Here is a 56,959-nt window from a genome sequence, read left to right on the forward strand (position 1 = left end):
CCATGTCGGCCTTGAGCAGGTTGACCCGCAACGTGACCGGCGCGCGGTCGCGCAGTGCCCCCGCCACCGCCCCGGCCCGCGCGCCGAAGGCGTCGCGGAACCGCGCGCAGAGCCAGTCGGGCAGGTCCATGGCCTCGTCCGCGCCGGGCGCGCGTCCCGCCGCCGCCTCGTCCGCGCTGAGCGGCGCGGGCGCGTGCGGGGCGCCGGTGAAGCTTTCGGCCGGGTCGAGGCCCGCCTCGCGCAGGAGGCCCAGCATGCGGCCGCGGCCGGTCTCGGCCCCGCCCAGCGCGGCAGAGGACCGCCAGCGGCGGAGCGCGTCGAAGACGTGGTCGCGGATCGCCGCGCGGTCGCCCGAGCCGGCGAAGCGCGCGCCGCGCGCCCACGTGGTCAGCGCGCGCTCGGCCGGCTCGCCCAGCGCGATGCGGTCGAGAATCTCGGCCGCGGTGCGGATGCGGGCGGCGGGCGTCACGGCGTGGCCCTCGCTGGGGCGGCCTTGATCTGCCGCAAGGCGGTGGCGCGCGCGGCGTGCCAGCCTCGGGCGGTCACCGCGACGGAAGGAAGGAGACACCCCCCATGGATGCCGCCACATTGACCGTGTTCGAGGCGCGGATGCGCGCGCGCCGCGCAGAACTGCTGGCCACGCTCGGCACGATCGAGCGCACGCTCGACGAGCCGCCGAACCCCGATGCCGAGGACCGCGCCACCGAACGCGAGGGCGACGAGGTGCTGGAGGCGCTCGCGCATGCCGACGAGGTCGAGCTGCGCGCCATCGACGCGGCGCTCGGGCGCATGGCGGACGGGCGCTACGGCATGTGCCAGTCCTGCGGCGAACCCATCGGGCGCGCGCGCCTCGAGGCGGTGCCGACCGCCGCGCTCTGCCGGGACTGCGCCTGACGCCGGGGCGCGGCCGGTCCCGCCCGCGCGGGATGGTGCTGATGTCATCCGGCCCTCCGATCGGTCGCCGCCTCCGCGCGGTCTAAGCCCCGCGCGGCGCGGATGGAAGGGCGCGCGTCGCCCCGGGGCCCGCGGACCGCCCGCCAAGAGGTGCGGGAACATGTACCGTGTCCGGCTGTTCAGGGCGTCCATTTCCACCGGCGCCGGAAGACCAGCACATGCGGACACGTGTCAGGACGAAACCCGAGGCGGCGCACGCGCTCCTGTCTCTCGCCGAACGGCGCATCGCGATCGAGGGGGTGACGCCCGAGGTCCAGGGCGGGCGCTTCGCCGCCAAGGCGGTGGCGGGTTGGCCCTTCGAGGTCGCGGCCGACATCTTTGCCGACGGGCACGAGGTGATCGGCGCGGCGGTCGTCGCGGGCAAGCGCGAGCACCGCATGACCCATCTCGGCAACGACCGCTGGCAGGCGGTCCTGCGTCTCGCGGAGCCGGGCCCCGCACGGTTCGGCATCATCGCCTGGCGCGACCTCTGGGGCACCTGGGCGCGGGACGCGCGCAAGAAGCGCGACGCCGGCCAGGACCTGCGGGTCGAGCTGGTCGAGGCGGTGCAGCTCCTGTCGCGGGCGCAGGGCGGGCGCCGCTACGACCGGGCGCTCGCGCGTCTTGCCAAGGCGGCCGAGGCCGGCGACGCGGGGCCCCTTCTGGATCCGGAGACCGACGCGCTGATGGCCGAGATCGGGCCGCGGGCGAACCTCTCCGACCTCGGGCGCGAGGTGCCGGTCTGGGTCGACCGCGAGCGGGCGGCGTTCTCGGCCTGGTACGAGCTCTTTCCGCGCTCGATGGGGCCCGGCGACCGGCACGGCACGTTCCGCGACGTGATAGGTCACCTCGACTACGTGGCCGACCTGGGCTTCGACGTCCTCTACTTCCCGCCGATCCACCCGATCGGGACGACGAACCGCAAGGGGCGCAACAATGCCCTGCGCGCCGAACCCGGCGACGTGGGGTCGCCCTATGCCATCGGCTCGCCCGAGGGCGGCATGGACGCGGTGCATCCCGACCTCGGCACGATCGAGGATTTCGACGCGCTGGTCGCCGCCGCCGCCCAGCGCGGGATCGAGGTCGCCCTCGACATCGCGCTCAACGCCTCGCCAGACCATCCGTGGATCGCGGAGCATCCCGACTGGTTCGAGCGCCGCCCCGACGGGACGATCAAGTACGCCGAGAACCCGCCGAAGAAATACGAGGACATCGTCAACTTCCGCTACTACCGCGAGGACGGCACGCCCAACGCGCCGTTCTGGGAGGCGGTGCGCGACCTCTTCCTGTTCTGGGCGGGACACGGCGTCCTGTGCTTCCGCGTCGACAACCCGCACACCAAGCCCTTTCCGTTCTGGGAATGGGTCATCGCCGAGGTGCGCGCGCAGCATCCCGGCACGATCTTCCTCTCCGAGGCGTTCACCCGGCCCAAGGTGATGAAGCGGCTCGCGAAGGTGGGCTTCAACCAGAGCTACACCTACTACACCTGGCGCAACACCAAGGACGAGCTGACCGAGTACCTGACCGAGCTCACCACCGGGGGCTGCCGCGACTTCATGCGGCCGAACTTCTTCGTCAACACGCCCGACATCAACCCGGTCTTCCTGCAATATGCGGGGCGGCCCGGCTTCCGCACGCGGCTCCTCATGGCGGCGACGCTGTCGGGCAATTACGGCATGTATTCCGGGTTCGAGCTCTGCGAGAGCGCGCCCCTGCCCGGCAGGGAGGAATACCTCGATTCCGAGAAGTACCAGCTGCGCCGGCGCGACTGGGATGCCCCGGGCCACATCAAGGACGACATCCGGCTGGTGAACCGGCTGCGGGCCGCGAACCCAGCGCTGCGCGACTTCCTAAACCTGCGCTTCTTCGAGGCGCACGACCCGCGCGTGCTCTATTACGGCCGCTTCGACGCCGAGACGCGCAACTACCTGCTGTTCCACGTGCTCCTCGACCCGTTCGAGCCGGCGGAATTCGGCTTCGAGGTCCCGCTGTGGGAATTCGACCTGCCCGATGACGGGTCGATCGAGGTCGAGGACGCGATCCACGGCAACAGGTTCACCTGGCACGGCAAGAACCACAGCCTCGGGCTCGATCCGCAGGACCGCCCCTATGCCATCTGGAAGCTGGTTCCCCCGGGAGGTGCGGCATGAGCATCGTGGAACGCCGCCTCGCCGAGGCGATGGACGACAACCCGCGGCTCGACTGGTACAAGGACGCGGTCATCTACCAGTTGCACGTCAAGGCCTTCCAGGATTCGAACGGCGACGGCGTCGGCGACTTCGCGGGCCTGATGCAGCGGCTCGACCACGTGCAGGAGCTGGGCGCGACCGCTATCTGGCTGCTGCCGTTCTACCCCTCGCCGCTGCGCGACGACGGCTACGACATCGCCGAGTACAAGGCGATCAACCCGTCCTACGGCAGCATGGAGGATTTCGAGGCGCTGGTGACCGAGGCGCACCGCCGCGGCCTCCGCGTGATCACCGAGCTCGTCATCAACCACACGAGCGACCAGCACGCCTGGTTCCAGCGCGCGCGCCACGCGCCGAAAGGCAGCCCGGAGCGGGATTTCTACGTCTGGTCCGACGACGACCAGAAGTGGATGGACCGCACGCGCATCATCTTCAACGACACCGAGACGTCGAACTGGACGTGGGATCCGGTGGCCGAGCAGTTCTACTGGCACCGCTTCTTCGGACACCAGCCGGACCTGAACTTCGACAACCCCGCCGTGCTCGACGCGGTGCTCGACGTCATGCATTTCTGGCTGGACAAGGGCGTGGACGGGCTCCGGCTCGACGCGATCCCCTATCTCGTGGAGCGGGACGGCACCAGCAACGAGAACCTGCCCGAGACCCACGACGTCCTGAAGGCGATCCGCGCCGATCTCGACCGGCACTACGACGACCGGATGCTGCTCGCCGAGGCGAACCAGTGGCCCGAGGACACCCGCCCCTATTTCGGCGAGGGCGACGAGTGCCACATGGGTTTCCATTTCCCGCTCATGCCGCGGATGTACATGAGCGTGGCGCAGGAGGACCGCTACCCGATCACCGACATCATCCGGCAGACGCCCGAGATTCCGCCGGACTGCCAGTGGGCGATCTTCCTGCGCAACCACGACGAGCTGACGCTCGAGATGGTGACGGACCGCGAGCGGGACTACCTGTGGGACGTCTACGCCTCGGACCGGCGGGCGCGGATCAACATGGGGATCCGTCGCCGGCTCGCGCCGCTGCTGCAGAACGACCGCCGCAAGATCGAGCTGCTGAACTCGCTTCTGCTGTCCATGCCGGGCACGCCCATCGTCTATTACGGCGACGAGATCGGCATGGGCGACAACTACTACCTCGGCGACCGCGACGGGGTCCGCACGCCGATGCAGTGGACCGCCGACCGCAATGCGGGGTTCAGCCGCGCGAACCCGCAGGCGCTCTACCTGCCGACGATCCAGGACCCGATCCACGGTTTTCAGGCGGTGAACGTCGAGGCGCAGTCGGCCTCGCCCACCTCGCTGCTGAACTGGATGCGGCGGATGATCGGCGTGCGCCGCCGGCACGACGTGTTCGGCCGCGGCGCGATCGAGCTGCTCTACCCGCGGAACCGCAAGGTGCTGGCCTATCTCCGGCGCACCGGCACCGAGACGGTGCTCTGCGTCGCGAATCTGTCGCGGCAGGCGCAGGCGGCCGAGATCGACCTGTCGCCCTTCGAGGGCTGCGTGCCGGTCGAGCTGACCGGGCAGTCGCCGTTCCCGCCGATCGGCCGGCTTCCGTACCTGCTGACCATGCCGGCCTACGGCTTCTACTGGTTCGTGCTGGCCGATGCTGGCGAGGCGCCGTCCTGGCACGCGCCGATGGCGCAGACGCTTCCGGACTTCATCACGCTGACCTCGCGTGACGGCACGCTGTCCTCGGCGCTGTCGGACCGTGCCGCGCCGGCCTTCGCCCGAGAGACGCTCGCGGACTACCTGCCGCTCCAGCGCTGGTTCGGGGCCAAGGGATCGCGGATCGAGTCCGTGAAGCTGACGCGGCTGGCCGAGATGGGCGACGGGCGGCACCTTCTGTCGGTGGCCGACGTCGCCCTGCCCGGCGGCGTGACGCACCGCTACTTCCTGCCGCTTTCGGCGATCTGGGGCGAGGATGCGCTGACCATCGGTCCGCGACTGCCCGCGACCCTCGCCAAGCTGCGCCGCGCGAGCCGCGTGGGCGCCGTGGTCGACGGCGTCGTGGACGAGGAGATGGCGCATGCGCTCCTCGACGCGCTGATGGCCGGAGAGGAGCTGCCGGCGGGTGACGGCGTCGTGCGCTTCTCGCGGTCCGCGCAGCTTGCCGACCTGGCCGCAGGCGTTGGCGAGGCGCGGCTTCTGTCCACCGAGCAGTCGAACGCGTCCATCGCCTTCGGCGCGGACCTGATCCTCAAGCTCTACCGCCGCCTGCGGCCGGGGGTTCAGCCCGACATCGAGGTCGCGCGCTTCCTGACCGAGGAGACGGCGTTCACGGCGAGCCCCGCGCTTCTCGGCACGATCGACTGGATCGGCGCGGACGGCACGGTGGCGACGCTCGGGGCCGCGTCGGCCTTCGTGCGCAACCAGGGCGATGCGTGGACGCACCTGACGGGCGGGCTCGAGCGCGAGTTCGAACTGCGCGACATCGGCGAGGGAGAGGACGACGCGCCTGCCGTGCTGGGCAACGGCGTGCTGCGGCTCGGCGACGTGCTGGGCCGCAGGACGGCCGAGATGCACCGCGCGCTGGCAAGCGGCCCCGAGGGCGGCGCGTTCGGCACCGAACCGCTCGGGCCCGACGACGTGGCGACGATCGTCGCGGACGCGCGGCGCGAGGTCGCCGCGGCGCTCGACCGGCTCGGGGCGGAGCGCGCGCATCTGGACGAGGACGTCGCCGCGCTGGCCGACGAGGTGCTGGGCGCGCGCGACGTGCTCGATTCGCGGCTCGGGGCCGTCTGTCACGCGCGCCCCTCGGGCCGGCGCTGCCGCATCCACGGCGACTACCACCTGGGCCAGGTGCTGGTGGTCGAGGCGGACGTCAACATCATCGACTTCGAGGGCGAACCGACCCGAACGCTCGAGGAGCGCCAGCAGAAGGCCTCGCCTCTGCGCGACGTGGCGGGCATGCTGCGCAGCTTCGACTACGCGCTCTGGTCCACGGTGCGCCGGCGCCTCGAGATGGGCGCCGATGCCGACCGGGCGCTCGCGGGCGTTCCCGAATGGCGCGGCCAGATGCAATCGGCGTTCCTCGACAGCTACCGCGCCGGCATGGACGGCGCGGCCCTGCATCCCGACGACCCGGCATTCGAACGGGCGCTGCTCGACACCTTCCTCGTGCAGAAGGCCGCCTACGAGATCGGCTACGAGATGGCGCTGCGCCCGTCCTGGACCGACATTCCGCTGCGCGGCCTTCTCGCGCTCATCGACGGCTGGAGAGAAACGTGACCGAAACGATCCCAGACGACACCCTGCCCGCGACCGCGCCGTCCGCGCAGGACATCCAGGCGATCCTGCGCGGCCAGCACGGCGATCCGTTCCGCGTGCTCGGGATGCACGAGGCCGAGGGTGGCGGCGCGACGGTCAACGTCTTCGCGCCGGGTGCGGCGACGGTCGCGGTGCTGGACGTCCGCGGCCGCGAGGCGACCGCCCTCGCGCCCCTCGGCAACGAGGGGTTCTTTCACGGGACGCTGCCGCGCACCCTGCCGACACCGCTGCGCCTGCGGCTGACCGATGCCTCGGGCGGGCGGCAGGAGGTGCACGACCCCTATTCCTTCCGGCCCGTTCTGGGCGATCTCGACGAGCACCTCATCGGCGAGGGCCGGCACGAGGAGCTCTACGAGCGACTCGGCGCGCACCCGACGACGCACGAGGGGGTCGAGGGCACGTCCTTCGCGGTCTGGGCGCCGAACGCGCGGCGCGTGTCGGTCGTGGGCCCGTTCAACGCCTGGGATGGGCGCCGGCATGCCATGCGCCGCCGCGGCGCAGGGGGCGTGTGGGAGATCTTCCTGCCGGGCCTCGGGCGGGGCGCGCTCTACAAGTACGAGATCGTCGGCGCGCATGGCCAACTCCTGCCGCTCAAGGCCGACCCCATGGGCGCCCGCGCCGAGGTGCCGCCGGGCACCGCTTCGGTGGTGCACGGGCGGGTTTGGCACGAATGGCGCGACGACGGCTGGATCGCGGCCCGCGCGGACGACCGGCCCGCGGAGCGCCCGGTGTCGATCTACGAAGTCCATGCCGGCAGCTGGCGGCGCGGCGACGGCGACACCCTTTTGTCCTACGACGAGATGGCCGAGGCGCTCGTGGCCTATGCCACCGAGATGAACTTCACCCACGTGCAGTTCCTGCCCCTGTCCGAGCACCCCTTCACCGGATCGTGGGGCTACCAGCCCATCGGGCTCTTCGCGCCGACCGCGCGTTTCGGCGACCCCGAGGGCTTCGCGCGGCTCGTCGACCGCCTGCACGGCGCGGGCATCGGCGTGATCGTCGACTGGGTTCCGGCGCATTTTCCCTCGGACGCGCACGGGCTCGCCCGGTTCGACGGCACGGCGCTCTACGAGCACGAGGATCCGCGACAGGGCTTCCACCGCGACTGGAACACGCTCATCTACAATTTCGGCCGACGCGAGGTCGCGAACGTGCTGCGCGCCTCGGCCACCTGCTGGCTGAAGGAATTCCACGTGGACGCGCTGCGCGTCGATGCCGTGGCCTCGATGCTCTACCTCGACTATTCGCGCGACGAGGGCGACTGGGTCCCGAACCGCTACGGCGGGCGCGAGAACCTCGATGCCATCGACTTCCTTACCATGACGAACGAGACGGTGCACCGCTACGTGCCGGGCAGCCTGACCATCGCCGAGGAGAGCACTGCCTGGCCGGGCGTCAGCCGCCCCGTCGCCGAGGGCGGGCTCGGCTTCGACTTCAAGTGGAACATGGGCTGGATGCACGACACGCTGTCCTACATGGCGCGCGACCCGATCCACCGCGGCCACCACCACGGCGAGATGACGTTCGGGCTGGTCTACGCCTTCTCGGAGAACTTCGTCCTGCCGCTCAGCCACGACGAGGTGGTGCACGGCAAGGGGTCGCTTCTCGGCAAGATGCCGGGCGACCGCTGGCAGAAATTCGCGAACCTGCGCGCCTATTACGGCTTCATGTGGGGGCATCCCGGCAAGAAGCTCCTGTTCATGGGCGGCGAGTTCGCGCAGGACCGCGAATGGAACCACGACCGCTCGCTCGACTGGCACCTGCTCGACGATCCCGCGCACCGCGGCATGCAGCGGCTGGTGCGGGATCTGAACGCGCTCTACCGCGACGTGCCGGCGCTGCACCAGCGGGACTGCGACCCCGAGGGGTTCCGCTGGATCGAGGGCGGCGACGCCCGCAACAACGTCTTCTCCTTCGTGCGGACAGGCCGGCACGGCACCCCGCCGATCGTGGTCGTCTGCAACATGGCGCCGGTCGTGCGCGAGGGATTCCGCCTAGGAATGCCGCATTCGGGACTTTGGCGCGACGTCCTGAACACCGACAGGGAACTCTATGGCGGCTCGGGCGTCGGGAGTGGGGACGTTTCCGCGCACGAGGACGAGATGCACGGGCTCCCCGCATCGGCGGCACTGACGCTGCCGCCGCTCGCAACGCTGTTCCTCTTGCCGGAGTAAGCCAAAAATGATCGCAGCGCCCGCCGTGCCGAAACGGCGCATCCTGACCGGATCCGACGTGCCTCTCGGGGCGACGTGGGACGGGTCGGGCACGAACTTCGCGCTGTTCTCGGCGCACGCGGAAAAGGTCGAGCTGTGCCTTTTCGACGACCGCGGCCGCCGCGAGGTCGAGCGCGTCACCCTGCCCGAGTTCACTCACCAGGTCTGGCACGGCTATCTGCCCGACGTGCGGCCCGGCCAGCTCTACGGCTACCGCGTGCACGGGCCCTATGCGCCCGAGGCCGGCCACCGCTTCAATCCCAACAAGCTGCTGCTCGACCCTTACGCGCTGCAGCACCATGGCAGCCTGCGCTGGCACGACGCGATCTTCGGCTACCGGATCGGGCACCAGAACGGCGACCTGTCGTTCAGCCGGCGCGACAGCGCGTTCGTGATGCCGAAATGCGTGGTGGTGGACCCCGCCCACACCTGGGGCGCCTATGTGCGCCCGCAGGTCCCGTGGGAACGCACGCTGGTCTACGAGGCGCATGTGGGCGGCATGACGATGGGCCACGAGGGCATCGACCCGCGCCTGCGCGGCACCTTCGAGGCGCTGGCCGACCCGCGGGTGATCGAGCACCTGGTCGACCTGGGCGTGACCTCGGTCGAACTGCTGCCGGTGCAGGCCTTCTACGACGAGGGCCACCTGACCGACCGCGGGCTGGTGAACTGGTGGGGCTACTCGACGCTCGGCTTCTTCGCGCCGGCGCCGCGCTACCTGACGCAGTCGGGCGGCATCCAGGAGTTCAAGCTGATGGTCCGCCGGCTGCACGAGGCCGGGCTCGAGGTCATCATGGACGTGGTCTACAACCACACCGCCGAAGGGTCGGAACTGGGCCCCACCCTGTCCTTCCGCGGCATCGACAACGCGAGCTACTACACGCTCGCCGATGATCCGCGCTACTACTTCGACACCACCGGGTGCGGCAACTCGCTGAACCTGCGGCAGAGCCGGGTGCTGCAGCTCGTGATGGATTCGCTGCGCTACTGGGTCGAGGAATGCCACGTGGACGGGTTCCGCTTCGACCTCGCCAGCACGCTCGGCCGCGACCGCGACCATTATTCCGAGCACGCGATCTTCCTAGAGGCAGTGCGGCAGGACCCGGTCCTGAACGGCGTGAAGCTGATCGCGGAACCCTGGGACACCGGGCCGAACGGCTACCAGCTGGGCAACTTCCCGCCCGCCTGGGCCGAGTGGAACGATCGGTACCGCGACAGCGCGCGCGCCTACTGGAAGGGCGACGCGGGCACCATGCGGACGCTGTCGGGAGGGCTGCTCGGGTCGGCCGACACCTTTGCCCATGACGGGCGCAGGCCCTGGGCGAGCGTGAACTTCATCACCGCGCATGACGGCTTCACGCTCATGGACCTCGTGTCCTACAACGACAAGCACAACGAGGAGAACGGCGAGGACAACCGCGACGGCCACAGCCACAACCTGAGCTGGAACTGCGGCGCGGAAGGTCCGACCGACGATCCCCAGGTGCTGGCGCTGCGCGACCGCCAGCGGCGCAACCTGATGGCGACGCTGCTGCTGAGCCAGGGCACGCCGATGATCCTGATGGGCGACGAGCGCGGGCGCACGCAGAACGGCAACAACAACACCTACTGCCAGCCCGGCGAGATCAACTGGATGGACTGGGTGCCCGGGGACCGCGACCTGGAGTTCGAGGCCTTCGTGAAGGGTCTGATCGCGCTCCGCGCGTCCGAATCCCTGTTCCTCGCCGGCCGGTTCCTGCATGCGGGACCCGATGCGCGGGCGGGCCGCTATGCCCGCTGGCTGAGGCCCGAAGGCGACGAGATGTCGCCCGAGCACTGGGAGAACGGCGAGAACCGCGCGACGGGTCTCCTGCTGCACGAGACCGGCACGCATCTCCTGATCGCGATGAACGCGAGCGACACGGACCTGATATTCCGCCTGCCCGAGGTCGACACTCCCGGCTGGCAGCTGCTGCTCGACACCGCAGAGGGGTACGTCGACGCAGAGGGCGGGCGGGTCTACGAGGGTGCCGAGGTGCCGCTGCCCGGTCGCGCGCTCCTGCTGCTGAAGGCGCCGCCCCATGGCTGAGGGCACCTATACCTGGGGCGCCGTGCCGGTCGCGGACGGCGAATGGGCGTTCCGCCTCTGGGCGCCGTCCTGCGACCGCGTGACCCTGCGCCTCGAGGACCGCGACATCGGGATGCTGCGCGACGCGCGCGGCTGGCACGTGGCGCGGCAGGCGGCTACGGAGGGCATGACCTACGGCTTCGTCCTGCCCGACGGGCTGGTGGTGCCCGACCCCGCGAGCCGCAGGCAGTCGGGCGACGTGCACGCGCCCTCGGTCCTGACGGCGCCGCGCGCGGCGCCGTTCTGGCGCGGCCGGCCCTGGGAAGAGGCGGTGATCTACGAGCTGCACGTGGGCACGTTCACCGAGGACGGCACGTTCCGGGCCGCCATGGAGGACCTGCCGCGGCTCGCGGGGCTCGGCATCACGGCGGTCGAGATCATGCCCGTCGCACAGTTCGGCGGCGACCGTGGCTGGGGCTATGACGGGGTCCTGCCCTACGCGCCCCACCCGGCCTACGGCACCCCGCAGGACCTGGCCGACTTCGTGGCGGCCGCCCATGCGGCGGGCATGATGGTGCTGCTCGACGTGGTCTACAATCATTTCGGGCCGGACGGGAACTACATCGGCGCCTATGCCGCCGACTTCTTCGACCCAAACCGGCACACACCCTGGGGCGCGGGCATCGACTACGCGCGGCCAGAGGTGCGGCGCTTCTTCATCGAGAACGCCTATTACTGGCTGGCGGAGTTCGGCTTCGACGGGCTCCGGCTCGACGCGGTGGACCAGATCGTCGATCCGACCGAGCCCGAACTGCTGGTAGAGCTGGCGCAGGAACTTCGCACGCGCCTGCCCGACCGGCCGGTGCACCTGACGACCGAGGACAACCGAAACGTCACCCACCTTCACGAGCGCGGCGCGCACGGCGAGGTCCTGCGCCACACCGCCGAGTGGAACGACGACTTCCACAATGCCGCGCACGTTCTGCTGACCGGCGAGACCGAGGGCTACTACGCCGATTTCGCCGACGAACCGACACGGCACCTGGCCCGCGCGCTGGCCGAGGGGTTCGCGTTCCAGGGCGAATCCGGCCGCGGCGCGCCGTCGGGCCACCTGCCGCCGGCCGCCTTCGTGGATTTCCTGCAGAACCACGACCAGACCGGCAACCGCGCCCTTGGCGAACGGCTGGCGGCGCTGGCCGATCCCGCGGCGGTCGACGCGATGACGGCGGTGCACCTGCTGTCGCCGCACATCCCGCTGATCTTCATGGGCGAGGAATACGGCGAGACGCGGCCGTTCCTGTTCTTCGCGGGGTTCGGCGGCGCGCTCGGCGACGCGGTGCGCGAGGGACGCCGGTCCGAGTTCGCGGACTTCGCGGGCTTTTCCGGCGGGCCCGGGGACGTGCCCGACCCGGTCGATCCCGCGACGCGCGACCGCTCGCGGCTCGACCGGGCGCTGATGGCGTCCGAGGCGGGCCGCGCGCACATGGACCGGGTCCGCGGGCTTCTTGCGCTGCGCGGGCGCCACGTGACGCCGAGGCTCGAACGCGCGGGCGCGCGGTCCGGCCGCGTCCTGCTGGCCGAACGCGGCGCGCTCGCCATCGACTGGCGCCTCGACGGCGCGACGCTGCGGCTGCGCGCGCGCTTCGGCCCCGACGCCCCGCCCCTGCCCGAGGCCGCGGGCGCCGAGATCCACCGCAGCGGCCCGGACGACGCGCCCTGCCTCGCCATCCATCACATCGAGATGCACGCATGACGCTTCCCTCCGCCTGTTACCGGCTGCAATTCCGCGGCGGCATGGACCTCGACCGCGCGGCCGGGCTCGCGCCCTATCTCAGGGAATTGGGGGTCAGTCATCTCTACGCCTCGCCGCTCTTCACGGCGCAGGAGGGATCGACCCACGGCTACGACGTGACCGACCCGACCGAGATCGACCCCGCGCTCGGCGGGCGGGCGGCGCTCGAGCGGCTGTCCGAGGCGCTCAAGTCCGAGGGTCTGGGGCTGATCCTCGACATCGTGCCGAACCATCTCGCCTTCTCGGTCGAGACGCCGTGGCTGCGCGACGTGCTGCGCCACGGGCGGGACAGCCGTTTCGCGCGCCATTTCGACATCGACCCGGGCGCGGAGCGCATCCGCCTGCCATGGCTCGGCGCGCCGTTCGAGACGCTGCTCGCGGAGGGCACGTTCCGCGTGGACGACGACCCCGACGGGCCGGTCCTCGACACCGGGGGCCTGCGCGTGCCGCTCGGCGCCTGCGACGCGCTCGACCGCGCGCGGGGCGGCGACGCGGCGGCGATACGCGCACTGCACGCCGCGCAGCCGTGGCGGCTCGTGCACTGGCGCACGGAATCCGACCGGATCAGCCACCGTCGGTTCTTCAGCATCACCGGGCTGATCGGCGTGCGGGTCGAGGACCCGGACGTGTTCGAGGACACGCACCGGCTGATCTTCGACCTCGTCGACACCGGGATCGTCGACGGCATCCGCATCGACCACATCGACGGGCTGCTCGACCCGGCCGGATACCTCGCGCGGCTGCGCGCCCGGGTCGGCGACACGCCCATCTGGGTCGAGAAGATCCTCGCCGGGCGCGAGATGCCGCCCGAGGACTGGCCCATCCAAGGCACCACGGGCTACGTCGCCGCGCGCGCCTTCGGTCGGCTCCTGACGCGGGGCGCGGGGCTCGAGCGGATCGAGGCGCGCTACCGCGCGGCCACCGGGCGGACGGACGCCTTCCACGACGTGATGGGCCGGCTGCGGCGCCTCGTGATGACGGGCGAGCTCGCGGCCGAACTCTGGACGCTGCACGCCCAGCTCTCGGAGATCGCCGCGCGCGATCCCGCGGGCGCGGAGCTTGGCCCCGAATCGCTGCGCGAGGCGCTTCTCGCCTTCATCGGCGCCTTCCCGCGCTACCGCACCTACATGACCGCGGAGGCCGTGTCCGAGACCGACGCGGCGATCGTGCGCCTGACCGCGGCCCGGGCGGCCGAGACGCTCGACGATCCGGGCGCGCTGGAATTCCTCGAGGGCGTGCTGCTGCGGCAGGACGCGGCAAGCGCGCCGTTCCGCCTGCGGCTGCAGCAGGTGACCGGCGCCGCCGTCGCGAAAAGCCAGGAGGACACCGCGTTCTTCCGCGAGGTGCGGCTCCTGTCCATCAACGAGGTGGGCGGCGAGCCCGACGACGATCCCTCGGGCATCGAGGGGTTCCACCGGGCGATGGCGCGACGGGTCGAGCACATGCCGCACGGGCTGACGCTGACCTCGTCCCACGACACCAAGCGCAGCGAGGACGCGCGCATGCGCATCGCCGCGATCACCCATGCGCCCGAAGCCTTCGAGGCGTGGCACCGCATCTGCGCGGGTTTTGCGCCCGAGGGGCTCGACCCGAACGTGGTGTGGTACGTGGCGCAGACCTTCCTCGCGCTCGACGAACGCGACGGCGACCTCGCCGAGCGGCTGTCGGCGCACGTGGTGAAGGCCCTGCGCGAGGCAAAGAGCGAGACGTCTTGGACCGCGCCCGACCTCGACATCGAGGAGCGCGCGCAGGACTACGTCCGGCGCCTCGCGCGGCATTTCCCGCGCCACGCGCCCGAGGTCGACCGCATCGTCGGCATCGCCGACCGGATGTCGCTGGTGCAGGCGACGCTCAAGCTGACCGCGCCCGGCATTCCGGACATCTACCAGGGCACCGAGTTCGCGTTCCGCGCGCTGACCGATCCCGACAACCGCAAGCCGGTCGATTTCGACGCGCGCCAGGCGGCGCTCGGGGGCCGCATGGACGGGCTGGCAGAGCTCGACCGGCAGAAGTTCGACCTGACGCAGCGGCTGCTCTACGCCCGCCGGCGCCACGCCGCGCTGTTCCACGCCGGCACCTACGAGCCGCTGCCGGCACCGGAGGACACCTGCGCGTTCCGGCGCAGCCATGGCGACGCGACGCTCGGGGTGGCGGTGCGGGTCGATTTCTCGGGCGAGGCTGCCGCCCTGCCCGACCTCGCCGGCGCCGAGGTTACACGCGCGACGCTCGACGGCGAGGTGGTGGCGCGGGTGACGCTCGCGGGCTGACGTTCAGACCGGCGTCGGCAGGGCGAGGCCGGCGAGGAAGGCCGCGACGTTCTCGCGCTGCAGCGCCGCCATGGCCGCGCGCGTCTCGGCCGAACCCGACCCCTGGTGCGGCTGGATCACCACCGAGGGGATCGCGAAGAAGCGCGGGTCGATGTCGGGCTCGTTCAGGAACACGTCGAGCGCGGCGCCCCCGAGCCTGCCCGTCTCGAGCGCGTCGAGCATCGCCGCCTCGTCGACGGTCGTGCCGCGCGAGATGTTGACCAGCACGCCCTCGGGGCCGAGCGCCTCGATCACTTCGCGCGAGACGTAGCCCGCGGTGGCACTGCCGCCGACCAGGGCCACGAACATCACGTCGACCGCAGCGGCAAGCGCCACCGGGTCCGCGTGATAGGTCCAGCCCGGCGTCTCCTTCTCGGAGCGCGCGTGATAGTGGATGTCCATCTTGAAGCCCTGCAGCCGCCCCGCGATCTCGCGTCCGATGCGCCCGAGCCCGAGGATGCCCGCGCGCTTGCCGCTGGCCTGCCGGTTGAGCCGGTATTCGCCCCGGGCCTTCCACTGCCCCTCGCGGACCCAGCGGCTGGCATGTTCGGTCTCGCGCACCTGCATGAGCCACATGGCGATGGCGAGGTCGGCCACGTCGTCGTTCAGCACGTCGGGGGTGTTGGTCACGGCGACCCCGCGGGCACGCGCGGCCGCCACGTCGATGGCGTCGAAGCCCACCCCGTAATTGGCGATGATCCCGAGCGCCGGCAGCAGGTCCATCTCGGCCGCGCCGAAGGGCCTGTGCCCCTTGTAGGCCACGGCGCGGACGGACTCGCGCACGTCCTGCGGCAGGTCGGCCAGCGCGCCCACATGGTCGAGGTGCAGGGGCGCGAACGCGGCATCGAGCGCCGCCCGCTCGTGATCCTTGTAGCTGCCGATGGCGACCGTCTCGGTCATCGCTCGATCTCCCGCGCTGTCGTTCGCGGCGGACCATTGCCGCCGGTTCCCCGACTGTCAACGCGCGGGCCGCCCCGACCTTCACCATTTCCAAAGGTTTGTGGGGGATCGTGCGCGCGTATCGCGGGGACGAGGATGACGCCGGAACAGCTTGAACTCGTGACCGAAAGCTTCCGGCGCACCTTTGCCGGCAAGACGCCCGTCGCGCGCGCCTTCTACGACCGCCTGTTCGCGGAGCATCCCGAGCTGCGGCCGCTCTTTCCGCAAAAGATGGCCGCCCAGTACGAGAAGTTCACCGACACGCTGGTCTTCGTCGTGCGCCACCTCGCCCGCCGCGCCACCGTGCTCGTCTCGGCGGAGGAGCTGGGCCAGCGGCACCGCGCCTACGGCGTGCGGCCCGAACATTACGCGATCGTCGGCCAGGCACTGCTGGCCGCCATGGCGGAGGTCACGCCGGGCGGGCTGTCGCCTGCAGAGCGGGCGGCGTGGGACGCCGCCTATGCGCTGGTGTCGGACCGCATGCGCGCGATGACGGATGCGACCGGGGGCTGAGATCCGTTCCTGCCGGGCGTCAGAAGAGGCCGGCCTCCTTCGCGATCATTGCCGCCTGGGTGCGGTTCGCCGCCCCGATCTTGCGGTAGAGCGTTTTGACGTGCAGCTTGACCGTCGGTTCGCGGATGTCGAGATCGCGGGCGATCTCCTTGTTCGACTTGCCCTCGGTCAGTCCCTTCAGGACCTCGAACTCGCGGGTCGACAGCTGCTCGGCGAGGGGATGCTGCGGTGCGGCCTCGGCCGCACGCATGAAGTCGAGCGGCGCGTACTGCTCGCCCATGGCCATGAAGCGCACGGCGTTCACCAGCGACTTGGCCGACAGCGTCTTGGGCAGGAAGCCGGCCGCGCCGCTCTCGAGCGCGGCCTCGGCCACCTCGCGCGTGGCGCTGCCCGAGATGATGGCGACGCGGTGCCCGCCGGGCATCCGCAGCATGCGCTCGAGCCCGTTCAGCCCGTCCATGCCCGGCATCCCGTAATCGAGGAGCACGAGGTCGAAATCGGGCCCCTCGGCCACGAGCTGCGCGGCGTCGTTGAAGTTCGCGGCGCAGACCGTCTCGATTCCCGCCTCGCTGGTCAGGAACAGGTCCAGCGTGTCGCGCAGGAGGTCGTGGTCATCGGCGATGAGCACCCGCATGGCGCCTCCGGTGGATTGTCTCGTCGCCTGCACCGGCTGAGCTGTCGACATTGGATCCCCCCTGCATCGTGGTGCGCGTCGCACGAGGCGCGTCGATCCGGGATTCTACCAGAGCGCGAGTCAGGCGCCGCGACCTTTAATCTATAAGTCAGATATATTTTGCCGGGAATAGGGCAAAAGCCGGGACATACCGATTTCTGGTGACGGTTGGCTCTGCACCTGTGGCGCGACAGCATCGGACGCCCGGCAATGGCCTATCCGTTCGGATAGGTGACCTGCTCCGATGCCCGGCTGGCCTGCCGGGCGACCTGGCGCGATGATGGATCCGATCGAGTGGGAGCCTTGCGTGATGCACAACTGGGTTGCTGCGGCCGTTGCCGTGGCGTTCACGGTGTCGGCGGTTGCGGCCGAGGGGCTTTCCGAGCCTTCGGGCGACGTCTTGCTGACCATCCGCGGCGACATCGCGGAGACGAACGGCGATGGCGTCGCCCGCTTTGACCGGCCCATGCTGGAGGCGATGCCGAGCATCACCTTCAGCACGTCGACGATCTGGACGGAGGGAACCCAGGAATTCACCGGGGTGCCCCTGTCGGCGATTCTCGACAGCGTGGGCGCCGCCGGCGACACGGCGCTGGCCACGGCGATCAACGACTACGCCGTGCAGATCCCCCGCGACGACTGGGGCGACGCGGCGCCGATCGTGGCCTACGAGATGAACGGCGCTCCGATGTCGGTGCGCGACAAGGGGCCGCTCTGGATCGTCTACCCTTACGATTCGGACGCGACCTACCGCAGCGAGGTGATCTATGCCCGGTCGATCTGGCAGCTCGACCGGATCGTGATCGACGAGTGACCCGGTGACGCCCGCGTGCGGGCCTCTTGACGAAGGAGAGCAGGCGTGAGCGGGCCTGTGGAACAACACGGAAAGCGGCGGACATGGGTCCGGACGGGGCTCGCGGCCTCGGCCGTGGTGTTCGTGCTGGGACTGGTCGCCGGGATGGCGACGCTGATCCTGCGGCACATCGACGACCTGTCGGTGGCGAGCTCGGACAACATGCAGTGGAGCCTCGCGCAGGCGGACGTGGAATTCCTGCGCTTCCGGCTGTCGCTCGCAGATGCCCGCGCCGAACCCGACGCCGCGCAGCTGTCGCAACTGCGGCAGCGGTTCGACATCTTCTACAGCCGCATGGCCACCCTCGAGGAGGCCGACACGTTCCACACGCTGCGCGAGGACGCGTCGTTCGCCGCGCCGGTCGACCGCGTGCAGGGCTTCCTGCAGGCCACGGTGCCGTTGATCGACGGCAGCGACGCCGCGCTGGCCGCCGCGCTGCCCGAGCTCGACGAACGCGCCGCCGCCGCCGGAGAGAACGTGCGCCGCTTCTCGCTGGCCGCGCTGTCGGCGCTCGCGGCGCAGACCGAGACGCGCCGCATCGAGCTCCTGACCGCCTTGGTGCTCATGGCGGCGATCCTCGCCGTGCTCTTCGCCGGGCTCCTCCTGCTCGCGGGGTCGCTGTCGCGGCTGGCGCGGCTCGCGCAGGAGCGCGCCCATGAGGTGCAGGAAGGTGCCGCGCGGCTCCAGACCGTCGCCGACACCTCGCTCGACGCGATCTTCGTGACCGATTCCGAGGGCCGCGTGCGCCAGATCAACCGCGCCGCGCAGACGACGCTCGGGCTGCGCCCCGCGGACGCGATGGGCGCGTCGATCGTCGACCTGCTGTTTCCGGAAACGCTGCGCGATCCGCTGCGCAACGGCGCGCTGCGCTTCCTCGGGACCGGCACCCGGCCGGGTCCCGAGGAGCGCCAGTTCGAAACCATGGCGCAGGACATCGCCGGCCGGGCCTTCCCGGTCGAGATCTCGTTCGACCGCGGGATCAGCGGCGGCAAGCCGGTCTTCGTCGTGTTCCTGCGCGACATCTCGCGCCGCAAGGCCGCGGAGGACGGGCTGACCGAGGCACGCGACCGCGCGCTGGCCGGCGAGCGCGCCAAGGCGGAATTCCTCGCGGTCATGAGCCACGAGATGCGCACGCCGCTGAACGGCCTTCTCGGCACCATGCAGCTCCTGCGCGACCACGCGCTGACCGAGCGGCAGTCCGAGCTGCTCGACCGCATGTCTTCGTCGGGGCGGCTGCTGCTCGGGCTCGTGAACGACGTACTCGACCTTGCCAAGTTCGAGGCCGGCAAGATGGAGGTCGAGACGCGGCCGTTCTCGCTCGCGCGGCTTCTCGACGGGGTGGTGCAGACCACCGCACCCCTCGCCGCGGCGCAGGGCAACAGCGTGGAATGGCGCTGGGTCGGACCCGAGCAGCCGGGCGCGGTGGGCGACATGCGCCGGCTGCGGCAGATGCTGCTGAACCTCGTCGGCAACTCGGTCAAGTTCACCCGCGACGGCAGCGTCGAGATCGAGGTGGAGCGCCTGCGCGGCGATGAGGATCTCGTGGAGTTCCGCGTCATCGACACCGGGATCGGCATCGCCGAGGAGGACCTCGACCGCATCTTCCAGGATTTCGTGACGCTCGACAGCTCCTACGCGCGCACCGCCGGCGGCACCGGCCTCGGGCTCGGCATCGCGCGGCGGCTCGCGGCGCTCATGGACGGCGAGATGGGCGCCGAGAGCACGCCCGGCGAAGGCAGCCTCTTCTGGCTGCGCGTCCCGCTGGCCCCCCTGCGCGAGGCGCCCGAGCCGCAGACGGCCCGCACCGCGTCCTTCGGCGACGAGGCGTACCACGACGCCGCGGTCCGCACCGCGTCGCGCCGCCGGCCGCTGCGGCTGCTTCTCGTGGAGGACAACGAGATCAACCGCTTCGTCGCACGCGAGATGCTCGAGGCCGAGGGCCACACGGTGGTCGAGGCCGCGAATGGCCGCGCCGGCGTCGAGCGCGCCGAGGCCGAGGCCTTCGACGCGATCCTCATGGACATCTCGATGCCGGTCATGGACGGGCCCGAAGCCGCACGGCGGATCCGCGCGGGCCAGGGCGCCTCCGCCGACGCGCCGATCATCGCGGTCACGGCGCACGCCCTGCCCGAGGAGATCGAGAGCTTCCGTGCCGCGGGCATGGAACGCGCGATCAGCAAGCCCGTGGACCGCGCCGACCTGATCGGCGCACTCGATTCGGTGACCGGCGGGGCGGACGAGGCGGAGGCGGGCTATGCGGGCTTCGAGGCCGCGCCGCAGCGCGCCCCGCTCGTCGACGAACGCCAGCTGCAGAGCCTCGCCGAGAGCCTCGCGCCCGAGACGCGCGCGCGGCTCATGGACCGCTTCCTGACCGAAACCGAGGGCACCGTGGCGGCGCTGGCCGCGCGCGCACCCGGCGCACCCGAGATCGCGCCCATCGCCCACAAGATCGCCGGCAGCTGCGGCACGTTCGGCATGGTGGCGCTGGCGGACGCGCTGCGCCGCATCGAGACGCGGGTGAAGCGCGGCGAGCGGCTCGACGCCGACGAGCTGCGCGCGCTGCCCGATCTCTGGGCCGAAAGCCGTGCGGCGCTCCTCGCCTGGCACGCGGCCGCCTGAGGGCGGCGCTCAGCCGCGGCCGATATAGGGCATGTGCGAGGCCATCACCGTCATGAACTGCACGTTCGCCTCGAGCGGCAGCGACGCCATGTGCAGGACCGAGGACGCCACGTGCGCGGCGTCCATCACCGGTTCGGGACGGATCGAGCCGTCCGCCTGCGGCACGCCCGCCGCCATGGGCGCGGCCATATCGGTCATGGCGTTGCCCACGTCGATCTGGCCGCAGGCGATGCCGAAGGCGCGCCCGTCGAGGCTGAGCGCGCGCGTCAGCCCGGTCACCGCGTGTTTCGACATCGTGTAAGGCGCCGAGCCGTAGCGCGGCACGTGCGCGGCGATCGAGCCGTTGTTGATGATCCGCCCGCCCTGCGGGTCCTGCGTGCGCATCTGCGCGAAGGCTGCCCGCGCGCAGAGGAACATGCCCGACACGTTCACCTGCATGAGGGCGAGCCAGTCCTCGACCGCGATCTCGTCGATCATGCGCGCGCCGAGGATGAGGCCCGCATTGTTGAAGAGCGCGTCGAGCCGACCCCATTCCGCGATTGCGGCGGCAAAGCCGCTGTCGACGTCGTCCGGGTCCGACACGTCGAAGGGCAGGACCAAGGCCGCGCCACGGCCCTGGGCGGTCTCGACGAGCGGCGCCTCGCGCCGGCCGACGAGCGCCACGCGCCAGCCCGCGTCGAGGAAGGCGCGCGCGGTCAGCCGGCCGATGCCGCTGCCCGCGCCGGTGATCATGATCGTCCGGCTCGCATCACGGTCGTCCTGCGGTGCCATGGCCGCGCTCAGTGGTTGTCGCGCGGCAGGTCCCGCGCGATCCGCTGGTATGCGGTGGCAAGTTCGAGGCAGCCGCCCTCGCCCAGTTGGCCCACATGGGTGCGGTAGATCTCCTGCCACGGCGTCTGGTGGTGCAGCTCGGGCGGCGTCCACGCGGCGCGACGCGCCTCCCACTCCGCCTCGTCCACCAGCGCGTCGAGCCGGCTTTCGTTGAGGTCGAGCCGCACCCGGTCGCCGGTCTGCAGGAGCGCGAGGCCGCCACCCACCGCCGCCTCGGGCGAGGCGTTCAGGATCGAGGGGCTTTCCGACGTGCCCGATTGGCGCCCGTCGCCCACCGTCGGCAGGTGCGCCACGCCCGCGCGGATCAGCGCGTCGGGCGGCTGCATGTTCACCACCTCGGCCGAGCCCGGGTAGCCGACGCATCCCACGTTGCGGATGAAGAGCATCGCGGTCTCGTCGATGCCGAGATCGGGGTCGTTGATGCGGTCGTGGTAATCCTCGGGCCCCTCGAACACCACGGCGCGCGCCTCGTGCACGTCCTCCTGCCCCTCGCGCGACAGGAACCGGCGGCGGAACTCTTCCGAGATCACCGAGGTCTTCATGAGCGCCGAGGCGAAGAGGTTGCCGGTGAGGACCTTGAACCCCGCGCGGGTGCGGAGCGGCCGGTCATGGGGGCGGATCACGTCCTCGTCGCGGCTGCGCGCGTCGCCGAGCGCCTCGGCGAGCGGCCGGCCGCTCGCCGTCATGCAGCCGAGATGCAGCCGACCGGCCTGCGCGAGTTCGCCCATCACCGCGGGCACGCCCCCCGCGCGGAAGAAGCTTTCGCCCAGGTATTCGCCGGCCGGCTGCATGTTCAGCAGGAGCGGCACGTCGTAGCCCACGCGCTCCCAGTCCGTGACGTCGAGCTCGACGCCGGCATGCCGCGCGATGGCCTGCAGGTGCGGCGGCGCGTTGGTGGACCCGCCGATGGCGCCGTTGACCACGATGGCGTTCTCGAACGCCGCGCGCGTCAGGATGTCGGAGGGCTTTAGATCCTCCCACGCCATCTCGACGATGCGGCGGCCGGTCAGGTAGGCCATCTCCATCCGCTCGCGGAAGGGCGCGGGGATCGCCGCCGCGCCGGGCAGCGTCATGCCGAGCGCCTCGGCCATGGCGTTCATGGTCGAGGCCGTGCCCATGGTGTTGCAGTGCCCGAGCGAGGGCGCCGAGGCACAGACCCGGGCCATGAACTCGTCGTAGTCGATGCTGCCCTCGGCGAGCAGCCGGCGGCTTTCCCAGACGATGGTGCCGGAGCCCGCGCGCCGGCCCTTCCACCAGCCGTCGAGCATGGGTCCGCCGTTCAGCGCGATCGCCGGGATGTCGACGGTCGCGGCTCCCATCAGCATGGCGGGGGTGGTCTTGTCGCAGCCGGTGGTCAGCACCACCGCGTCGATGGGGTAGCCGTGCAGCACCTCTACGAGGCTCAGATAGGCGAGGTTGCGGTCGAGCGCGGCGGTCGGCCGCTTGCCCGTCTCCTGGATCGGGTGGACGGGGAATTCCATGGGGATCCCGCCCGCGTCGCGGATGCCCGCCTTGATCCGGTCCATCAGGAAGACGTGGATCTTGTTGCAGGGCGCGAGGTCCGAGCCGGTATTGGCGATGCCGATGACGGGCCGCTCCGATTGCAGCTCGGCGCGGGTGAATTCCTGGTTCTGGTAACGCTCGAGATAGAGCGCGGTCATTCCCGGGTTGTTGGGATTGTCGAACCATTCCTGCGAACGGAACCGCCGGTTGGCGCGGGTGTCGGCCAAGATGTCCTCCTCGGGTGATCGGGCTTGCCGACCGGAATACCACGCGGAACGGGAAATGAAACTGCCGGCTGCGCCCGCGCGGTCTCGCCGCGGTGCGGGTGCGGCGCTAGGTTCATGCGGACTTGTGCCGGGGACGCGGTCCTATAAGGGTGGCCATGCCCCGCGGGGCCAGGACGGGAGAGATGACATGAGCGGGCTTCTGGCGCTACTCGACGACGTGACGGCGATTGCCAAGGTCGCGGCCGCCTCGGTCGACGACGTGGCCGCACAGGCGGTCAAGGCGGGGTCGAAGGCCGCGGGCGCGGTTATCGACGACGCGGCAGTGACGCCGAAATACGTCACCGGATTTCCGCCCGCGCGCGAATTGCCCATCATCTGGAAGATCGCGCGGGGCTCGCTGATCAACAAGCTGGTGTTCCTGTTGCCCGCGGGCCTCCTGCTGTCGGCCTTCGCGCCCTGGGCGATCCCGCCGCTGCTGATGCTGGGCGGGGCCTATCTGTGCTTCGAGGGCGCGGAAAAGCTGCACCACGCGCTGTTCCACCAGCCCGACCCCGGCACCGAGGCGCGCAAGTCCAAGCCAGTGGACGCCCAGCACCTCGAGAAGCAGAAGGTGGCCGGCGCCATCAAGACCGACTTCATCCTGTCGGCCGAGATCATGACCATCGCGCTCGCCGCGATCCCCGAGGGCAGCTTCTGGATGGAGGCGGCGACCCTCGCGGCGGTGGCGCTGCTCATCACCGCGGCGGTCTACGGCGCGGTGGCGCTGCTGGTGAAGATGGACGATGTCGGGCTCTGGCTCGCGCAGGCCGGGCGCACCGGGATCGGTCGCGCGACGGGACGCGGGATCGTCAAGGCGATGCCGTGGGTCATGGCGACGCTGTCGGTCGTGGGCACGGCCGCGATGCTCTGGGTCGGCGGGTCGATCATCGTGCACGGGCTCGCGCAGCTCGGCTGGCACGCGCCCGAGGAGGTCATCCACGCGATCGCGGTCGCCGTCGCATCGGCGACGCCCGAAAGCCTGCACGGGGCGGTCGAATGGATCGTGACCGCGCTCTGCGACGGCATCCTCGGGGTCGCGCTCGGCTTCGCGCTGATCCCGATCGGCACGAAGGTGATCGGCCCGGCCTGGTCGTCGGTCTTCGGCGGCAAGAAGGACGAGGGCACCGCGCACTAGGCGCGGGCCTTCCCGCCCCCGGGGTACTCAGGCGACGGCGCCGCGCACCAGCGCGCCCGGCGCCGCGATCACCCGGGCCGCGAGGGCGATGCCCCCCCGCGCGGCCGCCTCGGGCGCGGCACCCGTCGCGAGACCCGTAAGAAATCCGGCGGCGAAGCTGTCGCCCGCGGCGGTCGTGTCGACCGGCGTCACGCGTTCGGGCATGAGCGTCGCGCGGCCCGTCTCCTCGGACCAGAGCGTGAGGGCCCCGGCGCCGTCCTTGACCGCGACGCAGCGCGCGCCGAGCGCGCGGTAACGGGCGATCGTGTCGTCGGGCACCGCGTCGCCGAAGAGCACGGAATCCTCGTCGAAGCTCGGCAGCACGATGTCCGCGGTCCCGGCCGCACGGGTCAGCCCGTCGCGCATCGCCTCGGAGCTCTCCCAGAGCCGCGGACGCAGGTTCGTGTCGAAAGAGACCGTCGTGCCCGCGGCCCTGGCGCGCGCCAGCGCCGCGCAGAGCGTGAGCCGCCCCTCGGGTGGCAGGATCGCCATCGTGATGCCCGAGACATGCACCATCGCCTGCCCCGCGAGCACCTCGGACAGCCAGCCCGCATCGTCGGCGAGCCGGCGCGCGGCCGACTGTCCCCGCCAGTAGGAAAAGCTGCGCTCGCCGTCCGCGACCGCGATCATGTAGAGCCCGACCGTGCGTTCGGGATCGCGGCGGAGCGTCGAGGTGTCGATGCCCTCGGCGTCCATGAAGTCCGCCATTTCCCCGGACACGCGATCGGTGCCGATCACGCTGCCGTAGGACACCGTCCAGTCGTCGGGCAGGAGCCGGCGCGCGTACCACGCGGTGTTGAAGGTGTCGCCGGCGAAGCCGCGCCGGTAGAGTCCGTCGCCCGCCTCTGCCAGTTCCACCATGCATTCGCCCAGGGCAAGGAAAGAGCCCGCCATCACGCCTCCTCGGGCAGGAGCTTGCCCGGATTGAGAATTCCCTTCGGGTCGAGCGCGGCCTTGATCGCCCGCATGGCGCCGAGCGCCGTCCCGTGTTCCGCCGCCATCATGTCGCGCTTGCCGAGCCCGATGCCGTGCTCGCCCGAGATCGTCCCGCCGAGCGCCAGCGCCTGCTCGGCGAGCCGGTGGGTGAAATCGTGCACGCGCGCGACCTCGTCCCGGTCCTCGGGGCTGAGACTGACACCGCAATGGAAGTTGCCGTCGCCCACATGGCCGACGATGGTCGAGGTGAGACCGAGCCGCGCGGCCTCGTCCTGCGCCCAGACCACCGCCTCGGCCAGCCGCGAGATCGGCACGCAGACATCGGTTGCCCAGATCCGCCGGTTGCCGCCGAGCGCGAGGGACGCGTAGTGCGCATCGTGCCGCATCGCCCAGAGCGCGCTCCTGTCCTCGGTGCGGGTCGCGAAGGCCATGCCCTCGGCCCCGAACTCTTTCGCGATGGCGGCGAAGCCGTCGGCCTGCTCGGCGACGCCCGCCGCGGTCCCGTGAAACTCGAGGAACAGGTGCGGCAGCTCCGGCAGGCCCGCATCGGAATGCAGGTTGAAGCCGCGCACCATGTTCTGGTCCAGAAGCTCGATCCGCGCGACGGGCAGACCGGACTGGATCGTGAGGATCACGCAGTCGACGGCGGAAGCCACGTCGGGAAAGCGACAGGTCGCGGCGGTCACGGCCTCGGGGACCCCGTGCAGGCGGAGCGTCAGCTCGGTGATGATGCCGAGCGTCCCCTCGCTGCCGATCATGAGATGGGTCAGGTCGTATCCCGTCGAGGACTTGCGCGCGGCGCTGCCCGTGCGGATCACCGTGCCGTCGGCCAGCACGACCTCGAGTGCCAGCACGTTGTCCCGGATCGTGCCGTAGCGCACCGCCGTCGTGCCCGAGGCGCGCGTCGCGGCCATGCCGCCAAGGCTTGCATCGGCGCCCGGATCGACGGGAAAGAACAGGCCGGTCGCGCGCAGCTCCTCGTTCAGCCGCTTGCGCGTGAGGCCCGGCTGCACCGTGCAGCACAGGTCCTCGGCCCGCACCGACAGGAGCCGCCCCATGCGGGACATGTCGAGGCAGAGCCCGCCCCGCACCGCGAGGTGCTGTCCCTCGAGCGAGGACGCCGCGCCGTAGGCGGTCACCGGCACGCCCGCGCCGTGGCAGGCCCGCAGGATGCGCGAGACCTCCCCGGTGGTCTCGGGCCAGGCCACCGCGTCGGGTCGCGCCTCGGGATGATAGGCCTCGTTGCGCCCGTGCACCGCGCGCTCGGCGTCCGTGGTCGACAGCCGGTCGCCGAGAGCCGCGCGGAGCTCTGCCAGGACTGTGTCGGGGATCATCGGGCGCGGGTCCTCCTCGTGCGGAACGGGCGGCCCCCGGGGGTCGGGTGCCCCGCCGGCCGCGCGCGATCCTTAGCAGATCGTCGGGCGTGGTCCACCTCCCCGCGGGTCTCTGCGGGCCCGGGCGTCCGCGCGCGTCCCTCGGGCCCTGCCCGCTTCGGCCTTGCACCCGGGGAGCGGCCCGCATAGGGGAAGGCGCGACACCCGAACCTAGATCGAAGGCTCCTCATGGCGCATCCCGTCCGCCTGCGCATCGCACCCTCGCCCACCGGCGAGCCGCATATCGGCACCGCCTACATCGCGCTGTTCAACCTCCTGCTGGCCGACAAGCTCGGCGGGGAGATGATCCTGCGCATCGAGGATACCGACCAGAAGCGCTCCACCCCCGAAGCGGAGGAGCGCCTGCTCGAGGCGCTGGACTGGCTCAAGCTCGAATGGACCGAAGGCCCGGACAAGGGCGGCCCGCACGCGCCCTACCGGCAGTCCGAGCGCAAGGACATCTACGGCGGATACGTCGACCGGCTGCTCGACGAGGGGCACGCCTTCAAGTGCTTCTGCACCGCCGAGCGGCTCGACATGATGCGCGCGGCGCAGCGCAAGGCGGGCCAGCCGCCGCGCTATGACGGCCGCTGCCTGCGCCTGTCGCCCGAGGACGTGGCCAAGAACGAGGCCGAGGGCATCCCGCACGTGGTGCGGATGAAGATCCCCGAGGAGGGGGAGTGCCGCTTCACCGACATGGTGCACGGCGACACCGCGATCGGCTGGTCCGAAGTGGACATGCAGGTGATCCTGAAGTCCGACGGCATGCCGACCTACCACCTCGCCAACGTGGTCGACGATCACCTCATGGGCATCACCCACGTGGCGCGCGGCGAGGAATGGCTGAGCTCGGTTCCGAAGCACATCGCGCTCTACGACTATTTCGGCTGGGAGAAGCCCGTCTTCTACCACCTGCCGCTGCTGCGCAACGCCGACCGCTCGAAGCTGTCGAAGCGCCGCAACCCCACCTCGCTCGGCTGGTTCGCCGATGCGGGCTACCTGCCCGAGGCGCTGGTGAACTATCTCGGCCTCTTCTTCATCTCGATCGGCGAGGGCGAAGAGATGATGCCGCGCGAGGATCTCGCCCGGCACTTCGCGCCGGACAGCCTCGCGCTTGCCGGCGCGGTCTTCGACCTCGACCGGCTGAACTGGCTCAACGGGCGCTGGATCCGCGAACGCACCGATGCCGAGGGCTTCGTCGCCATGGTGCGGGACTGGGCCAACACCCGCGGCAAGATGGACGAAGCGCTGAAGCTCGCGCAGTCGCGGGTCAACCGGCTGAGCGAGCTCGGGCCGCTGATCTCGTTCGTCTTCCAGGCCGATCTCGGCATCACGCGCGAGAGTTTCGTCGCCAAGAAGATGACGCCCGAGGGCAGCCTCGACATCCTGACCGAGGTCATGGGACTGATCGACACCCTGCCCGACTGGACCGCCGAGGCCATCGAGGCGGGCGTGCGCGACGCGGCCGAGGCCAAGGGGCTGAAGCTGCGCGACGCGGTCGGGCCCCTCTTCGTCGCGATCACGGGCAGCCAGCGGTCGCTGCCGGTCTTCCAGTCCATGGCGCTGATCGGCCGGGCCATGTGCCGCTACCGGCTGACGCAGGCAATCCGCATCCTCAAGGAAGGAGCACAGGCATGAGCGCAGACACGCCCGAGACCCTGTCGACCAACACCGAGGAAGCCCGGCGCCAGAAACGCGACCGGATGATCGCGCAGGGCATCGACCCCTACCCGCTGCGCTTCGACCGCACGATCACGCAGGCCGAGCTGGCCGAGAAATACGCCCATCTCGAGGCGGGCGAGCGCAGCGGCGACGTCGTGTCGGTCGCGGGCCGCGTCTATTCCAGCCGCAACTCGGGCATGTTCATGGACCTGCGCGACGCGTCGGGCAAGGTTCAGGTGTTCTGCCACAAGGACGAGACCCCGGCCGAGGCGATGGACTTCCTTCCGATGATCGACGTGGGCGACATCATCGGCGTGACCGGCGAGGTGCGGCGCACCCCGCGCGGCGAGATCACCGTGAACGCCCGCACGGTCACCATGCTGTGCAAGACGCTGCGCCCGATGCCCGAGAAGCATCACGGCATCCGCGACGTCGAGACGCGCCACCGCAAGCGCTACCTCGACGTGATGGTGAACCCCGAGAGCAAGGAGCGGCTGATCGCGCGGTCCCGCATCCTCGCGAAGATCCGCGACTTCATGGGGCGCGACGGCTTTCTCGAGGTCGAGACGCCGATGCTGCACCCGATCTATGGCGGCGCCTCGGCCGATCCCTTCGTGACGCACCACAATGCGCTCGACCAGGACATGTTCCTGCGCATCGCGCCCGAGCTCTACCTCAAGCGCGTGCTGGTCTCGGGGCTGACCGACAAGGTTTTCGAGATCAACCGCAACTTCCGCAACGAGGGGCTGTCGACCCGGCACAACCCCGAGTTCACCATGCTCGAGGCGTACTGGGCCTATGCCAGCTTCACCGACGCCATGGACCTGGTCGAGCGGATGTTCGCGGAGCTGTCCGAGCTCGTGAACGGCGGCCCGACGGCCACCATGGGCGAGCACGTGATCGATTTCGGCGCGCCGTTCCGGCGCCTGCCCATGCCGCAGGCGGTCAAGGACGCGACCGGCATCGACTTCCTCGCGATCGAGGACGACGCCACCGCGCGGGCCAAGACCAAGGCGCTCGGCTACGAGGTCGAGGACGACTGGACCTGGGGCGAGTGCCTTGCCTTCGTGTTCGAGGAGGCGGTCGAGCACACGCTGATCCAGCCCACCCACGTGACCGACTTCCCGGTCGACATCTCGCCCTTTGCCAAGGTGATGGAGGGCGAGCCGCGGCTGACCGAGCGGTTCGAGACCTACGTGAACGCGTGGGAGGTCTGCAACGCGTTCTCCGAGCTCAACGACCCGGTGGCGCAGCGCGAGCGCATGACCGACCAGTGGCAGCAGGCGCAGGCGCGCGGCGAGACCATGAAGGAGCTCGACCTCGACTTCCTCGAGGCGATCGACCACGGCATGCCCACGGCGGCGGGCATCGGCATCGGGATCGACCGGCTGGCGATGGTGCTGACCGGCACCACGTCGATCCGCGACATCCTGCTCTTCCCGACGCTGCGCAAGACCGAGGCGCGCGGCGAGGACTGATCCCCGCGCGGTGCGGGCTCTGCCCGCGCCGTCGGCAGAGGCCGCCCGCGCACCCCGCGCGGTGCACGTGACCCGTTGTGTTGCGCCGCGGCGCAGAGGAATATCCGGCGTCCAAACCCCCGGGATTCCACCAGATGACCCTCGACCAGATCTTCGTCCTCGTTCTCTTGGGCGTCGTCTTTCTGAGTTTCCTGAAAGAAGTCTACCCGCCCGAGGTCATCGCGCTCGCGGCTTCCGCGGCGCTCCTCGCCGCGGGGATCGTCACCACCGACGACTTCCTCGCGGTCTTCTCGAACCCGGCGCCCATCACCATCGCGATGATGTTCATCCTGTCCGCGGCGCTCGAGCGGACCGGCGTGCTCGACATGGTGGGCGACGCGCTGCGCGCGCGCACGGGCGGATCGTTCCTGAAGGTCCTCCTGGGCCTGATGGCGACCACGGTCGCGGCGTCTGCGTTCATGAACAACACCCCGGTCGTGATCCTGCTCACGCCCATCGCCATCTCGCTCGCGGCGGCGACGGGCGTGTCGCCCTCGCGGCTGCTGATGCCCCTCTCCTTCGCGGCGATCTTCGGCGGCACGCTGACGCTCGTCGGGACCTCCACCAACATCCTGATGTCGGGCGTCGCGCGCGCGGCCGGCCAGCCGCCCATCGGCATGTTCGAGATGGCGGGCGCAGGCCTCGTCTTTGCCGCGGCAGGCATGGCCTACATGGTGTTCGCGGGACGCTTCCTGCTGCCCGACCGCACCTCGCTCGCCGGCGTGCTCGCGGGCGAGCCGCGCCGCGCGTTCCTTGCCCGGCTCCTGATCCCGGCCGGGTCGCGGTACGTGGGCCGCGCGCTCAGGGACCTGCCCTTCAACCGCCAGGAAGCCCGCATCGTCGACGTGATCCGCGGCGACGCCTCCATGCGCCGCCAGCTCGAGGGGCTGACGCTCGAGGCCGGCGACCGCGTGGTGGTCAAGACCGCGGCGGGCGAGATCCTCGGACTGCGCAGCGACGGGCAGGTCGCCTTCAACGACATCACCGGAACGGGGCTCGAACCCGTGACCGCCGAGCGCACGGTGACCATGGAGGCCAGCATCGGACCGAACTCGCCCCTGCGCGGCCGGCCGCTCGGGTCGCTCCGCCTGCGCCGGCGCTACGGCGTCTACGTGACGGCGGTGCATCGCAACGACCGCAACTTCTCGACGAATATCGACGGGATGCGGCTTGCCTTCGCCGACACGCTGCTGCTCGAAGGACCGGCCGAGGGGCTGAAGCGGATGTCGGAGGAGGGGCTGGTGGTCAATCTCACCCAGCCTTCGGAACAGCCGATGCGCCGCGACCGGGCCTGGATCGCCGTCGCGACGCTCCTCGGCGTCATGGCGCTCGCCACCTTCGACGTCATGCCGATCGCGGGCCTGTCGGTGATCGGCGCGGTGATCGTCATGCTGACCCGCTGCATCGACCCCGAGGACGCGTTCGCCGCCATCGACTGGCGCATCCTGTTCCTGATCTTCGGCATGCTGGGGCTGAGCATGGGGCTGGAGGAGACGGGCGCCGCGCGGCTTCTGGTCGAGCGCGCGGTGGGGCTGGTCGAGGGCGCGGGCCCGGTTGCGATCCTGGCCGCGGTCTACGTGCTGACGAGCGCGCTGACCGAGACCGTGTCGAACAGCGCCGTGGCGGTGCTGGTCGGACCCATCGCCATCGCGCTCGCCGAGCAGCTGGGCCTCGATCCGCGGCCCTTCATCATGGCGGTGATGTTCGCGGCCTCGGCGAGCTTCGCCACGCCCATCGGCTACCAGACGAACACCTTCGTCTACGGCGCGGGCGGCTACCGGTTCCGCGACTTCGTGGTGGTGGGCCTGCCGCTCAACATCCTCTTCGCGGTGCTGGCGGTGATCGTCCTGCCGATCTTCTTTCCGTTCTGAGGCGCCGGAACGACACGGGGGGGCACGGCTTCCCGTGCCCCCCGACCGGTCGTCAGACGGTCGGGCTCAGTCGCCGAGCGGGCCTTCCTCGGCCGCGTCCTCCATCTTCTTCTTCACGCGCTTGCCGAGGAAGATCGGCAGCACGAAGCCCACGATGGCGATGGTCCAGAGCGCGAGCGCGAGCCAGCTGTCGAACAGCGTCGACCATTCCCCGTTCGAGATGGTGAGCGCGCGGCGCAGATTCACCTCCATCTCGTTGCCGAGGAGGATGCCCAGGATCACCGGCACCAGCGGCACTTCGAGCTTGCGCAGCAGCCAGCCGAGTGCGCCGAAGCCCACCATCATGGTCAGCTCGAAGGTGGAGCCGGTGATGGAATAGATCCCGATGAAGGCGATCATGGCCACGATCGGCATCAGGATGTGCGAGGGCACCAGCAGGACGCGGGTGAAGATCCCCACCATCGGGATGTTCAGCGCAAGCAGCATGAAGTTCGCGATGAAGAGCGCCGCGATCAGGCCCCAGACCACGTCGGGATTGTTCTGGAACAGCAGCGGCCCAGGCTGGATGTTGAGCGTCAGGAGCACCGCGAGCAGCACCGCCGTGGTGCCCGAGCCCGGCACGCCGAGCGCCAGCATCGGCACCAGCGCTCCGCCCGAGGCCGCGTTGTTGCCCGCCTCGGGCGCCGCGACGCCCCGCGGATCGCCCTTGCCGAAGGTCTTCGAGCGCGGATCGACCACCTGCTTTTCCACCGAATAGGCCAGGAACGAGCCGAGCGAGGCCCCCGCCCCGGGCAGCACGCCCGCGAGGAAGCCCAGCACGGTCGAGCGGATCATGGTGGGCGTGCAGTAGCGCAGCATGCCCCAGGACGGGGTGAGCCGGCCGATCTTCATCTTGCCCGCGGCCCCGCCGCTCTCGCCCTGGCCGCGGTGCTCGAGGAACACGAACACCTCGGAGAGCGCGAAGAGGCCGACGATGGCGATCAGGAAGTCGATGCCGTCGTAGAGGTGCACCTCGCCGAAGGTGAAGCGCTGCACGCCGGTCTGGGTGTCGACGCCGATCATGGCGATGCCGATGCCGAGCGCCGCGGCGAAGGCCGACTTGGCCTGGTTCGTGGCCGCGATCCCACCGAGCGTGGCGAAGGCGAGCGTGAAGAGCACGAAATACTCGGCCGGCCCGAAGAGCAGCGCGATGTTCACGAGCGCGGGCGCGAGGAAGACGAGCCCCCAGGTCGCGAAGAACGCGCCGACGAAGGACGCGACGCCAGAGAGCGCGAGCGCCTCGCCCGCGCGCCCCGCCTGCGCCATGGGATAGCCGTCGAGGCAGGTCATCATCGCGGGCTCGTCGCCGGGGATGTTCAGAAGGATCGACGAGATGCGCCCGCCGTACATCGCGCCGTAATAGACGGAGGTCAGCAGGATCAGCGCCGCGACCGCATCGAGGCCGAGCGTGAACGCGAGCGGGATCAGGATGGCCACGCCGTTCGCCGGCCCGAGGCCCGGCAGCGCGCCCATCATCGTGCCGAGGAAGCAGCCGAGAAGCGCCAGCGCGAGGTTCTGCCAGGACAGCGCCACCGAGAAGCCGTCGCCGAGGGATGCAAGGATGTCCATGTGCGTGCCCTCAGAAACCGAGCGGACCGTCGGCGAGCGACAGGCCGAAGATGAGTTCGAAGATGACGAAGAGCCCGACCGCGGTGCCGACGCCGTTCAGGAGCGAGGTCAGCGGACCCGCGCCGAGCCGCCAGGTCAGGTAGGCGGTGATGAGGATCGTCGAGAACACGAAGCCCAGGACCGGCAGCACCTGCGCATAGCCGAACATCACGAGGAGCGCGAAGCCGATCTCGGCCAGGCGGTTCAGCGCGGGCCATTTCGGATCGGGATCGGGCTTCAGCACGAAGTAGAGCGAGGAGAGCGCCAGCACGGCCGCGATGATCATGGGAAAGCCGTCTGGCCCGATGGCGTCGGACGCGAAGGGCTCGGGGATGATCGTCGCCGCCCAGGCGTAGAAGGCGGCGAGCGCGAGGCCCACGCCGCCGAGGACACGGTCACTCATCATGGAAGGTACCTCCCGTCTGTGGGAGCGGCCGCGTCCACGCGGCGCCGCCCGCGCGGATCGCGCGGACGGCTGCCTGCGGCGCGGCGCGCCCCTGCCCGCCCGTGTGGGCTTACTGGATGAGCCCGATCTCGCGCGAGATCGTCTCGATCTCGCTGATCGAGTCGGACACGAAGTCGGTGAACTCGGCCCCCTGCAGGTCGAGATCGGCAAGGCCGTTGCTCTCCATCACCGACTGCCACGCCTCGCTCTCGTACATCGTGTCGAGCTGGCCGACCCACCAGTCGTAGGCCGCGTCGCTCATGCCGCCCGGTGCGTAGAAGCCGCGCCAGTTGGCCCCCACCACGTCGAGCCCCTGCTCGCGCGCGGTCGGGAAGTCGGCGAAATCGCCCTCGAGCCGCTCCGGCGCCAGCACCGCGAGCACCCGCAGGTCACCCGATTCGACAAAGCCCATCGCCTCGGACAGATCGCCCGTGTAGGCCTGCAGCGAGCCCGCAAGCAGCTGGCTGATCGCCTCGCCGCCGCCGGCAAAGGCCACGTACTTGATCGCGCGCAGGTTCTCGATCCCCGCTTCCTGCGCGGCCATCAGCACCTTGAGGTGGTCCCAGCCGCCCGAGGCGGAGCCGCCGCCGATCGAGATCGCGGTCGGATCCTCGGACAGCGCGGTCATGAGGCCCGGCAGGTCCTCGAACTCGGAATCGGGCCGCACGCCGATCACGCCGTAATCGGCGCCGATGGTCCCGAGCCAGCGCACCTCGTCCATGGTGTTGCCCGGGAACGCGCCCTGCGCGAGCCGGGTTGCCGTGGCGGTCGACGCGGCGACGATCAGGTCGTCCTCGTCGTTGCGCTTGTTCACCACCTCGGCATAGGCGACGCCGCCGCCGCCGCCCGACAGGTTCTGCACGCGCATCGTGCCGTCGATCAGGTCGGTCTCGCGCAGCACCCGCGCCACCTGGCGGCAGGTGAAGTCCCAGCCGCCGCCGGCCGCGGCGGGCGCGATGCACTCTGGCTGATCAGGGGTGAATTCCTGCGCCGTGGCTCCGATCGGCAGGCCGATGACGAGGGTCGCGACGACCGCGCCCCCGGTGAGGGTTGTCTTGAGCATCTGGGTCTCCTCCACGTTCAGGGGGCATGAACTGCCCTCCTCTTCCCGGGCGGAGCTTAGCCCCGGAGGCTGTCATCAACCTGTCACGGCGTCACGGGGACGCTTCCCGTTTGCCGCTACGGCGCCTAGTCTCGGCGGCGGGAGGACGGAACATGCGGCTTTTGCTGGTCGAGGACGCCACCGACGTGGCGGACACGGTGGCGGGCTACCTCGCGCGCGAGGGCTTCGCCTGCGACGTGGCGCGCAGCCTGGCCGACGCCCGCGCCTTCGTCGAGGTGCAGGGCTTCGACCTCGTGATCCTCGACATCCAGCTGCCCGACGGCGACGGCCGCACCCTTCTGCGCGAGCTGCGCCGCAGGCGGGACGGAACGCCCGTGCTGATGCTGTCGGCAAGCTTTTCCGTCGAGACCCGCGTCGGATCGCTCGACGAGGGCGCCGACGACTACCTAGTGAAACCCTTCGACCTGCGCGAGCTCTGCGCGCGGGTGCGCGCGCTGACCCGCCGCGGCACCGACCAGCCGGCGCCCGAGATCGCGGTGGGCGACATCGTCTACGACGCGGCGGCGCGCACCGTGCGCCTGCAGGGCGAGCTCGTGCCGATGACGCGGCGCGAGCTTACGCTGCTCAACATCCTGTTGCGCAATACCGGGCGCATCGTGTCGAAGGACCGGCTGTTCGAGGGGCTCTTCAGCTTCGACGACGTGGACGTGGGGGTGAACGCGATCGAGCTCTACGTGGCGCGCATCCGCAAGAAGCTCGGCCGCTCCGAGGTGCGCATCCGCACCCATCGCGGGCTCGGCTACTCGCTCGAGGCGCCCGCCCTTGAGTGACGCCGCCGCGACCCCGCGCACCACCGTGTCGCTCAAGGGCCGCATCGCCGCGGCGGTCGCGGCCGTGGTGCTGGTGGGCGGCGCGGTGGTGCTGGCCGCGGCGCTCGCCTACGGCCGGCACGCCGCGCGCGAGGCATATGACCGACTGCTCGTGGGCGCCGCGAGCGACATCGCGGAATCCATCACGATCCGCGACGGCGAACCCGTGGTCGATCTCCCGGTCTCGGCCTTCGAGCTGCTGGCGCTCGCCGGGCGCGACCGCATCGACTACCGCGTGACCGACAAGGCCGGCATCACGCTGACCGGCAGCCCGAACGCGCCCCGCCCCGAGACCGCGCGCGACGTCGATTTCTACAACGGCAGTTTCGGCGGCGAGTCCGCGCGCTACGTCGCGGTAACGCGGCGCTTCGCCGAGCGCGGCTATTCCGGGCCGGTCGAGATCGTCGTCGGCCACACGCTCCTCGCACGGCGCGAACTGGCCCACGACATCGCGCGCAACGCGCTGGCGGTGCTGGGCGCCGCGGGGATCGCCATCGCGCTTTTCGCAAGCCTCGCCGTCGCCTCGGCGCTGACGCCGCTCACGCGCATCGGCGACACGCTGGCGCGGCGCGACCCGACCGACCTGACCCCGCTCGTCGAGCCCGCCCCGCGCGAGATCGCGGCGCTGCGCGACGCGCTCAATGCCTTCATGCGGCGGCTCGAACGGCAGCTCGGCGCGAACCGCGACCTCATCAGCGACGCCGCCCACCAGCTGCGCACGCCGCTCGCCGCGATCCGCGTGCAGCTCGACGCCGCCGCGGAGGAGGACGATCCCGCCCGGCAGGCCGCGCTCATCGCGCGCGTGCAGGACCGCGCGCGCACGCTGTCGCGGCTTCTCGACCAGCTGCTGAGCCAGGGCATGGTGGTGCACCGGGGCGACGCTGTGCCGAAGGAACGGCTCGACCTGCGCGACGTGGCGCTCGAGGTGTTCGAGCAGACCGATGCTGTGGTGATCCCCGGCGGGCGCCCGGTGCGGCTCGACCTGCCCGAGAACGAGGTGCCGATCGCAGGCGACCTTCTGTCGCTTGCCGAGGCGGGCAAGAACCTTCTCGGCAACGCGCTGCGCCACGGCGCGGAGCCCGTCGCGCTCGGCGTGGGCGTGGCGGACGGCGCGGCGCGGCTCTGGGTGCGCGACGCGGGTCCCGGCCCGGACCCCGAGACGCTGGCGCGCATGGGCGACCGGTTCACCCGCGACAGCGCCTCGGCCGGTGCGGGCGGGCTCGGGCTCGCCATCGCGAACGCGGTCGCGGTGAACCACGGCGGGCGGCTCGCCCCGTCCCGCACCGGCACGGGGTTCGAGATCGCGCTGGTCCTGCCGCTGGAGCGCCCCGAATGAGGCGCGCGCTCCGCAGCGCCGTGGCCGGGCTTTTCCTCGCCGCTCTGGCCACGTCCGCGCCGGCACAGGAGCTGGCGGAACGGCTCGGCGCCCCCCGGGCCGTCCGCGAGATGGTGCTGCGCTCGACCACGGACCTCTCGGTGATGCGGCCGGTGATCGAGGCCTTCCTCGAGACGCGGCCGGGCGTCGCCGTGCGCTACGAGCAATGGCTGTCGAACAACCTCTACGACGTGACGCGGGCCGACTGCGCCGCGGGCGGTCGCGCGGCAGACCTCGTGATCAGCTCGGCCGTGCACCACATGGTCGACCTGGTGAACCAGGGCTGCGCCACGCGGCACGTCTCGGCCGAGACCGCGGCGCTGCCCGCGGCACTCGGCTGGCGGGACGAACTCTGGGGCGTGACGCGGGAACCCGCCGTGATGGTCTACAACCGCGACCTCGTGCCGCCCGAGGACGTGCCCCACTCGCGCTTCGACCTGCTCGACCTCCTGCGCGACGACGACCGGCCCTATGCCGGGCGCGTCGCCACCTACGACATCGAGGCGTCGGGGCTGGGCTACCTCTTTGCCTACGCGGATTCGCTCGAGGCCACGACCTTCGGCGGCCTGATGGAGGCGTTCGGGCGCGCGGACACGGTCGCCACCTGCTGCTCGGCCGAGATCATGGCCGGCGTGCTCGCGGGCGACTACCTCATCGCCTACAACATCATCGGCTCCTACGCGCTGGAACTGGCCGCGCGCACGCCCCGGCTCGGGATCGTGGCGCCGGGGGACTACACGCTGATCCTGTCGCGCGGCGCGATGATCCCGAAGGGCGCGGCGGACGGCGCGCTCGGCGCCGAGATGGTGGATTTCCTGCTCTCGCCCGCGGGGCGCGCGGCGCTCGGCGCGGCGGACCTGCTGACCGATCTCGAGGATCTTGTGGCGAGCGGCGCGGTCGACGTGGACGCGGGCCCCTCGCTCCTGCGGCCGGTCGAGCTGTCGCCGAAGCTGCTCGTCGCGTCCGATCGGCAGAAGCGCATGCTCTTCAGCGCGCGCTGGCGCGCGGCCTTCCCGCAGGCGACCGGCGGTCCGGCCGCGGACCGCTGAGGGCCAGCGCGGCCGATTGTGCAAAATTTCCGAAAGCACCTGTCGGCCGGATGCGCATGGTCGCCATGGCACCGACGCTCCATAGTCGGGAACGACAGGCAGGACACGAGGACCCATGACAGACCCCGTCTACCACGCGCCGCGCGGCGGCCATCCCGGTCAGGACCAGCTTCTCACCGGGCGGGCCGTGTTCACGGAAGCCTACGCGGTGATCCCGCGCGGCACCATGCAGGACATCGTCACGTCCTTCCTGCCGTTCTGGGACGCCACGCGGCTCTGGGTGCTGGCGCGCCCGCTGTCGGGCTTCGCCGAGACCTTCTCGCAATACATCATGGAGGTGGCGCCGGGCGGCGGGTCCGACCGGCCCGAGACCGATCCGGGCGCACAGGCGGTGCTGTTCGTGATGGAGGGGCATGCGCGGCTCACCATCGGCGAAACGCCGCATGACCTTGGCCCGGGCGGCTACGCCTACATCCCCGCGGGCGAGGCGTGGCGGCTGCGCAATGACGGCGACGTGCCGCTGCGCTTCCACTGGTTCCGCAAGGCCTACGTGGCGGTCGAGGGGCTCGACCGGCCGGAACCGATCGTGACCAACGAGCGCGACGTCGCACCCACGCCCATGCCCGGGACGGACGGCCGCTGGGCCACGACCCGTTTCGTCGACCCGACCGACCTGCGCCACGACATGCACGTGACCGTCGTCACCTTCGAGCCCGGCGCGGTCATCCCCTTCGCCGAAACGCACGTGATGGAGCACGGGCTCTACGTGCTCGAGGGCAAAGCGGTCTACCGGCTGAACGCCGACTGGGTCGAGGTCGAGGCGGGCGACTTCATGTGGCTGCGCGCCTTCTGCCCGCAGGCCTGCTATGCCGGGGGCCCGGGGCGGTTCCGCTACGTGCTCTACAAGGACGTGAACCGGCACATGGCGCTGCCGCGCGCCTGAACGCTCACCCGCGCCCGCCCGCCCCGGCGGGCGCCGGCCAGACGCCCCCCACCGCCGCGGTGAGCGCGGCGGCGGCAGCGCAGACCTCCTGCGCCACCCGGTCGATGCTGCCGTCGGACACCCGGCTGACCGGGCCCGAGACCGAGACGCCGGCGACCGCTTCGCCGGACATGTCGAAGACCGGCGCCGCGATGCAGCGCATGCCCAGCGTCTTTTCCTCGCCGTCGAGCGCCCAGCCCCGCGCCCGCGTCGCCGCAAGCTCGGTGCGCAGCGCGTCGGCGTCGCAGAACGTGTGCTCGGTGAACCGCTCGAGCGGCGTGGACAGGAGCCGCGCCAGCCGCCGCTCGTCCATCCGCGCGAGAAGCGCCTTGCCGATCCCCGAGGCATGCATGGGCGACAGGGTGCCCGGCGGAAAGAACGCCCGGATCGAGGCGTCGGTCTCGACCTGGCTCACGAACAGGACGGCCGGGCCCCGCGCCACGCCGAGATTCGCGGTCTCGCCCGTCGCCTCCATCAGATTGCGCAGGATGGGCCGCGCGCGTTCCACGAGGCTCGTGCGACGGAGGAACCGCGCGCCGATCACGAAGGCCTGCGCGCCCACGTGCCAGAGCTGTGCCTCGGCGTCGAACTCCACGAGCCCCCGCCCCTCGAGCGTCGTCAGCACCCGATAGACCGTCGCCGGCGACTGGTCGAGATCGGCGGCGAGCGCCGACAGCGACACGCCCGGCAGCTCGCTCAGCCGGTCGAGGACCTCCATCGCGCGGTCGAGCGACTTGATCGTGTTCTGCTCGGTCCTGTCGTGCCAGCCGCGCGGGCGGCCGCGGGCCCGGCGGCCGGATTCGGGGGTGTCATCGCCAGTCGCCACGGCGGAATCCTCGCTTTCTGAAATACGTTTTCTCTCTATGAAAAATTCAACCCACTGACAATCATGCATTTTGCGTCACGATGCGTTTCTGAAAAACGTTTTCAAAAAAATTGTGCCGGCATCGACGCATCGCCTAGAACACGGGCATCGCTCAGGAGGAGATGGCCATGAGTATGCAGAACCCGGTGTTCATCCCCGGCCCGACCAACATTCCCGAGGCGCTGCGCCGCGCCTGCGACATGCCGACGATCGACCATCGCTCGCCGCTCTTCGGCCAGATCCTGCATCCCGCGCGGACTGGCGTGCGCCGCGTGCTGAAAAGCGACAGCGCCGAGATCTTCCTCTTCCCGTCGACCGGGACCGGCGGCTGGGAAACCGCGCTCTCCAACACGCTTTCGCCCGGCGACGGCGTCCTCGTCGCGCGGAACGGCATGTTCTCGGCCCGCTGGATCGACATGTGCGAACGCCACGGGCTCGAGATGACCATCATCGAGACGCCTTGGGGCGAAGGCATTCCCGCCGACCGTTTCGAGGAGGCGCTGACCGCAGACACGGGCCACCGGATCAAGGCGGTGCTCGCCACCCACAACGAGACCGCGACCGGCGTGCGGTCCGACATCGCCGCGGTGCGCCGGGCGATGGACGCGGCCGGCCATCCTGCCATGCTCTTCGTCGACGGCGTGTCCTCGATCGCCTCGATGGATTTCCGCTTCGACGAATGGGGCGTCGACGTCGCGGTCACGGGCTCGCAGAAGGGCTTCATGCTGCCACCGGGCCTCGCCATCCTCGGCTTCTCGCAGAGGGCGCTCGAGGCGCGGGCGACGGCCACGCTGCCGCGGACGTTCTTCGACACCCGCGACATGGAGCGGGGCTATGCCGCGAACGGCTATCCCTACACGCCCGCCGTCGGCCTGATGAACGGGCTCAACATCGCCTGCGACATGCTGCTGTCCGAGGGGCTCGAGGCGGTGTTCGCCCGCCATCACCGCATCGCCGAGGGCGTTCGTGCGGCGGTCGCGGCCTGGGGGCTCAAGCTCTGTGCCGTGCGGCCGGAGCTCCAGTCCGACACCGTGAGCGCGATCCGCACGCCCGAGGGCTTCGACGCGAACCGCATCGTGGCGCATGCGGCCGAGGCCTACGGCGTCGCGTTCGGCACCGGGCTCGGCGCGGTCGCCGGCAAGGTCTTCCGCATCGGCCACCTTGGCAGCCTGACCGACGTCATGGCACTGTCGGGCATCGCGACCGCGGAGATGGTCATGGCCGATCTCGGCCTGCCCGTCACGCTGGGCTCGGGCACCGCCGCGGCGCAGGAGGTCTACCGCGCGACCCGTGCCACCGCCCTCAAAGACGCCGCCTGAGGAGGACACCACCATGCTCGACGCCACGACCGAAATCGCCACTCTGACCATCGAGGACATGCGCGCGGCGCATGACCGGATCCGCCCGCACATCCGGCGGACGCCGGTCCTGCGGTCCGACTATCTGGACACGCTGACCGGCGCACGGCTGCTCTTCAAGTGCGAGAACTTCCAGGAGGCGGGCGCCTTCAAGGTGCGCGGCGCCTGCAACGCGGTGTTCGGCCTCGACGACGAGACCGCGCGCCGCGGCGTCGCCACCCATTCCTCCGGGAACCACGCGCTGTCCCTGAGTTACGCCGCGGGCCGCCGCGGCATCCCCTGCCACGTGGTGATGCCGCGCACGGCGCCCGAGGCAAAGAAGGACGCGGTGCGCCGCTACGGCGGCCGGATCACCGAATGCGAGCCCTCGACATCGTCGCGCGAGGCGACCTTCGCGCGCGTGCAGGAGGAGACGGGCGCGGAATTCGTGCACCCCTACAACGATCCCCGCGTGATCTGCGGGCAGGCCACCTGTTCGGCGGAACTGCTCGAGCAGGCGGCCGAGATGGGCGCCACGCTCGACGCGGTGGTGGCGCCGATCGGCGGCGGCGGCATGATCTCGGGCACCTGCCTGACCCTGTCGGCCCTCGCGCCCGGGGTCGCGATCTATGCCGCCGAGCCCGAGCAGGCCGACGACGCCTTCCGGTCGTTCAAGGCCGGGCACATCATCGCCGACGACGCGCCCGAGACCGTCGCCGACGGCCTCAAGGTGCCGCTCAAGGAGAACACCTGGCATTTCGTGTCCCGCTTCGTGACCGACATCCAGACCGCCTCCGAGGCCGAGATCGTCGAGGCCATGAAGATCACCTGGAAGCATCTCAGGATCGTGATGGAGCCGTCCTGCGCGGTGCCGCTCGCCTGCATCCTGAAGAACCCCGAAACCTATCGCGGCCGGACGGTCGGCGTCGTGATCACCGGCGGCAACGTCGATCTCGACCGCCTGCCCTGGACGCTCTGAACCGCAGAAAGAAGGAGAGAGACCATGAATGCACCGGTCAAACTCGACGAGCTCGAAGTCGGATATGACGTGCCCGCCGCCATCGGGATGCCGGAGGACGAGATCCAGACGCCCTGCCTGATCCTCGACCTCGACGCGCTCGAGCGGAACATCCGCAAGATGGGCGATTACGCCAAGGCGCACGGCATGCGCCACCGCGTGCACGGCAAGATGCACAAGTCGGTGGACGTGGCGAAGCTGCAGATCGAGCTCGGCGGCGCCTGCGGCGTCTGCTGCCAGAAGGTCAGCGAGGCCGAGGTCTTTGCCCGCGGCGGCATCAAGGACGTGCTGGTGTCGAACCAGGTGCGCGAGCCCGCCAAGATCGACCGGCTGGCGCGGATGCCGAAACTCGGCGCGCGCACCATCTGCTGCGTCGACGACGTGGCCAACGTGGCCGACCTGTCGGCCGGCGCGCAGAAGCACGGAACCGAGATCGAGTGCCTGGTCGAGATCGATTGCGGCGCGGGCCGCTGCGGCGTGACGACGACCCCGGACGTGGTCGCGATCGCCAAGGCGATCGACGCGGCGCCGGGGCTGAAGTTCGCGGGCCTGCAGGCCTACCAGGGCGCGATGCAGCACATGGACCACTACGAGGACCGCAAGGCCAAGATCGACGTGGCCGTGGCCATGGTGAAGGACGCGGTCGACGCGCTGAAGGCCGAGGGGCTCGACTGCGACATCGTCGGCGGCGGCGGCACCGGCAGCTACTACTTCGAGTCGACCTCGGGGGTCTACAACGAGCTGCAGTGCGGGTCCTACGCCTTCATGGACGCGGATTACGGCCGCATCCTCGACAAGGACGGCAACCGCATCGACCGCGGCGAGTGGGAGAACGCGCTGTTCATCCTGACGTCGGTCATGAGCCACGCCAAGGCCGAGAAGGCCATCGTCGATGCCGGGCTCAAGGCGCAGTCGGTGGACAGCGGCCTGCCGGTCATCTTCGGCCGCACGGACGTGGAATACGTCAAGTGCTCGGACGAGCACGGCGTGGTCGCCGACCCCGAAGGCGTGCTGAAGATCAACGAGAAGCTGCGCCTGGTGCCTGGTCATTGCGATCCGACCTGCAACGTGCACGACTGGTACGTGGGCGTGCGCGGCGGCCGGGTCGAGACGCTCTGGCCGGTCTCGGCGCGCGGCAAGGCCTACTGACCGGCGCCGGTCCGCACCGGCCCGGCGGCGGCACGCGTGTCGGCGCCGGATGCCTCCGGCGGGGATATTTCCGCCAAGAAGAAGCAGGGGCGCGCGCTTCGGGCCACGGGGGGGTCCGGGGCGCGCCGTGCATGACGCCCTGCGCGAGGAAGACAGGACAGCACATGATCATCGTTCCGGAACGTGAAATCGCCGCGCTGATGACGCGCGAGGCCGCCTACGACGCGGTCGAGACGGTCTTTGCCGCCATGGCGGCGGAGGATGCCTACAACTTTCCCGTGGTGCGCGAGGCGATCGGCCACGAGGACGCGCTCTACGGCTTCAAGGGCGGGTTCGACCGCGCCGGCAAGGTGCTGGGCCTCAAGGCCGGCGGCTACTGGCCCAACAACCTCGAGCGCCGCGGCATCATCAACCACCAGTCGACGGTGTTCCTGTTCGACCCGGACACCGGCCGGGCGCATGCCATGGTGGGCGGCAACCTCCTGACGGCGCTGCGCACCGCGGCGGCCTCGTCGGTGTCGATCAACCACCTGGCGCGCGCGGACGCGCGGGTGATCGGCATGGTGGGCGCCGGCCACCAGGCGACGTTCCAGCTGCGCGCGGCGCTCGCGCAGCGGCCGTTCGAGAAGGTCATCGGCTGGAACCTGCATCCCGAGATGCTGCCGAACCTCGAGAAGGTCGCCGACGAGGCGGGCCTGCCCTTCGAGGCGGTTGACCTGCCCGGGCTGACCGAGGCGGACGTGATCGTGACCATCACCTCGTCATTCGCACCCTCGCTCATGGCCGCGCACGTGGCGCCCGGCACGCACCTTGCCTGCATGGGCACGGACACCAAGGGCAAGCAGGAGGTCGAGGCCGCGCTTCTGGCGCGCGCCACGGTCTTCACCGACGAGGTGGCGCAATCGGTCGCGATCGGCGAGGCGCAGCACGCGGTGGCGCAGGGCCTGATCGCCGAGGGCGACGTGACACCCATCGGCGCGGTGATCAACGGGACCCATCCCGGGCGGCGCTCGGACGAGGAGATCACGCTCTTCGACGGCACCGGCGTGGGCCTGCAGGACCTCGCCGTCGCCGCGCGGGTGGTGGAGCTGGCCGTCGAGGCGGGCGTCGCCGTCGAGGTCGACTTCTGATCCCGGACCCTCAGCCCGCGCGCGGCGCGCGCGTGCTCGACAGCTTCATGCCCGGCGCGCCCAGCGCGTCGGGCTCTCCCGTCCAGGCATAGGCCAGGAGGCACGGCTCGAGGTCGCCCGTGGTGATGCGGTGCTCGTCGCCCGGACGGTTCAGGATCAGCGAGCCCGGCGCGTAGACCGCGGCGTTGTTCTCGGACCAGGCGCCGGCGACCGAGATGTAGCTTTCCTCGATCTTCTTGTGGCTGTGCTGGGGATAGGTCGTCGCGGGCGCGAACAGCACGAAGCCGAGGATCAGGCGGTCCGACTGCACCGGTCCGCGCGGCCCCAGCACCTCGCAGAACGCGTATTTGCGCGCCAGCGCCGGCGGCACCCGCTCGTAGCCGTATTCCCATGTGAGCAGCGTGCGCACCTCGCGCAGCGCCCGCGCCATGCCCTGCATCGCGCCGCGCTCGCCCACGTCGAGGGCGCGGGCCAAGTGCGCGGTCACGGGCTTGGCCTCGGCGGCCCGCACCGCCAGCTCGGGGTTGCGCGCGAGGACCGCCGAGAGCCGGTCGCGCACCTGCCGGCGATGGGCGCGGATGACCTTGCTGCCGCCGGCCGAGCCGTGGCGGTAGAGCGCCTCGAACTCGCGCAGGAGATAGAGCCAGTCGGGCCGGTCCATGAGGCGCGGCGCCTCCGCAGGGGCACCGGGATGCTCGGGCATCGGGTCGGTCGCGTCGGTCATGTCCCCCTCCGGCTCTGGCGCGTCGCGCGGCCGATCCTGCGCTGCATCGACCCGGAACGGAAGGGGCGCCCGCACGCGGTCGCGCGCGGACGCCCCGTCCCGAGGTCTCTGGCGGGGATCAGGCGGTGTCGCGCCGCTTCAGCCCCGCGCCGTGCCCCGAGAGCCCGCCCGACACCTCCTCGGTCGCCTCGGCGGCGAGCTCTTCGGGCAGGGCGAGGTTCAGCACGATGGCGATGACCGCCGCCGGCAGGATGCCCGAGGTCAGCAGCACCTGCGCGGTCTCGGGCACGTGCTGGAGCGCCCCGGGTTCGAGCTGCAGCCCGAGCCCGAGCGACAGCGCGATGGCGAAGATCACCATGTTGCGCCGGTTCCACTCCACGTCGGACAGCATCGAGATGCCGGCCGCGACCACCATGCCGAACATCACGATCACGCCGCCGCCCAGCACCTCGATCGGCACGGTCGAGATGAGCGCGCCCACCTTCGGCATGAGGCCGCAGAGGATGAGGAAGACCGCGCCGATGGTGACCACGTGCCGGCTCATGACGCCGGTCATGGCGATGAGGCCCACGTTCTGCGAGAAGGACGTGTTGGGCAGCGCGCCGAAGACGCCCGAGATCGCGGTGCCGAAGCCGTCCGCGTAGGTCGCGCCGGTGATCTCGCGGTCGGTCGCCTCGCGGCCCGCGCCGCCCTTGGTCACGCCGGAGACGTCGCCCACGGTCTCGACCGCCGAGACGAAGGCCATGAGGCAGAAGCCGAGGATCGCCGCGAAGGAGAACGAGAGGCCGTAATGGAACGGGTCGGGCAGCGCCACTGTGGCCGCCTGCCCCACATTCGCGAAGCTCACCATGCCGAGGAGGAACGCGACGGCGTAGCCGGCCAGAAGCCCGAGCAGGACCGCCGAGACCGAGAGCATGCCGCGCGTGAAGAACTTGAGCGCCAGTGTCACGACGATCACTACGCCGGCCACGAACCAGTTCCGCAGCGAGCCGTAGTCCTCGGTCCCGATCGCGGGCACGCCGCCCGCGGCGTACTGGATGCCGACCTGCACGAGCGCGAGGCCGATCATCGTGACCACGAGCCCGGTGACGAGCGGCGGCAGCGCGAAGCGGATGCGCCCGATGAAGAGCGCGAGGCAGGCATGGAAGAGGCCGCCGACGAGAACGCCGCCCATCAGCACCGACATCGCCTCGACCCCCTTGCCGGCGACGAGCGGGATCATGATCGGGATGAAGGCGAAGGACGTGCCCTGCACGATGGGCAGGCGCGCGCCCACCGGGCCGATGCCGATGGTCTGGAACAGGGTCGCGACGCCGGCGAAGAACATCGACATCTGGATCATGTAGATCATTTCCGGGAAGTCCGGCGAGTTCGAGCCGAAGCCGAAGCCCGCCGCGCCGCAGACGATGATCGCGGGCGTCACGTTCGAGACGAACATCGCCAGCACGTGCTGGATGCCGAGCGGCACCGCCTTGGCGAGCGGCGGCGTGTAGTCCGGGTCGCGGAGCTGGTCCGGAGTGCCGAGGGAAGTGTCTGCCATGTCACTGGTCTCTCTGTCGGAAGGTTGCGTCTGCCGGGCTTTTCCCGGTCTTGTTCAGATCGGCTCGCCGTTCAGGCGATCGTGTAGGGCGCGTCGAACCAGTGCTCCTGCAGGTTCGCGCCCGGGCCGATGCGGTCGACCACCGCGAAGAGCCCGCTGCCCGCGAGCGGCGTCAGCACGCCGTGCCAGACGTTGCGGTGCAGGTTGATCCCCTGCCCCGGCGCGGTGAGGAAGGCGCGCGGCGCGCCGGGCCGGTCATCCGCGTCCGGCGCGACGATCACGAGGAAGCCATGCGCGCACATCGGCACGAAGGCCTGGCTTCCCTCGGGATGCCGCTCCATCATGTCGAGCCTGTAGGGCAGGCTCCGCAGCTCGGCGCGGAAGATGCTGATCCCGGCGCGGCCCTCGGCGCCGAAATCGAGGCGGGCGCGGTCGTGGAAGCGCCCGCAAAGCCCCTGGTTGATCAGCTTGTCGGGGGGGCCCGCGGCCTCGAGGACCTCGCCGAAGGGGGCGAAGGCCTCGTCCGTGAGCGGCTCAGTCGCGATGGTCGCGCTCATGCGCCGAACATCTCGAGGAGCCGGAGCTCCGCGATGCGTTCGACCTGCGCGCAGGCGGTCTCGAGCTCCGCCTGCCGATCGTTGTCGATGCGCGCGCGGAATGCCGACAGGATCGACGCCTTGTCGTGATCGCGCACCGCGATGATGAAGGGAAAGCCGTGCTTGGCGGTGTAGGCGTCGTTGAGGCGGGTGAACTCTGCCCGCTCGTCGTCGGTCAGCGCGTCGAGCCCCGCCGAGGCCTGCTCGGCCGTCGATTCGGCCGTCAGTCGCCGGGCTGCCGCGAGCTTTCCGGCGAGGTCCGGGTGTGCCGTCAGCACGCCCAGCCGCTGATCGGCGGGCGCCGCGCGGAAGACCCGCGTCAGCGCGGAATGCACGCCCCGCGCGCAATCGTGCGTCGGCCCGAGCTCGAGCTCCCACGCGCCCTCGGCGATCCAGGGGGAGTGTTCGTAGATGCCGCCGAAGGCCGCCACGAAGGCCTCGCGCGTCATCTCTCCCACGGGCTGCGGCACCTTCGCGGGCCGCCGCGGCGGATGGGTCGCCGCCCAGTGCTCGGCGATCTCGAGCCGCGTCGCGAACCACACGCCCTCGTGCGCCGCCATGTGATCGATCGCCCGCTTCAGCGCGGCTGCCCGCCCGGGCCGTCCCACAAGGCGGCAATGCAGGCCGATTGACAGCATCGCCGGCCGCCCCGCCGCCCCTTCGGCGTAGAGCGTGTCGAAGCTGTCCTTGAGGTAGTCCTCGAAGGCCTGCCCGTTGGTGAAACCCGCGGGCACCGCGAAGCGCATGTCGTTGGCGTCGAGCGTGTAGGGCACGATCAGCTGGTCGCGGCCCGAGACATGCGCCCAGTAGGGAAGATCGTCGGCGTAGCTGTCCGCGACATAGGCGAACCCCCCCTCCTCGGCCGCGATGCGGACCGTGTTGGCGGAACAGCGCCCGGTGTACCAGCCGCGCGGGCGGCTGCCCACGACCTCGGTGTGCAGGCGGATCGCCGCGTCCATGTGCGCGCGCTCGTCCGCCTCGGTGTAATCCTTGTACTCGATCCACTTGAGCCCGTGCGAGGCGATCTCCCACCCCGCGGCCTTCATCGCGGCGACCTGTTCGGGCGCGCGGGCAAGCGCCGTCGCGACCCCGTAGACGGTGATCGGCAGGTGCCCCAGCATGCGGTGCAGCCGCCAGAATCCGGCCCGGGCGCCGTATTCGTAGATCGATTCCATGTTCCAGTGGCGCTGTCCCGGCCAGGCTGCGGCGCCCGAGATCTCGGACAGGAACGCCTCGGATGCCGCGTCCCCGTGAAGGATGTTGTTCTCGCCGCCCTCCTCGTAGTTCAGGACGATCTGCACCGCGATCCTGGCGCCACCCGGCCAGGCGGCGTCGGGTGCCTCGGGGCCGTAGCCCGTCATGTCCCTGTCGTATCTCTGCATGCTGGGCCCTCCTTTGAGTGCCTCTTGTAATCCGAGCAAATCCGGATTTTTTTCAAAAAAGAAGCGAAACACCCTCTGAACCCCGGGGGTTTGCGCCGTCGCGGGCCGTCCTGCACACCCGACGGGCGAAAGGAGACGCGAGCCATGGCCGGATACCTCACGACACACGTGCTCGACACCGCGCGCGGTTGCCCCGCGGACGGGCTGACCATCGACCTCTTCCGCATCGACGGCGAGGCGCGCACCCACCTGAAGACCGTGACCACCAACGACGACGGGCGGACCGATGCGCAGATCCTGCCGGCGGAGGAATTCGCGCCCGGGGTCTACGAACTGGTGTTCCACGCGGGCGCGTACCTCGACGCCGCGGGCACGCCGCCCGAGACGCCGCGCTTCCTCGACGTGGTGCCGATCCGCTTCGGCATGTCGGAGGCGGCCCATTACCACGTGCCGCTCCTGCTGTCGCCGTTCGGCTATTCCACCTACCGCGGCAGCTGAACCCGCGCCTCGCGCGCGGCGATCTCGCGCGCGATCCGCTCGATGGCGTGGTCCATGAAGAGCCGCGCCTTGGGATCCTGCCCCTTTCGGTGGGTGAAGAGGCACGCCATCTGCACCGGCTCGGGTGGCGTCGCCTGCGCCACTGGGACAAGGCGCCCCGCGCGCAGGTGCTCGGCGACCTCGAAAACCGGCTTCAGCACGATCCCCTGCCCCTCGAGCGCCCAGTCCGTCAGCACGTCGCCGTCGTCGGATTCGAGGCGCCCGGTGACGTTGAAGCGGCGCATGCCCTCTCGGGTGCGCAGGCGCCACTGGAACTCCGCCGCGCCGGGAAAGCGCAGGTTCAGGCACTCGTGGCCGTCCCGCAGCAGCGCCTCGCCGGTCTCGGGCGCGCCGCGCGCCGCAATGTAGGCGGGCGCCGCGCAGAGCACCCGCGAGCACTCCGCGATCTTGCGCATCCGCAGCGCGCTGTCCTCGGGCTGGCCAAGGAAGAAAGCGAGGTCGATCCCCTCCGCCGTCAGGTCGACATTGCGGTCCGAGAGCCGCAGCCGCACGCTGATCTCGGGATAGGCGGCGAGGAAACCCGGCACCTCGCGCGCCACCAGCCGGCGCCCGACGCCGAGCGGCGCCGCCACGAAGAGCGTGCCGCGCGGGTTTTCGGTGATCTCCATCACCCGCGCCTCGGCGGTCTCGAGGCTTTCCAGAACCTCGCAGGCGCCGCCGTAGAAGGCCCGCCCCTGTTCCGTCGGCGTCAGGTTGCGCGTGGTGCGCTGGAAGAGCCGCACGCCCAGGTGATCCTCGAGCTGCGAGATGCGCGCCGAGGTGACCGCGGGCGAGATGCGCAGGTCGCGTCCCGCCGCGGACATGCTGCCCAATTCGTAGACGCGCACGAAGGTCCGGATGTTGTCGAGGTAGGACACTGTTCGGAATTTTTTGAATGAGCTTGGTTTTCCCCGGCAATACCAGAAGGATCCGTCGCCGGATAGGGTGTCGGCAACGCTTACAGGGAGAACGCCATGTACGATCTTGCCGTCATGTGGGACTGGGCGGCCTTTGCGCTGCGCTGGCTGCACGTGATCACCGCCATCGCCTGGATCGGCTCGTCCTTCTACTTCATCGCGCTCGACCTCGGGCTGCGCAAGGCACCCGACCTGCCGCCCGGCGCGCATGGCGAGGAATGGCAGGTCCATGGCGGCGGCTTCTACCAGATCCGCAAGTTCCTGGTCGCGCCGCCTCAGATGCCCGAGCACCTGACCTGGTTCAAATGGGAAAGCTACGCGACCTGGCTCTCGGGCGCGGGACTGCTGATGGTGGTCTACTGGGTCGGAGGCGAGCTCTACCTCGTCGATGCGACCAAGGCGGACCTCGCGCTCTGGCAGGGCATCGCGATCTCCGCCGCCTCGCTGGTGGTCGGCTACGTGATCTACGACCGGTTGTGCACGTCGCCGCTCGGCGAGCACCCCACGGTGCTGATGCTCCTGCTCTTCGTGCTGCTCGTGGCGATGTCGTGGGGGTACAACCAGATCTTCACCGGACGCGCCGCGCTCCTGCACCTCGGGGCGTTCACGGCGACGATCATGACCGCGAACGTCGCGCACATCATCATCCCGAACCAGCGCATCGTGGTGGCGGACCTCAAGGCCGGTCGCACGCCCGATCCGAAATACGGCAAGATCGCCAAGCTGCGCTCGACCCACAACAACTACCTGACGCTGCCGGTCGTCTTCCTGATGCTGTCGAACCACTACCCGCTGGCCTTCGCGACGGAATATTCCTGGCTCATCGCGTCGCTCGTGTTCCTCATGGGCGTGACGATCCGGCATTACTTCAACACCGTGCACGCGCGTGCGGGCACGCCCAACTGGACCTGGGCGGTCACGGTGGTGCTGTTCCTCGTGATCGCCTGGCTTTCGACCGCCGGCATGTGGGACACCTATGAGGAGGCCGAGGCACGGCCCCTCACGCCCTACGAGGACCGCTTCGCCTCGGCCGAAGGGTTTGAGGAGACGCACGGCATCGTCGTCGGCCGCTGCTCCATGTGCCATGCGCGCGAGCCGGTCTGGGAAGGCATCCGCTGGGCGCCGAAGGGTGTCCTCCTCGAGACCGAGGGCGACGTGGCGCGGAACGCGAAGGCCATCTACCTGCAGGCCGGCCTCAGCCATGCGATGCCGCCCGCCAACGTGACCGACCTGCCGGAGGAAGACCGCCGGACGCTCGTGCGCTGGTACCGCGCCGCGTCCGACTGAGCCCGGCGCGGGCGGCCGGCGCGCCGTCAGCGCGCCGAACGGCCGGTCTGGTCGGCGGCGAAATCCATCCAGTAGCGCACATCGAGGATCTTCGCGACGAGCCCGAGATCCTCGGTCAGCCGGTCCGCGTCGGCCCGCGCCAGCGCCTCGAGCGAGCCGATGCCACAGCGCTCGAACATCCAGACGAGCCCCGGCCCCGCCCCCGGCAGATCGTAGAGGTCGCTGCGCGTGGCCGCCGCCCCGTGCTGCTGCGAGGCGCCCCCGTCGGCGGCCAAGCCGTCGGGCGAACCGGCCGCCGCCGCGTCCGGGTCGGCCTCCATCCCCACGACTGACGGATCGGTCCGCCCCGGCATGGTCTGCGCGCCCGCGAGCGCTGCGGGGATCGTCCCCCCGACATCTACCGAAACACGCTCGACACCCTCGGCCGCGTGCTCGCAACTGACATCCTCCGACAGCGCCTCCACGGGGTCCTGGAACACGTCTCCCGCGTCTCCCGCGTCTCCCGCGTCTCCCGCGTCTCCCGCGTCTCCCGCGTCTCCCGCGAAGGCAAGCTGTTGCCGTTCCTCGGCACAAGTACCCGGAACGGTCGGCCCCGGGACATCCTCGGCCGCGGCCTCCGCGTCGGCCGGGCGGGCCATCTCGGTCAGCGGGTTGTCGGCCTCACTTGGGTCCACCGCACCTGCATCGCCCGCCGGTGCGGCCGCCGCGGCCACCGGACCCGGCCCCCCCTCTTCACGGTCATGAGTGGCAGGCCCGGACTGTTCCGCGCCACCCGGCATCCCGTCCCGTTCGGTCACCGAGCTGTCATCCCACCGCGCCTCGAGAGTAACCTCGAAGGCGCCGTCCCCATGTGTCGCTTCTGCCGCACGGTCCTCTACGCCCCCTGCCGCACCATCCGGCGGCGCCGCAGGACCTGCGGGCGCAACCAGGGTCCCCAGGTCAGCGCCGTCCGACACACGTCCCTCGGGCATAGCGGCACTCGCGTCGGGCGCGCCCAAACGACGCCCTCCCGTTATCTCCTGCACGATCTCCGCATCCGCGCCCGCGACGGCCGCCTCCAGAATTGGCCCGGAAGCACCGGCCGCATCATCGTGGCGCGGGCCAGAACCCCGAGCGCCGTCCGCAGCGCCCGGGGGCTCCGGGAATGCCGGCGTGACCGGGCCCAGTGCCGGGGCCACGCCCGGCATCTCAACGTTGCCGAGCGCCCGGCGCCGGTCGAGCCGGTCCTGGCGGAGTTCCGCAAGCCGGCGCCGTGCCTTCTCCCGCACCGCGCCGCTCTTTTCAGACATGCGTCGTCCGTTCTGCATCCCGCGTCCCCTTCAGGCCGACGCGACCGCGTCGTGCTCCATGTCCCACGCATCCCAGTCCGCAAGTGCGCGCCCGGCGAGCAGCAGGAAATCGTCGACACGTTCATGCGCCTGCTGACGCAGGCAGAGCGCGTCTATGAGCGCGTCGAGCTCGACCGGAACCGCCCCCCCGGCGCCTCGGCTCCGGCCGTCAGCCGCGATCTCGAGGCAGCATTCCTCGACTGCGGCGATCGCCTCCGCCACCGACCCGGTCCGGAGCGCCCACGCGCCCCACCCTTCCGCGAGCGGCAACGCATGCGCCGCGACGAACCCGCCGTGACGCATCCGCCAGAGCTCGACAAAGAGCGGCTCGCCCGCGTTGACGGGTTGCGCATGGCGGAAAAGCCGCCGCCCGGAAAAGCGGATGGGCGGGGCGCCGGTCCGGCGCAAGGTCACGATGTCCCACCCGGCGGCGGCGGGGGGGTCTGGCACGCGGCGCCGAATCGGCGCGATGTCCTCGTCGATCTCCATGGTCCGGAGCGATAGCAGCCCCGGCTTTCCCGCCCGTTAATGCGGCCCTTCAGTGCCGTCCGGGCTGGACGACGTACTGTGCCCCCGGGAAGAACTCGGCGAGGAAATGGATCATCTCCGACGCCTCGGCGATGGTTCGAAACGTGTAGACGAGTATGTCGCGCGCGTCCTCGCGCACGCGCAATTCGATCAGCCCCATGACGGTGCCCCCCAACCAGATACCCACAAGGAAAAGTTTACCCTGAGCGCAAAAGACCGGGCAAGACGGCACGCGGGTAAAGGTTTCTTGACGCTCCGCGGCGACATTCGCCTGGCACCAAGCAATTGGCTGTCATCGTCACGCCAACGCCGCCGAAAGGAGTGTTTCCCGGATGAAGGAAGTTGGGCAACTCATTCAAACCGACGGACGATTCGAGTTCCGGATTCCAGAGATGGGGCTCATCGTCCGCGGCGATCACCCGGAGTGGGTGATACAGGCCGCGAGCGAGGTCCTGGCGCGAACGGCCAAGCTCGAGGCCGAAAGCAAGGTCGAGGAACTCGCTTTCCTCGCCGAGGTCGAAGAGGTCTCGCACATCGACGTCGAATCCCAGCGCTTCCTGATAAAGGAACGCTTCGAGACCATTCCGCAATGCATCGTGACCATGGGGCGGATCGACTACAAATGGGCGGCGCCGGAGGGCCGCGAGAAGCTGACCTCGGAATATGACGGGCATCCGTACCGCCGCATCCACGACTTGTCGCTGACCTTCGACGACTCCTTCCTCAAGAACGAGGACGGCGTCGACATGTCCGACGAATCCTAACGCACAGACAAAGGATCAGACGATGGAAATCATCCCCTTCGGCAGCCAGGACGTGGACAACATCCTGAGCCGCGAGCCCCAGCGTGCGGAATACCTGCCCTTCGGCGCGGTGCTGCTGGATCGTAACGGCACGATCGTCAAGTACAACAAGGCGGAAAGCATGATCGCGAACCGCAATCCCGACGACGTGATCGGCAAGAACTTCTTCAACGACGTGGCGCCCTGCGCAAAGGGCAAGCGGTTCCACGGCGAGTTCCTGAAGTTCCACCAGACCGGGCAGATCAACGTCATGTTCGACTACAAGTTCGCCTACAAGGGCGCGAACGTGGGCGTGCGGATCCACCTCAAGTCGCAGCCCGACGGCCAGCACTGCTGGCTGTTCGTGAAGCGCGCCTGACCGGAGGCGCGCAGCCGCCATGCAAGCCGCGCCGGAACCGGTCTTCGAGGCGACGATATCGCCCCTCCTGATCGCGCTCCTGCGCGGCAGCAGCGGCACCGGCGCGGAACCCGCCGGGCATGCGACGGTCACGCGCGGGTCCTGTCCTGGGGATGCCGCCGGCGACGCGCCGCCACCCGCGGTGCAGCTCACGCTCCGCCGCGACGGCGAACGGCCACTGCGCTTCGACGGCACGCTCCTGTGGTGCGACGCGCAGACCATTCCGGTCGACGGGTCTCCGTCCGCATCGGTCCAGCGGCAGGTGGAACTCTACCGCTGCGCCCACGGCGGTGTCGTCGCGCGGATCGTCTTCGACCCTTCCGAGGGAATGGCGGCCCGGCCCGTCTTCCGGGCCGCCGAGATCGCCTCGCCCGAGGAGTTTCGACAGTTCCTGGACCGCAACGGCGCGCGGGACTGCTTCGCGGTCGCGCCGGGCCACCACGACAGTCGCGCAAGCGCGGATCTCGACCTCCTCCGCGGACCGCATCGGACGGTGCCGCCCCTTTCCCCGATCATCGCTGAACTGGAAGGATCACGCACATGAACTACCAGATGTCCGCCGCCGAGCGAGCCCCGCAGCCGGGCGGCGTCGCCGACATGCCGGCGCTCGGCGCGATGTCGAGCTACCGCCTGCCGCAGCCCGGAGCACGCCCGCTCGTCTTCTCGGGCAGCGAGCTGGCCATGGCCATGAGCTTCACGCCGGAACTGCCCTACTGGTACGAACTGAACGTCTACCGCACGCGGGAGCAGACCTTCGTGCTGGCGATCCGCCAGTTCTTCCAGTCCGAGGAGCAGACCGACATCGTCAAGGCATGGGCGTTCGACTCGCTGCCCGACCTCTTCGACCGGCTCGAAACCTACGACGCGGGGGCCGACGTGCGGACGCCGCATCTCGACCTCGAACGCTCCGCCCCGGCGGAACTCGCTGCGGCCGCCATGGACCTCAAGTCCCGCGTGATTGCGGCCCGCACGCACTTCGCGGGCCTCGTGGGCGAGTTCTTTGCCCAGATCGACGCGGCCGGGAACGGGCCGGTCTGACCGGACCGTGCCCTCCGCCATGTCGCAGGTAGCAGAGACGTGGATCGACCGCGCCGCGGCCATGCGCCTGTGCATGGCCTTCGTTGCGGACGAACAGGAGCGGGCGGTGCGCGCCGGGCGGATGGCGCGAAGTGCCGTCCGTGCGGCACGCCTGGCCGCTGCGACAGATGATGCCGCGACGATGGGCATTGGGGAAGACGGGCTCGGCTTCGACAGCCTGGCTCGGCTGGACCTCGTGGCGCGGCTGACGCGCTGGCTCGGTCTCGCCGCCACAGGGGTGGAAGACTACCTCCTGATACGTCCACGCCTTGGCGACTGGGCCGATCTCGTGGCGCACCATTTCGCCACCGTAGGACCAGCGGCGCAGATCGCGTTCGAGACCTCCGGATCGTCGGGCGCACCGCGCATGGTCGTCCACGACCGTGTCACGCTCGACGCCGAGATCGCGGCCCTCCGGGCGGCACTTCCCGAACGCGCCCCCTCGGGCCGCGTGCTCTGCGCCGTATCCCCCCGGCATCTCTACGGTTTCCTCTGGGGCCTGCTCTTGCCGGCAGCAGAGGGACGCGTGGCGATCGACCTCCACGGCGACGCGCCGCTGCGCGCCGTCAGGGACGCCCGCGCCGGAGACCTGATCCTCGCCACGCCGTTCCTCTGGGAACGCCTGGCCATGCTCGGCAGCGTGCTTCCCCCTGGAGTGCTCGGCGTCACGTCGGGCTCCGCCGCCGGTCCGTCGACCTGGCAGGCGGCGGGCACCTTGGGGCTCGAGATGCTCCTCGACGTCTACGGCGCGACCGAGACCGGCGGCATCGGCCTGCGCCGCGCTGCCGACGCGCCGTTCGACCTCCTTCCGCACCTGCAAGGGGACGCGGCCGGCTTGCATCGCCGGCACGACGGGACCGAGGTGCCGCTGCAGGATCACCTGCGCTGGCAGGACGGCGCGCGGTTCCGCGTCACCGGGCGTCGGGACAGGGTGCTTCAGGTGGCGGGGACAAACGTGAACCCGCGCAGCGTTCGTGAAACGGTGCTCGCGACGGGCCTCGTCCGCGACGTGGCCGTACGTCTCGACGGCGAGCGGCTGAAGGCCTTCGTGGTTCTGGCCGATGACGTCGGGCAGGACGTGGCCGAGCCGCAGATCCGGGCAGCGCTCACGCGGCTGCCGGCACCCGCGCGGCCCGACCGCTTCTCCTTCGGCACAGCGCTACCCCGAACCGCGACCGGGAAGCTGGCCGACTGGTAGGCGGAACAAACCCGGCACAATCAACCGCCGCTTAAGGTGGGACCGGCTAGAACCTTCCGAGATCTCGAGCTCCAGGACGATTCGCATGACTGCATCCGCCTTCGACAAGGACCTGCCGGGCGACAGCCTCGCCCGTGCCCTCGGCGCCGCACTGCTGTCCGACGGACCGACCCTCATCTTCGACGCCGCGACGGGCGCGCTGTCGAGCGCCAA

At 70.5% G+C, this 56,959-nt stretch carries 48 protein-coding genes and 1 pseudogene (1 of these 49 cut by a window edge); 30 read left to right on the forward strand and 19 right to left on the reverse strand.

What is annotated here, in order from left to right:
* Positions 1-469, reverse strand: a pseudogene (locus tag RISW2_RS08090) (RsmB/NOP family class I SAM-dependent RNA methyltransferase); the annotation flags it as partial.
* A gap of 104 nt (positions 470-573) precedes the next feature.
* Here RISW2_RS08090 and RISW2_RS08095 point away from each other — a divergent pair.
* The 7 genes from RISW2_RS08095 (at position 574) to treY (ending at position 14,734) form a co-directional block, all read left to right on the forward strand.
* A complete protein-coding gene (locus RISW2_RS08095; RefSeq protein WP_051491867.1) occupies positions 574-894 on the forward strand; it encodes a TraR/DksA family transcriptional regulator in 321 nt (106 codons plus the stop codon).
* A 263-nt stretch (positions 895-1,157) separates the two neighbouring features.
* Positions 1,158-3,083: an alpha-1,4-glucan--maltose-1-phosphate maltosyltransferase gene (locus RISW2_RS08100; RefSeq protein WP_043769165.1), complete on the forward strand. Its 1,926-nt coding sequence runs from the start codon at positions 1,158-1,160 to the stop codon at positions 3,081-3,083.
* The gene (gene treS, locus RISW2_RS08105) at positions 3,080-6,376 is read left to right on the forward strand and encodes a maltose alpha-D-glucosyltransferase (RefSeq protein WP_043768969.1); all 3,297 of its coding nucleotides are present in this window, start codon (positions 3,080-3,082) and stop codon (positions 6,374-6,376) included. The genes RISW2_RS08100 and treS overlap by 4 nt, the downstream gene beginning before the upstream one ends.
* Positions 6,373-8,589 (forward strand): 1,4-alpha-glucan branching protein GlgB, encoded by a 2,217-nt coding sequence (gene glgB, locus RISW2_RS08110; RefSeq protein WP_084615293.1) that lies wholly within the window; start codon positions 6,373-6,375, stop codon positions 8,587-8,589. The genes treS and glgB overlap by 4 nt, the downstream gene beginning before the upstream one ends.
* A 7-nt stretch (positions 8,590-8,596) precedes the next feature.
* Positions 8,597-10,696, forward strand: coding sequence for a glycogen debranching protein GlgX (gene glgX, locus RISW2_RS08115; RefSeq protein WP_051491868.1), 2,100 nt, complete (start codon positions 8,597-8,599; stop codon positions 10,694-10,696).
* The gene (gene treZ / locus RISW2_RS08120; protein ID WP_043768971.1) at positions 10,689-12,428 is read left to right on the forward strand and encodes a malto-oligosyltrehalose trehalohydrolase; all 1,740 of its coding nucleotides are present in this window, start codon (positions 10,689-10,691) and stop codon (positions 12,426-12,428) included. Before glgX ends, treZ begins: the two co-directional genes overlap by 8 nt.
* Positions 12,425-14,734, forward strand: a complete 2,310-nt coding sequence (gene treY / locus RISW2_RS08125; protein ID WP_084615294.1) for a malto-oligosyltrehalose synthase — start codon at positions 12,425-12,427, stop codon at positions 14,732-14,734. The genes treZ and treY overlap by 4 nt, the downstream gene beginning before the upstream one ends.
* A gap of 3 nt (positions 14,735-14,737) precedes the next feature.
* Here the strand turns inward: treY and RISW2_RS08130 are convergent, their stop codons facing one another.
* The gene (locus tag RISW2_RS08130) at positions 14,738-15,673 is read right to left on the reverse strand and encodes a 2-hydroxyacid dehydrogenase (RefSeq protein ID WP_043768975.1); all 936 of its coding nucleotides are present in this window, start codon (positions 15,671-15,673) and stop codon (positions 14,738-14,740) included.
* A gap of 135 nt (positions 15,674-15,808) precedes the next feature.
* Between RISW2_RS08130 and RISW2_RS08135 the strand changes: the two genes are divergently transcribed.
* Positions 15,809-16,225, forward strand: coding sequence for a globin domain-containing protein (locus RISW2_RS08135; RefSeq protein WP_043768977.1), 417 nt, complete (start codon positions 15,809-15,811; stop codon positions 16,223-16,225).
* Between the two features lie 19 nt (positions 16,226-16,244).
* Here the strand turns inward: RISW2_RS08135 and RISW2_RS08140 are convergent, their stop codons facing one another.
* The gene (locus tag RISW2_RS08140) at positions 16,245-16,859 is read right to left on the reverse strand and encodes a response regulator (RefSeq protein WP_043768978.1); all 615 of its coding nucleotides are present in this window, start codon (positions 16,857-16,859) and stop codon (positions 16,245-16,247) included.
* Positions 16,860-17,175: 316 nt separating this feature from the next.
* Between RISW2_RS08140 and RISW2_RS08145 the strand changes: the two genes are divergently transcribed.
* Both RISW2_RS08145 and RISW2_RS08150 read left to right on the forward strand, forming a co-directional pair.
* Positions 17,176-17,712 (forward strand): putative pterin-binding protein, encoded by a 537-nt coding sequence (locus RISW2_RS08145; protein WP_244437528.1) that lies wholly within the window; start codon positions 17,176-17,178, stop codon positions 17,710-17,712.
* 45 nt (positions 17,713-17,757) lie between these two features.
* On the forward strand, positions 17,758-20,370 hold the full coding sequence (locus RISW2_RS08150) for a hybrid sensor histidine kinase/response regulator (RefSeq protein WP_156943800.1): 2,613 nt from the start codon (positions 17,758-17,760) through the stop codon (positions 20,368-20,370).
* 9 nt (positions 20,371-20,379) lie between these two features.
* Here the strand turns inward: RISW2_RS08150 and RISW2_RS08155 are convergent, their stop codons facing one another.
* On the reverse strand, positions 20,380-21,141 hold the full coding sequence (locus RISW2_RS08155) for an SDR family oxidoreductase (protein WP_043768980.1): 762 nt from the start codon (positions 21,139-21,141) through the stop codon (positions 20,380-20,382).
* An 8-nt stretch (positions 21,142-21,149) separates the two neighbouring features.
* Positions 21,150-22,931, reverse strand: a complete 1,782-nt coding sequence (locus tag RISW2_RS08160) for an IlvD/Edd family dehydratase (protein ID WP_043768982.1) — start codon at positions 22,929-22,931, stop codon at positions 21,150-21,152.
* A 187-nt stretch (positions 22,932-23,118) separates the two neighbouring features.
* Here RISW2_RS08160 and RISW2_RS08165 point away from each other — a divergent pair, with 187 nt between their 5' ends.
* Positions 23,119-24,105 carry a DUF808 domain-containing protein gene (locus RISW2_RS08165; RefSeq protein WP_043768984.1) on the forward strand — a complete coding sequence of 329 codons (987 nt, stop codon included), beginning with the start codon at positions 23,119-23,121 and terminating at the stop codon, positions 24,103-24,105.
* A 27-nt stretch (positions 24,106-24,132) separates the two neighbouring features.
* Here the strand turns inward: RISW2_RS08165 and RISW2_RS08170 are convergent, their stop codons facing one another.
* On the reverse strand, positions 24,133-25,038 hold the full coding sequence (locus RISW2_RS08170) for a sugar kinase (protein WP_043768986.1): 906 nt from the start codon (positions 25,036-25,038) through the stop codon (positions 24,133-24,135).
* Complete coding sequence (locus RISW2_RS08175) at positions 25,038-26,414, reverse strand: FAD-binding oxidoreductase (RefSeq protein ID WP_043768988.1); 1,377 nt, start codon at positions 26,412-26,414, stop codon at positions 25,038-25,040. Before RISW2_RS08175 ends, RISW2_RS08170 begins: the two co-directional genes overlap by 1 nt.
* A 228-nt stretch (positions 26,415-26,642) precedes the next feature.
* On the opposite strand from RISW2_RS08175, the gene gltX reads away from it, so the two are divergent.
* From gltX to RISW2_RS08190, 3 genes are all read left to right on the forward strand, one after another.
* The gene (gene gltX, locus RISW2_RS08180; RefSeq protein ID WP_043768990.1) at positions 26,643-28,091 is read left to right on the forward strand and encodes a glutamate--tRNA ligase; all 1,449 of its coding nucleotides are present in this window, start codon (positions 26,643-26,645) and stop codon (positions 28,089-28,091) included.
* Positions 28,088-29,593: a lysine--tRNA ligase gene (lysS, locus tag RISW2_RS08185; protein WP_043768992.1), complete on the forward strand. Its 1,506-nt coding sequence runs from the start codon at positions 28,088-28,090 to the stop codon at positions 29,591-29,593. Before gltX ends, lysS begins: the two co-directional genes overlap by 4 nt.
* 134 nt (positions 29,594-29,727) lie before the next feature.
* The gene (locus RISW2_RS08190; protein WP_043768994.1) at positions 29,728-31,503 is read left to right on the forward strand and encodes an SLC13 family permease; all 1,776 of its coding nucleotides are present in this window, start codon (positions 29,728-29,730) and stop codon (positions 31,501-31,503) included.
* A 66-nt stretch (positions 31,504-31,569) separates the two neighbouring features.
* Here RISW2_RS08190 and RISW2_RS08195 read toward each other — a convergent pair whose 3' ends face one another.
* The 3 genes from RISW2_RS08195 to RISW2_RS08205 form a co-directional block, all read right to left on the reverse strand.
* Complete coding sequence (locus RISW2_RS08195; protein ID WP_043768996.1) at positions 31,570-33,111, reverse strand: tripartite tricarboxylate transporter permease; 1,542 nt, start codon at positions 33,109-33,111, stop codon at positions 31,570-31,572.
* A 10-nt stretch (positions 33,112-33,121) separates the two neighbouring features.
* The gene (locus RISW2_RS08200; RefSeq protein ID WP_341872011.1) at positions 33,122-33,556 is read right to left on the reverse strand and encodes a tripartite tricarboxylate transporter TctB family protein; all 435 of its coding nucleotides are present in this window, start codon (positions 33,554-33,556) and stop codon (positions 33,122-33,124) included.
* A gap of 109 nt (positions 33,557-33,665) precedes the next feature.
* Positions 33,666-34,658, reverse strand: a complete 993-nt coding sequence (locus tag RISW2_RS08205; protein WP_043769181.1) for a Bug family tripartite tricarboxylate transporter substrate binding protein — start codon at positions 34,656-34,658, stop codon at positions 33,666-33,668.
* 152 nt (positions 34,659-34,810) lie between these two features.
* Between RISW2_RS08205 and RISW2_RS08210 the strand changes: the two genes are divergently transcribed.
* The 4 genes from RISW2_RS08210 to RISW2_RS08225 all read left to right on the forward strand — a co-directional run bounded on the left by RISW2_RS08210 (position 34,811) and on the right by RISW2_RS08225 (position 38,894).
* On the forward strand, positions 34,811-35,488 hold the full coding sequence (locus tag RISW2_RS08210) for a response regulator (protein ID WP_043768998.1): 678 nt from the start codon (positions 34,811-34,813) through the stop codon (positions 35,486-35,488).
* Positions 35,481-36,863 carry a sensor histidine kinase gene (locus RISW2_RS08215; protein WP_051491870.1) on the forward strand — a complete coding sequence of 461 codons (1,383 nt, stop codon included), beginning with the start codon at positions 35,481-35,483 and terminating at the stop codon, positions 36,861-36,863. Before RISW2_RS08210 ends, RISW2_RS08215 begins: the two co-directional genes overlap by 8 nt.
* Complete coding sequence (locus RISW2_RS08220; RefSeq protein ID WP_043769000.1) at positions 36,860-37,951, forward strand: ABC transporter substrate-binding protein; 1,092 nt, start codon at positions 36,860-36,862, stop codon at positions 37,949-37,951. The genes RISW2_RS08215 and RISW2_RS08220 overlap by 4 nt, the downstream gene beginning before the upstream one ends.
* 115 nt (positions 37,952-38,066) lie before the next feature.
* Entirely contained in the window at positions 38,067-38,894 is an 828-nt protein-coding gene (locus RISW2_RS08225; protein ID WP_043769003.1) for a bifunctional allantoicase/(S)-ureidoglycine aminohydrolase, read from the forward strand.
* Between the two features lie 4 nt (positions 38,895-38,898).
* On the opposite strand, the gene bhcR is transcribed toward RISW2_RS08225, so the two are convergent.
* Entirely contained in the window at positions 38,899-39,759 is an 861-nt protein-coding gene (gene bhcR / locus RISW2_RS08230) for an HTH-type transcriptional regulator BhcR (protein ID WP_043769005.1), read from the reverse strand.
* A gap of 167 nt (positions 39,760-39,926) precedes the next feature.
* Between bhcR and bhcA the strand changes: the two genes are divergently transcribed.
* The 4 genes from bhcA (at position 39,927) to bhcD (ending at position 44,432) form a co-directional block, all read left to right on the forward strand.
* The gene (gene bhcA / locus RISW2_RS08235; protein ID WP_043769007.1) at positions 39,927-41,117 is read left to right on the forward strand and encodes an L-aspartate--glyoxylate aminotransferase BhcA; all 1,191 of its coding nucleotides are present in this window, start codon (positions 39,927-39,929) and stop codon (positions 41,115-41,117) included.
* Positions 41,118-41,130: 13 nt separating this feature from the next.
* Positions 41,131-42,114: a beta-hydroxyaspartate dehydratase BhcB gene (gene bhcB / locus RISW2_RS08240; RefSeq protein WP_043769009.1), complete on the forward strand. Its 984-nt coding sequence runs from the start codon at positions 41,131-41,133 to the stop codon at positions 42,112-42,114.
* 24 nt (positions 42,115-42,138) lie between these two features.
* On the forward strand, positions 42,139-43,302 hold the full coding sequence (gene bhcC / locus RISW2_RS08245; protein ID WP_043769011.1) for a 3-hydroxy-D-aspartate aldolase BhcC: 1,164 nt from the start codon (positions 42,139-42,141) through the stop codon (positions 43,300-43,302).
* 164 nt (positions 43,303-43,466) lie between these two features.
* The gene (gene bhcD, locus RISW2_RS08250; protein WP_043769013.1) at positions 43,467-44,432 is read left to right on the forward strand and encodes an iminosuccinate reductase BhcD; all 966 of its coding nucleotides are present in this window, start codon (positions 43,467-43,469) and stop codon (positions 44,430-44,432) included.
* A 10-nt stretch (positions 44,433-44,442) separates the two neighbouring features.
* Here bhcD and RISW2_RS08255 read toward each other — a convergent pair whose 3' ends face one another.
* The 4 genes from RISW2_RS08255 to puuE all read right to left on the reverse strand — a co-directional run bounded on the left by RISW2_RS08255 (position 44,443) and on the right by puuE (position 48,674).
* On the reverse strand, positions 44,443-45,156 hold the full coding sequence (locus tag RISW2_RS08255; RefSeq protein WP_043769015.1) for a dimethylsulfonioproprionate lyase family protein: 714 nt from the start codon (positions 45,154-45,156) through the stop codon (positions 44,443-44,445).
* A 118-nt stretch (positions 45,157-45,274) separates the two neighbouring features.
* Positions 45,275-46,696 carry a uracil-xanthine permease family protein gene (locus tag RISW2_RS08260; protein ID WP_043769018.1) on the reverse strand — a complete coding sequence of 474 codons (1,422 nt, stop codon included), beginning with the start codon at positions 46,694-46,696 and terminating at the stop codon, positions 45,275-45,277.
* Between the two features lie 71 nt (positions 46,697-46,767).
* Positions 46,768-47,253, reverse strand: a complete 486-nt coding sequence (locus RISW2_RS08265; RefSeq protein ID WP_043769021.1) for an ureidoglycolate lyase — start codon at positions 47,251-47,253, stop codon at positions 46,768-46,770.
* Positions 47,250-48,674: an allantoinase PuuE gene (puuE, locus tag RISW2_RS08270; RefSeq protein WP_043769023.1), complete on the reverse strand. Its 1,425-nt coding sequence runs from the start codon at positions 48,672-48,674 to the stop codon at positions 47,250-47,252. Before puuE ends, RISW2_RS08265 begins: the two co-directional genes overlap by 4 nt.
* Before the next feature lie 144 nt (positions 48,675-48,818).
* Here puuE and uraH point away from each other — a divergent pair, with 144 nt between their 5' ends.
* Complete coding sequence (gene uraH / locus RISW2_RS08275) at positions 48,819-49,172, forward strand: hydroxyisourate hydrolase (protein ID WP_043769026.1); 354 nt, start codon at positions 48,819-48,821, stop codon at positions 49,170-49,172.
* Here uraH and RISW2_RS08280 read toward each other — a convergent pair.
* Positions 49,157-50,089 (reverse strand): LysR family transcriptional regulator, encoded by a 933-nt coding sequence (locus tag RISW2_RS08280; RefSeq protein ID WP_043769028.1) that lies wholly within the window; start codon positions 50,087-50,089, stop codon positions 49,157-49,159. The genes uraH and RISW2_RS08280 overlap by 16 nt on opposite strands.
* A 96-nt stretch (positions 50,090-50,185) precedes the next feature.
* Between RISW2_RS08280 and RISW2_RS08285 the strand changes: the two genes are divergently transcribed.
* A complete protein-coding gene (locus RISW2_RS08285) occupies positions 50,186-51,415 on the forward strand; it encodes a urate hydroxylase PuuD (RefSeq protein WP_043769030.1) in 1,230 nt (409 codons plus the stop codon).
* A gap of 26 nt (positions 51,416-51,441) precedes the next feature.
* Here the strand turns inward: RISW2_RS08285 and RISW2_RS25630 are convergent, their stop codons facing one another.
* Genes RISW2_RS25630 through RISW2_RS24525 form a run of 3 tightly spaced genes read right to left on the reverse strand, consistent with a single transcriptional unit; the run spans position 51,442 to position 53,431 of the window.
* Entirely contained in the window at positions 51,442-52,704 is a 1,263-nt protein-coding gene (locus RISW2_RS25630; protein ID WP_051491871.1) for a hypothetical protein, read from the reverse strand.
* Between the two features lie 30 nt (positions 52,705-52,734).
* Positions 52,735-53,232, reverse strand: coding sequence for a hypothetical protein (locus RISW2_RS08295; RefSeq protein WP_043769032.1), 498 nt, complete (start codon positions 53,230-53,232; stop codon positions 52,735-52,737).
* Positions 53,233-53,281: 49 nt separating this feature from the next.
* Positions 53,282-53,431: a hypothetical protein gene (locus tag RISW2_RS24525; RefSeq protein WP_156943801.1), complete on the reverse strand. Its 150-nt coding sequence runs from the start codon at positions 53,429-53,431 to the stop codon at positions 53,282-53,284.
* A 232-nt stretch (positions 53,432-53,663) separates the two neighbouring features.
* Here RISW2_RS24525 and RISW2_RS08300 point away from each other — a divergent pair, with 232 nt between their 5' ends.
* The 6 genes from RISW2_RS08300 to RISW2_RS08325 all read left to right on the forward strand — a co-directional run.
* A complete protein-coding gene (locus RISW2_RS08300) occupies positions 53,664-54,035 on the forward strand; it encodes a hypothetical protein (RefSeq protein WP_244437529.1) in 372 nt (123 codons plus the stop codon).
* Positions 54,036-54,057: 22 nt separating this feature from the next.
* Positions 54,058-54,432, forward strand: a complete 375-nt coding sequence (gene pyp / locus RISW2_RS08305; RefSeq protein ID WP_043769037.1) for a photoactive yellow protein — start codon at positions 54,058-54,060, stop codon at positions 54,430-54,432.
* A 19-nt stretch (positions 54,433-54,451) separates the two neighbouring features.
* Entirely contained in the window at positions 54,452-55,015 is a 564-nt protein-coding gene (locus tag RISW2_RS08310; protein ID WP_043769039.1) for a hypothetical protein, read from the forward strand.
* Positions 55,012-55,509, forward strand: coding sequence for a hypothetical protein (locus RISW2_RS08315; RefSeq protein WP_043769041.1), 498 nt, complete (start codon positions 55,012-55,014; stop codon positions 55,507-55,509). Before RISW2_RS08310 ends, RISW2_RS08315 begins: the two co-directional genes overlap by 4 nt.
* Positions 55,510-55,528: 19 nt before the next feature.
* Positions 55,529-56,746, forward strand: coding sequence for a 4-coumarate--CoA ligase (gene pcl / locus RISW2_RS08320; RefSeq protein ID WP_043769043.1), 1,218 nt, complete (start codon positions 55,529-55,531; stop codon positions 56,744-56,746).
* Between the two features lie 85 nt (positions 56,747-56,831).
* Positions 56,832-56,959: the start of a PAS domain-containing protein gene (locus RISW2_RS08325; RefSeq protein ID WP_043769046.1), read on the forward strand. The gene runs 1,621 nt beyond the window's last position; 128 of the gene's 1,749 nt are visible here — the first part of the coding sequence; the start codon lies at positions 56,832-56,834; its stop codon lies off the right edge, out of view.

It is taken from the genome of Roseivivax isoporae LMG 25204 (assembly GCF_000521865.1).
Classification (GTDB): Bacteria; Pseudomonadota; Alphaproteobacteria; order Rhodobacterales; family Rhodobacteraceae; genus Roseivivax; species Roseivivax isoporae.

What these genes read in the sequence shown, in the direction of transcription:
- treZ (WP_043768971.1), top strand. Translation starts at nt 10,689, where the DNA reads ATGGCTGAGGGCACCTATACCTGGGGCGCCGTGCCGGTCGCGGACGGC.
- RISW2_RS08095 (WP_051491867.1), top strand. Translation starts at nt 574, where the DNA reads ATGGATGCCGCCACATTGACCGTGTTCGAGGCGCGGATGCGCGCGCGC.
- RISW2_RS08205 (WP_043769181.1), bottom strand. Translation starts at nt 34,658, where the DNA reads ATGCTCAAGACAACCCTCACCGGGGGCGCGGTCGTCGCGACCCTCGTC.
- treY (WP_084615294.1), top strand. Translation starts at nt 12,425, where the DNA reads ATGACGCTTCCCTCCGCCTGTTACCGGCTGCAATTCCGCGGCGGCATG.
- RISW2_RS08300 (WP_244437529.1), top strand. Translation starts at nt 53,664, where the DNA reads ATGGGGCTCATCGTCCGCGGCGATCACCCGGAGTGGGTGATACAGGCC.
- RISW2_RS08195 (WP_043768996.1), bottom strand. Translation starts at nt 33,111, where the DNA reads ATGGACATCCTTGCATCCCTCGGCGACGGCTTCTCGGTGGCGCTGTCC.
- uraH (WP_043769026.1), top strand. Translation starts at nt 48,819, where the DNA reads ATGGCCGGATACCTCACGACACACGTGCTCGACACCGCGCGCGGTTGC.
- RISW2_RS08315 (WP_043769041.1), top strand. Translation starts at nt 55,012, where the DNA reads ATGAACTACCAGATGTCCGCCGCCGAGCGAGCCCCGCAGCCGGGCGGC.
- RISW2_RS08265 (WP_043769021.1), bottom strand. Translation starts at nt 47,253, where the DNA reads ATGAGCGCGACCATCGCGACTGAGCCGCTCACGGACGAGGCCTTCGCC.
- pyp (WP_043769037.1), top strand. Translation starts at nt 54,058, where the DNA reads ATGGAAATCATCCCCTTCGGCAGCCAGGACGTGGACAACATCCTGAGC.
- RISW2_RS08225 (WP_043769003.1), top strand. Translation starts at nt 38,067, where the DNA reads ATGACAGACCCCGTCTACCACGCGCCGCGCGGCGGCCATCCCGGTCAG.
- RISW2_RS08190 (WP_043768994.1), top strand. Translation starts at nt 29,728, where the DNA reads ATGACCCTCGACCAGATCTTCGTCCTCGTTCTCTTGGGCGTCGTCTTT.
- RISW2_RS08130 (WP_043768975.1), bottom strand. Translation starts at nt 15,673, where the DNA reads ATGACCGAGACGGTCGCCATCGGCAGCTACAAGGATCACGAGCGGGCG.
- gltX (WP_043768990.1), top strand. Translation starts at nt 26,643, where the DNA reads ATGGCGCATCCCGTCCGCCTGCGCATCGCACCCTCGCCCACCGGCGAG.
- RISW2_RS08220 (WP_043769000.1), top strand. Translation starts at nt 36,860, where the DNA reads ATGAGGCGCGCGCTCCGCAGCGCCGTGGCCGGGCTTTTCCTCGCCGCT.
- glgX (WP_051491868.1), top strand. Translation starts at nt 8,597, where the DNA reads ATGATCGCAGCGCCCGCCGTGCCGAAACGGCGCATCCTGACCGGATCC.
- RISW2_RS08285 (WP_043769030.1), top strand. Translation starts at nt 50,186, where the DNA reads ATGTACGATCTTGCCGTCATGTGGGACTGGGCGGCCTTTGCGCTGCGC.
- RISW2_RS08295 (WP_043769032.1), bottom strand. Translation starts at nt 53,232, where the DNA reads ATGGAGATCGACGAGGACATCGCGCCGATTCGGCGCCGCGTGCCAGAC.
- puuE (WP_043769023.1), bottom strand. Translation starts at nt 48,674, where the DNA reads ATGCAGAGATACGACAGGGACATGACGGGCTACGGCCCCGAGGCACCC.
- RISW2_RS08175 (WP_043768988.1), bottom strand. Translation starts at nt 26,414, where the DNA reads ATGATCCCCGACACAGTCCTGGCAGAGCTCCGCGCGGCTCTCGGCGAC.
- RISW2_RS08165 (WP_043768984.1), top strand. Translation starts at nt 23,119, where the DNA reads ATGAGCGGGCTTCTGGCGCTACTCGACGACGTGACGGCGATTGCCAAG.
- RISW2_RS08135 (WP_043768977.1), top strand. Translation starts at nt 15,809, where the DNA reads ATGACGCCGGAACAGCTTGAACTCGTGACCGAAAGCTTCCGGCGCACC.
- bhcB (WP_043769009.1), top strand. Translation starts at nt 41,131, where the DNA reads ATGCTCGACGCCACGACCGAAATCGCCACTCTGACCATCGAGGACATG.
- RISW2_RS08155 (WP_043768980.1), bottom strand. Translation starts at nt 21,141, where the DNA reads ATGGCACCGCAGGACGACCGTGATGCGAGCCGGACGATCATGATCACC.
- RISW2_RS08255 (WP_043769015.1), bottom strand. Translation starts at nt 45,156, where the DNA reads ATGACCGACGCGACCGACCCGATGCCCGAGCATCCCGGTGCCCCTGCG.
- pcl (WP_043769043.1), top strand. Translation starts at nt 55,529, where the DNA reads ATGTCGCAGGTAGCAGAGACGTGGATCGACCGCGCCGCGGCCATGCGC.
- RISW2_RS25630 (WP_051491871.1), bottom strand. Translation starts at nt 52,704, where the DNA reads ATGTCTGAAAAGAGCGGCGCGGTGCGGGAGAAGGCACGGCGCCGGCTT.
- RISW2_RS24525 (WP_156943801.1), bottom strand. Translation starts at nt 53,431, where the DNA reads ATGGGGCTGATCGAATTGCGCGTGCGCGAGGACGCGCGCGACATACTC.
- lysS (WP_043768992.1), top strand. Translation starts at nt 28,088, where the DNA reads ATGAGCGCAGACACGCCCGAGACCCTGTCGACCAACACCGAGGAAGCC.
- bhcC (WP_043769011.1), top strand. Translation starts at nt 42,139, where the DNA reads ATGAATGCACCGGTCAAACTCGACGAGCTCGAAGTCGGATATGACGTG.
- RISW2_RS08200 (WP_341872011.1), bottom strand. Translation starts at nt 33,556, where the DNA reads ATGATGAGTGACCGTGTCCTCGGCGGCGTGGGCCTCGCGCTCGCCGCC.
- bhcA (WP_043769007.1), top strand. Translation starts at nt 39,927, where the DNA reads ATGAGTATGCAGAACCCGGTGTTCATCCCCGGCCCGACCAACATTCCC.
- RISW2_RS08145 (WP_244437528.1), top strand. Translation starts at nt 17,176, where the DNA reads ATGATGGATCCGATCGAGTGGGAGCCTTGCGTGATGCACAACTGGGTT.
- RISW2_RS08310 (WP_043769039.1), top strand. Translation starts at nt 54,452, where the DNA reads ATGCAAGCCGCGCCGGAACCGGTCTTCGAGGCGACGATATCGCCCCTC.
- bhcD (WP_043769013.1), top strand. Translation starts at nt 43,467, where the DNA reads ATGATCATCGTTCCGGAACGTGAAATCGCCGCGCTGATGACGCGCGAG.
- RISW2_RS08210 (WP_043768998.1), top strand. Translation starts at nt 34,811, where the DNA reads ATGCGGCTTTTGCTGGTCGAGGACGCCACCGACGTGGCGGACACGGTG.
- RISW2_RS08260 (WP_043769018.1), bottom strand. Translation starts at nt 46,696, where the DNA reads ATGGCAGACACTTCCCTCGGCACTCCGGACCAGCTCCGCGACCCGGAC.
- treS (WP_043768969.1), top strand. Translation starts at nt 3,080, where the DNA reads ATGAGCATCGTGGAACGCCGCCTCGCCGAGGCGATGGACGACAACCCG.
- RISW2_RS08170 (WP_043768986.1), bottom strand. Translation starts at nt 25,038, where the DNA reads ATGGCGGGCTCTTTCCTTGCCCTGGGCGAATGCATGGTGGAACTGGCA.
- RISW2_RS08140 (WP_043768978.1), bottom strand. Translation starts at nt 16,859, where the DNA reads ATGCGGGTGCTCATCGCCGATGACCACGACCTCCTGCGCGACACGCTG.